Here is a 57,671-nt window from a genome sequence, read left to right as displayed (position 1 = left end):
TACTTAAATCAGGTAAATGAATTGAATTAAACATTTTGTTAATATAAGAAAATGCCTGACTTAAAGATTCTGATCTAAAGAAAATCCAAGCAAATGAAGCTAATAGAAATGTATAAACAATCTGAAAAAACTCCTTGAAATTAGGTAAAATTTTTCCTTTGGCTACAATATCCATATTATTTCTGTTAGTTTTAAAAATAATGGAAGGCAAAATAAAAAGAGCATTCAATCCTCCCCATAAAATGAAAGTCCAATTCGCTCCATGCCAAAAACCGCTCACTAAAAATATTATAAAAGTGTTTCTAATTCTCTTAATTGTTCCTCCTTTACTTCCACCTAGAGGAATATACAGATAATCTTTAAACCAAGAAGATAAGGATATATGCCAACGTCTCCAAAATTCAGCAATACTTCTAGAAAAATAAGGATAATTAAAATTTTTAATCAGTTTTATTCCCAAAAGTTTACCTGAACCCAAAGCTATATCAGAATATCCCGAAAAATCTCCATAAATTTGGAATGAAAATAGAATGGCACCTAAAAAAAGAGTCCCGCCCGATTGACTTTCATAGGAATTAAAAATTAAATTAACTGCTTTAGCACAATTGTCTGCAATTACTATCTTTTTAAATAACCCCCATAAAATTTGTTTTAAACCGCTTACCGCTAGTTCATAATTGAATTTTCTTGGTTTTTCAATTTGAGGAAGTAGATGAGTAGCCCTTTCAATAGGCCCGGCAACCAAGAGAGGAAAAAAGCTAACAAATAAAGCGTATTCAATCCAATTATGGGAAGGTTTGATTTTTTTATTATAAATATCAAATACATAAGACAAGCCATGAAAAGTATAAAAAGAAATGCCGACCGGTAGAATTATGTTTAAAGTTGAATAATGAGCAGTAAAACCCAATTTTTGAATTAAATCAGCAAAAGATTCAATAAAAAAGTTATAATATTTGAAAAAACCTAGAAAACCTAAATTTATGGATACACTTATAATTAACCAAATTTTTTTCTTTATCTGAGTATTAGAATTATATATTTTTAAACCACTTATATAATCAAGAATGGTTGAAAAGGCAAGTAAAAATAAAAATTTCCAATCCCAGCAAGAATAAAAAAAATAGCTTGAAATTAAAAGGAATAAATTTTGGAGTTTTAAATTTTTATTTAAAATAAGCCAATAAATAATAAAGATGATAGGTAGGAAAATTGCGTATTCAAATGAGTTGAAAAACATTTCTCAGTATTTATACCGACAAAAATACGAAAACATAATTAGACATTGGCAATAACGGCTTTTAATTAATTAGTAAGAATATTAATTGCCAAAATATTAAATTTGTATTAATGGAATGGAATCAAGAAATACATATTTTTCAAGAATATTTATTATTAGAAAAAGGCCTTTCTCAAAACACACAATTAGCTTATATAAGGGATATTAAAAAACTAATAAAATTTACCGAACATGATACGTCCATTACCCCATATACTATAGACAGATTTTTAATTCAAGATTTTATTTATGATTTTGCAAAAAAATCTTCCTCAGCAAAATCTCAAGCACGAGTAATATCATCATTAAAATCATTTTTTAAATTTTTACAAATTGAAGAAAAAAGGCAAGATAATCCGGCAGAATTGCTCGAAAGTCCTAAAATTGGCCTGTATCTTCCCGATGTGCTAAGTCATGAAGAAGTAGTAACTATAATACAGTCTATAGATTTATCCCAATCAGAAGGAGAGAGGAACCGTACCATTATTGAAACATTATATGGATGTGGCCTTCGTGTTTCAGAATTAATTAATTTACGACTCTCCGATTTATATTTGGATGAAAATTTTATTAGAGTTATCGGAAAAGGTAATAAACAAAGATTAGTTCCTGTATCGGATTGGACGATTAAATATATTAATCTTTATAAAGACTCAATTCGTATCCATTTAAACCCTAAACCTAAATGTGAAGATATACTTTTTTTAAATAGAAGAGGAGGACAGCTAACACGTGAAATGATTTTTATAATAATAAAAAATATTGCGGAAAAGGCTGGAATCAAAAAGAAAGTTTCCCCCCATACATTCAGGCATTCTTTTGCAACGGTGTTACTGAAAAATGGTGCCGATTTACGTTCAATTCAGCAAATGCTTGGACATGAAAGTATTACCACAACAGAAATATATACCCATCTAGATAGTCAACAACTAAGAGATACCATTGAAAAATATCATCCATTTTCAATTAAAAAGGGCTAATATTTTAAGTTAAATAATATATACACTTTAAAAGAATAATGAATTTAGATAAATATAAAAACGAAGCGTTAAAAAAAGCTTCAGAACACAAAAAATATTTAGAAAAACTAAAAAATAAGAAGCCTAAAAAATTGGATCAAGAATTAATCGAAATTCATGATAAAGTTTTCTCACATATAGATTGCCTACAATGTGCTAATTGTTGCAAAACAACAGGACCTTTGTTTTTGGAAAAAGACATTGAAAGAATATCTAAATATTTACGAATGAAACCGATTGATTTTATAGATCAATATTTATATAAAGATGAAGATAACGATTGGATTTTTAAACAATTGCCTTGCCCATTTTTGGACAGCTCCAATTATTGTTCCATCTATGAAGTACGTCCAAAAGCATGTAAAGAATACCCCCATACGGATCGTAAAAAATTCTATCAGATAAATAAATTAACCTTAAAAAATACAGTCATATGTCCTGCTGCTTACGAAGTAGTGGAGCTGTTAATGAAAACTATACGAATGTAGAATTACTTGTTTTTTTGTGAATCTATTATTTTTTTATTTTGTAACCATTCCACTATTTTAGCCCCCAGCCAAGAGAATGGAAAAAATATAAAAAACATACTTATTATATACCAGGTGGGATGTCCTTTAAATGTAAAAACAGAAATAATAGCAGTTAATAAAAGTATAAATCCGATCAACATAGCATAAGCAGTTTTTGCTGTTTTTACTAATAAAGCGCAAACTATTCCACCTAATAGAGAACCAATCCCGGAAGAAATTAATAAAGCTATAAAGAATTCGCCTTTAGCAGTACGAACAATGGATCTCCAATATTCTATTGGAAGACCTTTATAATTGTAAGGTATCCAATAAGAATTTATCATAACAGAAAGAGTAATTACTGTAATGGCTACTAAAAGCCCGGATATAACTGCAAGAGTATTTCTTATCATTTCGTTTTATAATTCTGTAGCAATAACTGAAATTTCAATTAAAACATTTTTGGGTAAGGCTGAGACTTGTACACATTCACGGGCCGGATACGCATCAGAAAAATAAGAAGCATATATTTCATTAACCGCGGCAAAATCAGATAAATTTTGAAGAAAGATGGTAGTTTTAACCAAATTATTCCAATTTAAATTAGCTTCATTGAGAATTGCTTCAATATTTTTCATAACCTGATGAGTTTGATCATCAATGGAAGTAGGAATTTCTCCGGTTTGCGGTTTTACCGGTATTTGTCCGGAAACAAATAAAAAGTTATTAACCTTAATCGCTTGAGAATAAGGTCCAATAGCTGCAGGAGCTTTTTTAGTATTAATTATTTTTTTAATCATGAATTAAATATACAAATTTTTTAAAAACTTGCATTGTCATTGAAATTTTTAGCCTCATATTTTACCGCATCTTTTAATATGGCTGCTTTTACTCCTATATAAAAACTCCATGTCTTGTTATAACTTGAAGATATGGGAACCCAATTAAAATTAATATTAAAACTTCTTAAATCTCTCATAAATCCTAGTCGAGTGTATCCGAATTCTTTACTTTCCAAATCGTAATTAGTAGATGCAGTAATCTTCCAATACGGAGAAGGGGAGATTTCTCCCGAAAGATTTACCGTAGCAGTAACATTAGTATTTCTATTATATTCTTTCGTAGAAGCATAATTCAATCCTACGTCCAATTTCCAAGGCATATCAAAATGGGCGTAATTTTCATCATCAAAGTAGTATTTTTCATATCTAACTGTTCCTTGCTTCTTATATTTAATTACTTTTTTTTCACCGAATAATGATTCATCCAAAGAAAAATTCAGTCCCATCGTATAACTGGCAATAGTAAAATATCCAAACTTATCAATAGCATGACCTACTGTTGATTCGGGAGTATCAAATACTATTTTATAAGGATTTACCCTCATGGCATAATTAACACGTAATTTAGAATTAAATAAAGAAGAAGAACCCGAAGCATTAATAGGACTCCATTTCAAAGAATCTGCAGCAAAATTATAAGATGTATTGATATTTAAAGATTCGAATATTTTTATCTTTTTAAAACCGCTGGATTCTTTTTTATTTCTAACCTTCATTTCAAGATTGTTAGCAAGGGAAATATTTATGGCACTGTTTTCATAATTGGAAGGATTACCCATGACATTTCCTTCAAAATAAGAATATTTTACTTTTTTTCCATCTTTATCTGTGTACGTACCGTAATATCCCCAAGAATCTTTAGAGAAGTCAGGCATAAAACCATAGCTGACCGTAGGAGATATCATATGACGGATTGCCTGAATCATACTTCCTTTTTTAAAGTTGGCGATACCATACAAAGTCGTTGTTAAATTAAGGGACCCGTCAAAAGTTCGGAAAGTTTTAAATCCATCTTTATTAAATGTTTCAACCTTATCCGAAGAAGCATTATAGTCCCTTCTAATAGTCTTTGTTGTCCAGATTTCTCGATAATTACCATTGATACCTAATTGAAAATAATTAAAAAGTGTGGAAGTAGTACCAAAACTGGTGGAATTTTTCATTCCGTTATTAGAGTTTTTAAACATTTTTGACGTAAACATATCATCAGTAGTCGTATTCAATGAATTTTGAAGATTCATTTTATAATCCATATAGATATTGTGCCAAATGGTTTTCTTAGGTCCTGATTTAGGTTTAAAAGGATAAATTTGAGGCATCGTAACCGTTACATTAGGAAGTACCATGGTTACATCGCCGGTTGAAATATTTTGCGAAGCGGAGGTATTAAGTGAAATAGTTAAGGGATTATTATTAAATCTTTTAACCAAAGAAATTGATGATGAAGTCTGATTGTTATTTACATTACCATGTAAAGCATTTTGATTATATATGCTGTTGTTGTAGTAATTCTGACTCATAAAATTTACCGATGCGTTAAAGGACAAATTTGGATTGGCTTTGGCATCTTGTAAATGAGACCAGGTAATACGATAATTTTCAATTTCTGAATAATCATCCAGTCCTTTGGTACTGTTTATATTTTTTTCATAAATAAAATTTAAATTACCTGAATATTTGTAACGATTCAAATACCTTAATCGATTATCGATCATCCAGCTACCTTTAGTATAAAATCCAAAACGGCTTTCTAAGTCCAAATATTCACCAATGGGAACATAAATTCCCCATCTTTCCAAATAAAATCCTTTATTTTGCCGTTCACCGAACGTTCCGATTAAAATCCCAGCCTGTCGATTGCTGCCGGTAGAAGGCAAATATAAAAAAGGTAAAATGAATGGAGTCGGGACTTGCTCAATATACATCGTGGTAGGTCCTGCAATGATGGTTTTTTGATTTTTACCGGTAATAACTTTCATTTTATTAGTCGATAAACCATAATCAGGAATAGAATCTTTTTTTGCTTTAAAATATTCATCCGTAGTCATAAATCCCCCCCTCATATAATACTCTTCATCATTCATTCTTTTGGCTTTCTTAGCAATAATTGCCATTTCATCTTCTTCCGTTCGAATATTAAAAGCCGTACCTTGTTTGGTATTCATATTAAATTGGGCTTCTGTATATTCATACTCTTTTCCTCCCTGAATAAATTTTATATTATCAATAATTCTTCCTAAACTGTCCACTTTTCCACGAGCTAAAATGTCTCCGGTATTCCAATCCATAACAATATAATCTGCCTTAATGGTCATATCCTGATAGCTGACTTGTGCATTATGGATCAGATAGGTTAATTTTTTTGAAAAAACATTACGAATTTCATCCCCTTTAGTGTCCACAATATTTTCAAGCTTTTCTTTATTGACAGATATGGAATCAGTAGGGATTTTTACAGTGTCAGAAAGGGTTTTAACTCTTTTTTCCTGTGCTAAGAGAATGTTAAAAATTAGAAAAAATAAATAAAGTATATTATATTTGAAACTTGAATTGATCAAAGCATATAAATTCAGAAAAAATTTTGCTGTCAAAATTAATCAAAAAAAAGAATTAATGAGAGTTTTAACAATATTTAACTTAAAAAATATACTACTAATAACTTTAATTTTTTTCACAAGCTCTTTATCTTCACAAAAAAAAGATTTTACCTTAGTTTTGGATGCCGGGCATGGCGGGCATGATAATGGTGCCAGAGGAGCTTTTGCCAATGAAAAAGATGTTAATCTTTCATTGGTTTTAAAAGTTGGAGCCATGATTGAAAATAACAATAAAGATGTAGAAGTTATTTATACTCGAAAGACAGATGAATTTATTCCATTAATGACCCGCGCAGATATTGCCAATAAAGGAAAAGCCAACTTATTTATTTCCATACACTGTAATTCAAGCCCTAAAAGTGCCCCGTACGGTACGGAGACTTTTGTTCTCGGAGCTCATCGAAATAGAGATAATTTTGATGTTGCAAAAAGGGAAAATGAGGTTATTTATATGGAAAAAGATTATCAAACGACTTATGAAGGATTTAACCCCTCATCACCCGAATCGGTAATAGGCCTCACATTGATGCAAAACATATACTTAGAAAACAGTTTAAAAATGGCCAGCTATGTGGAAAATAATTTTAAAAAAGAAAATCGATTTTCCAGAGGAGTAAAACAAGCCGGTTTTTTGGTTTTAGTTCAAACAGCCATGCCTTCAGTATTAATTGAAACCGGTTTCATCTCTAACCCTCAAGAAGGACAATATTTAGCTTCAGAAGATGGACAAAATGCTATAGCTAAAGATATATACGAAGCTTTTTTAAGCTATAAAAAAGAATACGATAAAAAATCAGAGAAAAAAGCGGAGGAAGAAATTCAACAAGTTGTTGAAAATCCAGTGGACAGTAACTTATCACTAAAGGTACAATTCTTAGCATCATTCAACAGATACAGTCCTAATTCCTTGCAACTTAGAGGTATGAAAAATGTTGAAATTGTTAAATCAAACGGTAAGTATATATATTATGCAGGAAGTACCAATTTACGATCTGAAAGTGAAGCGACATTAAAAATTGCCAAAGAAGCCGGGTTTACAGATGCTTCTATAATTGAATTTAATGAAAAAGAAGTGGTAACCGGTCTATACTATACCATTGAATTATTTGTATCACCTAAAAAATACAGAGAAAGAGATGCTATTTTCAAAGGATTAAATAATGTAATAAGACAAAAAACGGATAACAATTTGTACATTTATACCAGCGGAAAAGTGAGCAATTACGATTCAGCCAAAAAATTATTGGAAATCTATAAAAAAATAGGATTTTCAGATGCTATCATTTCGAAAACTTTATCGTAATTTGAATTAGTATCTTAAATAAGATATAAATTTTTTAACTCATAAATTCATGACATGAGTTAAAAAATATCCATTATAAAAAATGTTTAAAGTTTTCCAATAGATTCTTCCGTTTATTGAGCTTATTGATAACTATTTAAATTTATAACTTTGATCAGGTTTCTTAAAAACCAAGACTTGTCAAATGGTTCATTCAACCCATTTTTTAAATAAAGCTCGGTTCCGATTATCCTTATTTTACTAATTGCACAATCAAAAAGATAGTATAAAGTATTTGAATCATTTGTTAAAATATTCATACGTATATTGTGTTTAAAACTAGTAAAATTAAGGGTCACTAAAACAGATAATTTATCGTCATGGTAATGATCTTAATTTTATTTTTTTGGAATATAAAATTCAATCCCATAAAAAAAATTACTTTTGTAATATGAAAGAAAATCCTATTTTATCTATAGTTGTTCCGGTTTTTAATTCAGGAATTTATTTGAAGGAAACTATTAAAAGTATTGAAGAGGTAAATTTTTCATATCCTTATGAAGTCATATTAGTAAATGACGGATCAACAGATTCGGAGACTTTAAAAATATTGGAAGATTACAATGAAAAATATACAATTATAACTCAAGAAAATGGAGGAGTAGCCAGGGCAAGAAACAAGGGTATTGAAAATGCAAAAGGCCAATATATATTACCTTTCGATTCGGACGATATAATGAATGGAAATTATTATGATCAAGCCCTACACAAGATGGTTCAAGATCCAACTATTGACATTCTCTATGGAGATTATATAATTTTCGGAAGTGAAAACAGGTACAATAAATCAGGAAAATATAATCGTTTACGCTTAATAAATAGCGGATGTTTTTTACCCAATTCAAGTATTTATAAAAAAAGGGTATGGGAGGATAATGGAGGCTATGATGTAACTTTGTCGTATGCAGAAGATTGGGATTTCTGGTCAAGAGCTGCAGTTAAAAATTATAGCTTTTATTATTTTAATCAACCCTTATACAAATATAGAAGAATTCATGATGGAAAATCATTAAGTCAAAGCAAGGTAACCAATTATAATGAAGCCATTAAAACTTTAAAAAGTAAAATTCCTGCTTCTGTATTTAATCAAGAAACCATAAGTGATTATGTTGTACAATCTGTAAGAGAAAATAGAAAATTAAAGATAAAACTCTTTTTACGCATATTTTTTCCAAAAATATTTAATTATCTAAAAAAGAAAAACCTATTTCCAAATGGGATAGTAGTAGAATAAAATGGCTTTTATTATCAATAATAAAAGCCATGAAATAGAAATTTTGATCTAAATAGCATCAGTATGCACCGTTTTTACGGCTCTACCTGATGGATCAGGGTTATTTTTAAATGCTTCATCCCATTCTAAAGCCACGGCAGAACTACAGGCTACAGAAGGTACAGAAGGAACCGTTTGTGCTGCTGCTTGAGAAGGGAAATGTTCTTCAAATATGCTTCTGAACCAATATTCTTCTTTTGACATCGGTGGATTTATTGGAAAGCGTTCAGATGCTCTTTCCATTTGTTTATCAGAAACTTTTTTATCAGCCGTTTCTTTTAATGTATCAATCCAGGAGTAACCCACCCCGTCTGAAAATTGTTCTTTTTGTCTCCATGCAACTTCTTCTGGTAAATAATCTTCAAATGCCTCTCTTAAAATATGCTTTTCAATTTTTCCGTTTCCGCACATTTTATCTTTAGGATTTAAAGTCATGGCAATATCCATGAACTCTCTGTCCAAGAAAGGAACCCGCCCTTCAACGCCCCAAGCCATTAAGGATTTATTGGCACGAAGACAGTCGTAAAGGTGGAGTTTATCTAATTTTCTGACGGTTTCTTCATGAAATGCTTGAGCATCAGGTGCCTTGTGGAAATATAAATATCCGCCGAAAAGTTCATCGGATCCTTCTCCCGATAATACCATTTTTACTCCCATAGATTTTATATATCTGGCTAATAAGTACATGGGGGTAGAAGCTCGAACTGTTGTAACATCGTAGGTTTCAATATGATAAATGACATCACTGATCGCATCTAAAGCTTCTTCAATGGTAAAATGAATTTCATGATGTACGGTCCCGATATGGTCTGCCACTTTTCTGGCTGCCAACAAATCCGGAGCACCTTTCAGTCCGACAGCAAAGGAATGCAGTTGAGGCCACCAAGCATCCGAATTATTGTTATCTTCCACTCTTTTACTTGCATATTTTTTTGCAATAGCTGAAATAATGGATGAGTCTAATCCACCGGATAGAAGAACCCCGTAAGGAACATCAGACATCAACTGTCTGTGTACAGAATCTTCTAATCCTTTTCTTAATTTTTGAATGTCAGAAATGTTGTCTTTCACAGAATCAAAATTCATCCAATCTCTATGATACCAAGTTTTTATTTCTCCGTCCGGACTGTATAAGTATTTTCCGGGTTCAAATTCTTTGATATCCGGACAAACTCCTTCCAACGATTTGAGTTCACTGGCTACATAAAATTGCCCTTTTTCATCATATCCCATATATAAAGGAATGATTCCCATATGATCTCTGCCAACTAAATAAGCATCTTTTTCTTGATCATATAAAACGAAGGCATAAATTCCTGTAATATCTTCAAATAATTTAACCCCTTTTTCTTTATATAAAGCTAAAATAACTTCACAGTCAGATAAAGTTTGGAAATCGTATTTTCCTTCAAATTTCTTTCTAATTTCTTTATGATTGTAAATTTCACCGTTTACGGCTAATATCAATTTTTTATCGCTGCTATATAAGGGTTGGCCACCGGAAGCAATGTCAACGATGGATAATCTTTCATGAGCAAGGATTGCATTTTTATCGCAATGGATTCCGGACCAATCCGGACCTCTATGACGAATTTTTTTTGCCATTTTTAAAGCCTGAGGCCTTAATGTTTCACCGGCTTCTTTTAAATCGAAAATTCCTACAAATCCACACATTTTTTTTGTTTATTAATTTTTGTAAAATTAAAGTAAATTAGCTTAAATGTAAATATAATTTGTAATTTTTATTTTTAAAATAAATTTATTTATTGGTTTTAATTTATTTTATAAACTTTTTGATGGTAAAACACAAAAATAAGTTTAGATTGAGAATGTGAAATGTTTGAAATAATAAACTGTAAAAATATTTTTCAGAAATAGATTCTTTTTTTCATCACCTATTTCAAAATGATACGCTCTCCTTGTGTAGGAAATATATAATTGATAGAATATGGGTTATGTTTAACTAATTGTTCCTTAATTATTTGTTCATGATTTCCTTTAGGTTTGATATGGGTAACAATAATTGTTAACTTTTTCATATTTTTTTTTCCTACTAATTGAGCTAATTTTTTCATTTCTTCATTTAGTAAGTTGGGCGTTAAATGACCAAACAATAATTCTTCAGGTTGAGAATTAGGAAAAGAAACTTCAATAAGAAAGGTTTTTAATTTTCCTGATTTAATTTTAGGAGCTATAAGGTTCCAAATTTTTTTGAGTTTATCGGATTTTTCAATTCTGTCTGCTCCGGTATCGCCAAAATATAAAACTGCTTGGGTATTATTTTCCACTAAAATGGCGGAACTTTTAAGTGGTTTTACATGACTTAATTCATAAACTGTACCCGTTAAACGGGTATTAAGAATAGGGAATGCATTTCCTATTTCTGTGTATATATATTGATATTTATTAAGAATTGGACTTTCGCCTTCATTGGCAAAATTGATCCAAGCAGCATTGGTAAAATATTTATTTTTTAAAACTTCAATGGTTTCCTTACTTGCATAAATTGGCTTGGAGGAATCTTCGGGAGAGTTAATCAACATTCCTGATAAATGGTCTAAATGGCCATGAGATATAAAATATCCTTTGATGCTATCTTTTAATACATTTTCAATTGTAGTATTGGTAAAGGTTCCTTTTTCAATTGCCTTATTAATACCACTATAAATAGTTCCGGCATCCAAAGCTAAATAATTGAATGTTTTTTCTTCAGCAATTAGATAAGAAGAAAGATTACTCTCATTACTTCCTCCGTATACTCCTAATGGAACGATCTCTAAATTCTGAGCCGAGGTAATTATAGATACCGTAAGACATATTTTCAGAAAATATTTTTTCATGATCCTACTTTTTTAAATCAAATTATAATTGAAATATTTTTTCATAAGACTTGTGCATCTTTCCATTAATTGAAATATCAACGTATGCTAAGAAAATGAAATTCAGTAATTGCTTAAATTAAAGTAAAAAATATAACGGATCATTTACAGTATGAAGTTAACTAATATAACTTTAAAAAATTAGTAAATCTTCGTAAAGCAATAGCTCTGTGACTTATCATATTCTTTTCTTTAGGTGAAAATTCTGCGAAACTTTTCAAATATCCGTCAGGAATGAAGATCGGATCATATCCGAACCCACCATCACCCTTGATTTCAGTAGTAATAGTACCAAAAATTTTACCTTCAAAATATTTAACTTCCTCATTATTTACCCAACAGATTACGCTTATAAAATATGCTTTTCTATTGGTACTATTTTGCATACTTTTTAGCACTTTAGAAATATTATCATCAAAAGATCCGGTGCCTGCATAACGCGCAGAATAGATTCCGGGTTCTCCATTTAATGCTTCAACTACTAATCCGCTGTCATCAGCAAAACAGGGTATATGAGTTAAATCATATCCGAATTTAGCTTTAATAAAAGCATTTTCACGGAAAGTGGTCCCTGTTTCTTCAATTTCGCCTTCAAAATTATAATCAGCAAAGGTTTTAAGTTGAAAATTTTCGGGTAAAATTTCAATTATTTCAGCTTTTTTATGTTCGTTTTGTGTAGCTAATAGGATTTCCATGATTGATTTTTTGTTAATTTCATATAAATGCATCCAAATATAGCTATTATAATAATACCAACAATGAACAGAGTAAAATTACTAAAACCTAATTCGGGTGATTCCAATGATTTATATCGCATAAAAAATATAAAACCTATCGTATTATTAATGCAATGAAGTAGTGTGCAGGTAAGTAGGGATCCTGTTTTATAGAATGTAATTCCCAAGACAATTCCGGCTAAAATTCCACCAACTGCTTGCCAAGGAAATATATGGATTCCTCCAAAAATTAAGGCTGATATTAATATAGCTTTTTGTGGTTTAATTTGATTATTGAGCATTCCCTTTAAAATAAATCCCCTAAAAAATAATTCTTCAAAAATTGGAGCAACGATACATACCGATATAAAGGTAATTATAGGATAATTACCGGCATTACCCAATAAGGCATACGACATGGTTTTATACATTTTTTCGAATATTTCGCCTTGAGTAGGTATTAATCCGGTTAAAAATTCTGAAACTAAATATTGTCCAAAAAATAACAAAAGGGCAATAGGGAAGAGTTTACTATTCTTAAGTGAGTAACTGATTATAAAACGTTCTTTTCTGGGTTTCAATCCCACCAAATAATAGACTAAATAAACAATTAGATAATTTCCAATGGTTAGAATCGGGGTAAAAACGTAGGGATTGGTATGTAGTTTTTTAGCTAGAATTGAAAATAGAGGACTTAGTACCAAAGCTCCCAAAAAAAATAAGATAAGAGCTAAAACTATGTCATACCATTTTAATTTAAGATAATTATTCATTGTGATAAGGTTTTCCTTGTAAAATACTGAAGCCGCGATATAATTGCTCAACGAAAAACAAACGCACCATCTGATGCGTAAACGTCATTTTGGATAAAGCTAGTTTTTGAGGATTTAGATTATAAATTTTATCAGAAAATCCATAAGCTCCTCCGATACAAAAAACTAAATGTTTAACAGAATTATTCATTTGCTTTTCCAGAAATGATGAAAATTCAGTTGAAGTAAACTCTTTGCCTTTTTCATCTAAAATTATGAGTGTATCTCCCGAAACTAAAAAAGAAAGAATGGACTCTGCTTCCGCATTTTTTAATTCATTTTCTGAAAGATTTTTGGAATTTTTTACATCCGGTAATTCTTTGCGTTCAAATTTAATGAAAGCGGGTAAGCGTTTTTCTAAATTTTCCATTAGAATTACTAATTCTTTAGAATTGGTTTTGCCAATCGATAATAATGTAATTTTCATGCCACATTAATAACTGCAAAAATAGAAGATTAATTATAAATAAAGTCTTCATATTGTTAAACCCGTTTTTTAAAAAAATATAGTAATAGTATCCTTATTCGCTTCCATATAATATAAGTTCTAAACGTTTAAAATTAAATTTAGTTTATGAATACTCGTTTGTAATATATTTTTCTTGATTGAGATAATAACTTTCATTTTTAAAATAGCTTTCGTCTTAAATTTAGAAGAGTATACCGGTTTTTGCTCTTTTATAAAATTTAGTTATAAATATCAATTGTAGTGGTAAATAGTTTTATAGAAGGTGCTTATATCAGTTTTATTAAAAAGTAATATTCTTTAAAGGTTTCTATATAACGTATTGAGTATTATTTTTTAATTACAAACTTATCCCATTCATTTTATAATAATTTTGAGAACTATACTCTCCTTATCATATAGTTTTTTATCTTTGTTAACATAATTAACATATAAACATTATAAAGATGAAAATTAATATTGTTGCGGGTATTCTTGCTGCCTCAATAATTTTGGGGTCTTGTGAATCGAAACATTCAGAGCAAACCGAAAAAATTAGTGAAGAAGATTTTAATTATAAAGTCGATCGTTTTGCCGATATTGAAGTTTTAAGATATCGAATACCTGAATGGGATAAGTTGTCTTTAAATGAAAAAAAATTGGTCTATTATCTTTCTCAAGCCGGATTAGCAGGTAGAGATATCCTTTGGGACCAAAACTATAAATATAATTTGAAAATAAGAAAAGCATTAGAATCCATCTATCAAAATTATAAAGGAGATAAAACCTCAAAAGATTGGAACAATTTTGAAGTATATTTAAAAAGGGTTTGGTTTTCAAATGGGATTCATCATCATTATTCTAATGATAAAATTATGCCTGAATTTACCCAAGCATATTTTGAGGAGCTAATGAAAGAAACTCAAACTTCATTGGATTCTCAGATCGTTTCCATTTTATTCAATGAAAAAGATTCTAAAAAAGTAAATCTAGATGAATCCAAAGGGTTAATTTCAGGATCTGCAGTAAATTTTTATGGAGAAGGAATTACCGAAAAGGAAGTGGAGAAATATTATTCAGCTAAAAAAAGTCCGGATGCTTCTCGTCCCTTATCTTTTGGTTTAAACTCCCAATTAGTTAAAGACAGTAAAGGTACTTTAGAAGAAAAGATTTGGAAAAGCGGGGGAATGTACGGTTCAGCTATTGATCAAATAATCTATTGGTTGGATAAGGCTGTTACCGTAGCTGAAAATAAAGAACAGGGAGATGCTTTAAAACTTTTAATTGAATATTACAAAACAGGAGATTTAAAAACTTGGGATGATTATAACATAGCATGGCTTAAAGCAACTAAAGGAAATATAGATTATATAAACGGATTTGTAGAGGTGTATAATGATCCGCTTGGTCACAAAGGATCCTATGAGAATATTGTTCAAATCAAAGATTTTGACATGTCGGCAAAAATGGAAGTTATATCCAAAAATGCACAATGGTTTGAAGATCATTCTCCTTTAATGACGGAACATAAAAAGAAAAATGTAGTAGGGATATCGTATAAAACAGTTAATGTAGCATCGGAAGCGGGAGATTCTTCACCCAGTACTCCGATTGGAGTAAATTTACCTAATGCCGATTGGATCCGTGCGGAATATGGCTCAAAGTCGGTTTCTTTAGGTAATATTATAGACGCTTATAATTTAGCCGGAGGAAGTGAAAAATTAAAAGAATTTGCATATAGTCAAGAAGAAATAGAATTATCAGAAAAATACGGAGAATTAGCAGATAAACTGCATACAGCTTTACATGAAGTTGTGGGTCATGCTTCTGGACAAATTAATCAAGGAGTCGGAACCCCTAAAGAAACTTTAAAAAGTTATGCATCTACTATGGAAGAGGGAAGAGCAGATTTAGTAGGATTGTATTATTTATATGATCCGGAATTACAAAAGCTTGGATTAGTAGATGACTGGAAAAAAGTAGGAATGACAGCCTATAATGATTATATACGAAACGGATTAATGACTCAATTAGTTAGAATTGAACCGGGAAGAGATATAGAAGAAGCACATATGAGAAATCGTCAATGGGTTAGTGCGTGGGCGTATGAAAAAGGTAAAAAAGATAATGTAATTGAAAAAGTGGTTAAAGATGGTAAAACCTATTTTAAAATTAATGATTACGAAAAGCTTCACAATTTATTTGGAGAATTACTGAAAGAAACTCAAAGAATTAAATCTGAAGGAGATTATAATGCTGCAAAAAATTTAGTGGAAACGTATGGAGTAAAAGTGGATAAAGAATTACATGCAGAAGTATTAAAAAGAAACTCTAAATTTAATACCGCAGCTTATAAAGGTTTCATCAATCCTATTTTAGTTCCTAAAACTAATGAACAAGGAGAAATAACTGATATTGAAGTTACTTATCCGGAATCATTTGCAGTTGAAATGTTATTCTACTCTAAAAATTATGGATTCCTTCCTCTTGAAAACTAAAAATTAAATTACTTACCATACAAAACGACTTTACTTACCGACCGGAAGTAAAGTCGTTTTATTTTATGGTAAACTTTATTTTATACACTTATATATAAAATAGAAATCCTATTAATCTTCAGGCAAATTATTTATAAAGTTTTTCAATTAATTAGTATAATATTCGGATTAGAGATAAAATATTTTTAAAATAATTTATCCTGAAATAAATTTCATTCTTAGATTTGCTAAATAAATCTCATTCCGGTTTTTTTTTATATAAATTAACAAATTGAAAATTTTGTTGCTATTCTAAAAAAAGGTTGCATTTAGTTTTTCGAAAGAAATAGGGGGGAAGTATACCCATGAATCAATTTATGAAATTAACCCGTATGTCTATATTCATATTATTTATGGAGATTTTATTCCCAAAGAAAAAACTACTGCTTATTCGCAAAATTTTTGGAGAGAAGTACTGATTTCTGCTAAAGAATGGGCGAAATTAGTTAATGAAAACGGTGGAGATGTCACTATTATTCATTTGCCGGACATTGGAATAAATGGAAATACGCATTTTATTATGTCAGATCTTAATAATATTGAAATTGCGGATCATATTCAAAAGTGGTTAAAAGAAAAAAAATTGAATTAATGCTTTGCTATAGTAATTAGTATAATAGGGTAGATATTCATGCAAACAACTCTTATAATAATTAAATTCTAAACAAAATAAGATCTTTAGAGATCTATATTAAGAGTCTTCATATATAAAATACTAATAAATAAAAAAGGAGATTAATAGGAATTAATATGAAAATTAAGTATAAATTTTAGCGATCCGGACGGGACTCGAACCCGCGACCACCTGCGTGACAGGCAGGTATTCTAACCAACTGAACTACCGGATCAGGGTAGATTGCATAGTGTGCAATAAAAAAATAAAGAAATTTATGTTTCTTAGCGATCCGGACGGGACTCGAACCCGCGACCACCTGCGTGACAGGCAGGTATTCTAACCAACTGAACTACCGGATCTTTTCTGAAGACTTATTTTTAATAATTTCAGTGGTGCAAAGATAAACTCATTTTTCAATTTCACAAACTTTTTTGATTGAAAAATTCATATTTTTTGCTACAAATAACGATTTTTAAAGTAATTAATCTTATTTAATACTATTAAATCTATGAATTTCAATAAAATAATAAATGAAATAAACACTGATTTTTTTTAAATAATATTCTTTATCGATTAATAGGTACTAAATCAATCATCTAATGTATCTAAATTAATTACGTATTGATTGTTTAATTGTGATTGATACTATTTTAGGTTTAACTTGTCGCAAACAAATTTAATTGTAGATAACAAGTATTATTTAGAAATAAAAACCATTAAATTAACTTCTGTCCAAGTTTTACCTTCATGCAGATCAAAACAAGCTCTATGCAAGCTGGTATATGCTTTTTCAGAATTAAAATCTTTTAATACGTCGATTGAACCTTGAATCATCATCGTTTTTTTGTCCAGTTTATATGAAAATTCTTTGGTTATTGTTTTTCCATTTAAAGTTAAGGAGATCTTCACCTTATTGTTTTCAAATTTCCCAAATGATCCATAAATTTCAGGAGAGGATAATCTTTTAAAAAAAAATAAAGTTAAGTTTCCATCTCTTGAAGTGTCACCGGTAGAAACCGTTGTTCCATCAATATAAAATTTTGCTCCTTCCAATGATTCATCCAACGGTTTATCTTCTTTCGTGTTGATTAAAGAAATATTTTTAAAACTACCACTTACAGGTACTTTTTTGGGAGTTTTATAAGCCGTCCATACTAATTCCTTTTTGAAACCGGATTCTTTTCCTTGAGGTTTAATTTGTTGTGTTGTAGTTTCAGTGCTTTTTACGTCAGAAGTCGAGGTAGATTTATTACTCTTATTATCTCCGCAAGAAAACAAAATTAGTTGAACGGATAAAATTAAACTAATATATTTATTATATAACATCTTAAAAGTTTTAATTGTTAGTAAAAAATTATTCAATAAATCAAATAATTAATTACCTTTTTTTTATAACAGTTTTCATAGGATGTAATGAATCTTGGGTAAGATTTTTTTTCGTTAGGGAATCTTTTGTAGATTCACTTTTTAAAGTATCTATAACAATAGAAGATTTTTTTAAGGTATCATTTGATTGTGATTGTGAATTTACATTTTGTTCGATATCGGCAGGAATAATATTTTTATTACCGCTTGAATATTTATCACATGAAATCAATCCACAAGTAAGGATTGCTATAACATAAAAATTTTTTTTCATAAACATTTAATTTTATCAAATATAAAAAAAATAGCAATTACGGTCTCTTTTATTTATAAAAATAAAGAGTAGTATTCTGCGATATAATTTATAAACATTACGTGTAAAAACACTTTAAAAAAATATGTTTTTTTTTACATAAACTATATGATTGATTTTATAAAATAAAAATTTGAACTTTTAAATGATTACTTTTGTAAATAAAATAGTTAAATGAAAAAAATATATGTAGTACTATTCAGCCTTGCCTTACTAGTTTCCTGTAAAGAAAAAAATACTGGTAAAGAGCAGAGTTCAAAACAAACTCATGAAACTACTGTAGATCATTCCGAAATTGAAGTAAGTAATCAAGAAACTAAAATAATCAAGTCTGATTTTTCAAAAATTCAAAGTTTATTAAATACGAAGAGTGATACTATATATATTACCAATTACTGGGCAACGTGGTGTCCTCCATGTGTTAAAGAAATACCTGATTTTGTGGCTCTTCAAGAGAAATACACCCATGAAAAAGTAAAATTTATCTTTGTAAGCATCGATCAAATAGATACCCAAAGTACATTACAATCATTTGTGCAAAAAAATAAAATGAAAAACGTATACAATATATCCTCTCAAGAAATGAGAGACCATATTGGTACGATTAGTCCTGATCTAGAAGGGGGTATACCGGTAACAGTTATACAAAAAGGAAATAAAAAAGAAGGATTTTTAGGAAATCTTTCCAAAGAGTTCATTTTAAGTAAAATTGAAGAATATTCAAAATAATTATAAGAATAAAAGAAAATATCTATGCCGTTAATTAAAAGTATATCAGGAATACGAGGGACAATAGGGGGTAAAATAGGAGAAAATCTTACCCCGATTGATACCGTAAAATTTGCTTCAGCTTATGGAACTTGGTTAAAAAGAAAATTAAATAAAGAAAAAATTAAAGTAGTACTTGGGAGAGATGCGCGGATTTCCGGTCAAATGATCTCCGAGTTAGTTTCATCCACTTTACAGGGAGTAGGAATAGATGTTGTTGATTTAGGACTTTCGACAACTCCAACGGTGGAAATTATGGTTCCATATTTACAAGCAGACGGAGGAATTATTTTAACGGCAAGTCATAATCCTAAACAATGGAATGCGTTAAAACTACTGAATGCTAAAGGTGAATTTATATCCGATAAAGAAGGTAAAGAATTATTAAACATAGCTGATGCTGAAGATTTTGATTTTGTTGAAGTAGATTATTTAGGATCGTATAAAAAAGAAGAAAAAGCAATAGAGCATCATATAAACAAAATATTGGAACTGCCTTTAGTGAACGTTGACTTAATTAAAAAAGCAGGCTTTAAAGTGGTGGTTGATGCCGTAAATTCTACAGGAGGTATATCGGTTCTTCCCTTATTAGAAAAATTAGGAGTTGAAGTAATCGAAATGTATTGTACACCCAACGGCCATTTTCCACATAATCCCGAACCGTTGGAAGTCAATTTAGGCGAAATAATGAAAAGAGTTCCTAAAGAACAAGCGGATTTAGGAATAGTTGTGGATCCGGATGTAGATCGCTTAGCATTTATATGCGAAGACGGAACCATGTTTGGAGAAGAATATACATTAGTTGCTGTTGCAGATTACGTTTTAAGTAAAACTCCTTCAGCTACGGTTTCTAATTTATCATCTTCACGGGCATTACGAGATATTTCAGAAAAATACAATCAAGAATATCATGCTTCGGCAGTTGGAGAAGTAAATGTAGTAACAAAGATGAAGGATATCAACGCGCGTATCGGAGGCGAAGGTAATGGAGGTATTATATATCCTGAATTACACTATGGTCGTGATTCATTAGTTGGAATAGCCCTTTTTCTATCCTATCTTGCTGAAAGAAAGATTACAATAAAACAACTTAGAAATACGTATCCTTCCTATTTTATGGGAAAGAAAAAAATTGATTTAAGTCCGGAAATTAATACAGATGTTATTTTACAAAAATTAACCGAAAAATATAAAAATGAAGATATAAAAACTTATGATGGGTTGAAAATCGATTTTTCCGATAATTGGGTACACTTAAGAAAATCAAATACAGAACCTATCATCCGTATATATACTGAAGCTCCTACACAACAAGAAGCCGATCAATTGGCAGATAGGTTTATAGAAGAAATAAAGCAGGTATCTGACTAAGATAATGATTATCCAGGTGAGTAAAAATTATAGTATAAATCGATATTTAAATAATTAGACTAAACAAAACGTCTAATTTATTCAGATTTATATAATTTTTTTAATCAATTAAAATCATTTTATCTGCTTTATTAAGTATAGTAAAATAGGTTTGATCCTTAAAAATTAAATTTGATTGAAATGAAAGTTAGCTATCTTTATAAAAATTAGATAAAAAAGATTCTATGAAAAAAATTTTTTTATTTTCGTTTACCATATTTTTATACTTTTTAGCTAACTTTTATACTTTTTATCATATATATTCCTTATTATCTGAACAATCAATTATACTAAAAAGCATTTTTTTCTTACTGGTATTTTTTCTTCCCTCTTCTTTTATATTATTTTTACTTTTCTCAAAAAAATTATCTTTAACATCCGCAACGATTTTATATAAAATTTCTACTAGTTGGCCGGTTGTTCTTTTATACTCCTTTTTACTTTTTCTTGTTTATGATGGATTGCTTTTATTAAATAAGTTTGGTGAATTTATACCTGAAAATTTCTTTAATAACAATTATGGTATTATCTTGATTTTATGCTTAGTGGTTTGTATAGGTTTCTATGGATATAGAAATTATTTTAATAAAAGGAGAATTTATTTAAAATTATCAACTAATAAAAAGTTAATTAAACCTTTAAAAATTGTAATGATCAGCGACCTTCATTTGGGTTATGCCATTAAGGGAAATGAACTGAAAAGCTGGATTAATAAAATTAATAAGGAACAACCTGACTTAGTTCTTATAGTAGGAGATATCATTGACACTAATGTTAAGCCTTTACAGCATTTTTTATTGGAAAAGCATTTTAAAAAAATAAAATCCCGTTTAGGTATTTACAGTTGTTTAGGAAATCATGAATATATAAGTGGAATTACTGAAAGTATAGATTTTATTAAAAATGCCGGTATTCATTTACTTAGAGACTCTTCAATTTTAATTGAAAATAGTTTTTATATTGTGGGAAGAGATGATCGTACCAATAGCTCTAGAAAGCCTCTTAATGAATTAATTAAAGATATTGATTCCTCTAAACCTATAATCGTTCTAGATCACCAGCCCTATCATCTGGAAGAATCCGAGCTTAATCAAGTAGACATACAATTTTCAGGACATACCCATCAAGGACAAGTTTGGCCGATTTCTTTAATTACTAAATCCATATTCGAAAAATCTCATGGTTATTTAAAAAAAGGAAATACTCATATTTATGTAAGTTCCGGAATCGGAATTTGGGGAGGAAGATTCAGAATAGGAACCAATTCTGAATATGTGGTAGTAGATTTTTTACAAGATTCATCCAAAAATTAATTTTAAATTTAAGTGTTATTTTTAAAGTTTTAAACAATAGAACGTCCTTTTCCCGTTCATTATCTTATTATTAATATAATGCTTTAAAATAACACACTTAAGTAAATCTCACTAGAAATAGTTAATTTTTAAAATATTTATTATGAATAAAAAAATAGCTGTTATTTGTTATGACCATCCCACAAGAAAAACACAAGAAGTATTGTTGCGATTAAAAGGGAAAGGATATCATAAAGTTGATGTATATGCAATACCATTTGTTCCCAGAAAACCTATACAAGCACTTATTACACATCGTCCCACCGAATTACTTCTTACCCTGGAAAATGAACAGTTAGCTAAAAATTTAGACTATACTTATATAAAAAAAGAAATAGGAGAGTTGGATGACTGTTTTGCAGAAAATTCCTATCATTCTATCTTAATAGCGGGAGCAGGTTTATTGCCCGAACAATTAGTTTCCAACCATAAAATTATAAATTCTCATCCGGGATACCTTCCCTTTGTTCGGGGTTTAGATGCTCTGAAATGGGCGGTATATGAAGATTTACCGATAGGAGTTACGGTTCATTATGTAAACAAAGAGGCAGATGCAGGGCTTTTAATTATTCAAGAAAAAATAGAAATAGCTACAGAAGATACGTTTCATACTATATGCTTTAAACTTTGGAATTTAGAAATGCAGCTGTTGGTTGATTCTATTGAAAAGGTCGATACCATTAAAGATTTTATTTCTTTACCAACGGATGTGACAGAGCCTCATCGAAGAATGCCTCGAGTTAAAGAAGAAAAATTATATTTAAAATTTGAAGAATATAAAAATAAAAATATAAAATAAGCAGGCTTAAAAAAGCCTGCATCACTAAATAGAATTTAACATGTTATTGAATTTAAATTAAATGAGTTTACAAATTTAATTGGTGAATTTATACATATACTTATAATTAGTCTTTAAATTTTCTGATTCTATTCTTTTTTATCTTATAATTCATTCATAATTAAAATTCTAAACCATTCAAAATATTCAATAATATTTTAATTAATTTTTATAGCAACAATCGCAGTAAATTACTGATTGTGATCTTGAAAAATATATATTTGGATTTCTAAAAAATATAAATCCGAATTCTTTTAAAAAATATTTTAGAAAGTTAGATAGATATACTAAGCTAGTGAATTTTACTATTGAAAATGGAATTATAAATGTGCTGAAAGTTACAATTGGCAATAAGTTAGAATGACTAATACTACTTTTTTCAGTTGAGAACAATATACTTTTAAAAAAATAAGCCAAATTATTTTTCATAATAGATTTATTTATGCTTTTATTAAACACTAATTTCGTGCCAAAATTTATATAATAATAAAGTAAATATTTAAAATATATTCCGAATACTGTATAAATATATATTATATTTAAGTGGTAATGTGCGTTTTTGTAATACTATATAAAATAAAAAAACCTTCTGAATTATAATTCAGAAGGTTTTTTATATCTAAAGTTTCGTTTAAAAACTTATACTTTAATCTCTACTTCAACACCGCTAGGAAGCTCTAATTTCATTAATGCATCAACAGTTTTAGAAGAAGAACTGTAGATATCCATTAATCTTTTATGAGAGTTTAATTGGAATTGTTCACGAGATTTTTTGTTAACGTGTGGAGAACGCAATACGGTAAAAATTCTTTTATGAGTAGGTAATGGAATAGGACCATTAACTACAGCACCGGTTGCTTTCACGGTTTTTACGATTTTTTCAGCTGATTTATCAACTAAATTATAATCGTAAGATTTAAGTTTTATTCTTATTTTTTGACTCATTGTTTTAAAAATTAAACGTTTGTACCCTTAGCTTTAGCAATTACTTCATCAGCTATATTCTGAGGAGCTGCTTCATAGTGGTCAAATTCCATAGTTGAAGTAGCACGTCCTGAAGATAAAGTTCTTAAGGAAGTTACGTATCCGAACATTTCAGATAATGGAACAAATGCTTTAATAACTTTGGCATTATTTCTGTCATCCATTCCGCTTACTGTTGCTCTACGACGATTTAAGTCTCCTACAATGTCCCCCATATATTCTTCCGGAGTTAAAACTTCCAATTTCATAATAGGTTCCATAATAACCGGTTTTGCTTTCTTAGCTGCTTCTTTGAATCCAAGTTTAGCTGCCAATTCGAAAGATAACTGGTCAGAGTCAACCGCATGATAAGATCCGTCTTTCAATGTGATCTTCATACCGTCAATCTCATATCCTGCTAAAGGACCATTTTTCATAGCTTCTTTGAAACCTTTTTCAACAGATGGGATAAATTCTCTAGGAATGTTACCACCTTTGATTTCGTTTACGAATTCTAATCCGGTTTTTCCTTCATCAGCAGGTCCGATTTGGAATACAATATCAGCAAATTTACCACGACCACCGGTTTGTTTTTTGTAAACTTCTCTGTGATCAGCAGATCCCATTAAAGCTTCTTTATACTCAACCTGAGGTTGTCCTTGGTTTACTTCAACTTTAAATTCTCTTCTTAAACGGTCTACAATGATGTCAAGGTGAAGCTCACCCATTCCTGAAATTACAGTTTGTCCTGAAGCTTCATCTGTTTTTACTTGGAAAGTTGGATCTTCTTCCGCTAATTTTGATAAAGCCATACCCAATTTATCAACATCCGCTTTAGTTTTAGGTTCTACAGCGATACCGATAACCGGATCAGGGAATACCATGCTTTCCAAAATAATCGGAGATTTTTCATCACAAAGTGTATCTCCTGTTTTAATATCTTTAAATCCAACTGCTGCACCAATATCTCCGGCTTCGATATATTCGATAGGATTTTGTTTATTGGCATGCATTTGATAGATTCTGGAAATTCTTTCTTTATCACCGGATCGAGTGTTTAATACATAAGATCCGGCATCTAAATGACCGGAATAAGCTCTAAAGAAAGCCAAACGACCAACATAAGGATCGGTAGCAATTTTAAACGCTAAAGCTGCAAACGGTTCTTTTGCATCCGGTTTTCTTGCGATCGGTTCATCAGTTTTAGGGTCTGTACCTTCAATAGCTTCTTTGTCCAGTGGAGAAGGAAGATAACGGCAAACAGCATCTAACATAAATTGAACCCCTTTATTTTTGAAAGATGATCCGCAAACCATAGGTATAATGCTGATATCTATAGTTGCTTTACGAAGCGCTTCGTGGATTTCTTCTTCCGAAATTGAATCCGGATCTTCAAAGAATTTTTCCATTAAAGTTTCATCGTACTCAGCAACTGCTTCGATTAGATTTTGGCGATATTCCATTACCTCCTCTTTCATATCTTCAGGGATATCTACAATATCAAAAGTAGAACCGAAGTTATCATTATGCCATACAATAGCGCGGTTTTTAACTAAGTCAACTACCCCTTTGAAATCTTCTTCAGATCCGATAGGTAATACGATAGGAACCGCATTAGATCCTAACATTTCTTTAACCTGACGGCACACATTAAGAAAGTCAGAACCTTGTCGGTCCATTTTGTTTACAAATCCCATTCTAGGAACTTTGTAATTATCCGCAAGTCTCCAGTTAGTTTCAGATTGAGGCTCAACACCGTCAACCGCACTAAATAAGAAAACTAATCCGTCTAATACCCTTAATGAACGGTTCACCTCAACAGTAAAGTCAACGTGTCCCGGAGTGTCGATAATATTAAAGTGGTAAGACTGTGTATCCGGTAGTTTTTTACCGTCATCAGTTAATGGGAAATTCCAATTACATGTAGTAGCTGCAGAAGTAATAGTGATTCCTCTTTCAGCTTCTTGAACCATCCAGTCCATCGTTGAAGCTCCATCATGAACTTCTCCGATTTTATGGTTTACTCCGGTATAAAATAAAATTCTTTCCGTTGTAGTTGTCTTTCCTGCATCAATGTGAGCAGCAATACCTATATTACGTGTATATTTTAAATCTCTAGACATATTTTCTTTAGAATTTGAAATGTGAAAATGCTTTATTAGCTTCAGCCATACGATGCGTATCGGTTTTCTTTTTAACTGCAGCACCTTCCTCTTTAGCAGCGGCAATAATTTCAGCAGCTAACTTTTGAGACATGGACTTTTCATTTCTATCTCTTGAATATTTTATTAACCATTTCATCGCCATAGAAATTTTTCTATCCGGACGAATAGGCATTGGAATCTGGAAGTTAGCTCCCCCAACTCTTCTGCTACGTACTTCAACGTGTGGCATTACGTTTTCTAAAGCATCTTTCCAAATTTCCAGAGATGTTTTTTCCTGATTTTCTTTTTTAGTTTCTACGATTTCCAACGCATCGTAAAAAATTTTAAAAGCTATGCTTTTTTTACCGTCTTTCATTAAGTTATTAACGAAACGAGTTACTAACTGATCGTTAAACTTAGGATCCGGTAAAAGCGGACGTTTTTTTGCTTTCGTTTTTCTCATTTTACCTGAATAATTTCGTTATTACTTATTTTTTCTCTTTAGGTCGTTTAGCTCCGTATTTACTTCTTCTTTGTAAACGTCCTTGAACGCCGGCTGTGTCTAAAGCACCTCTGACAATGTGATAACGAACACCAGGTAAATCTTTTACCCTTCCGCCTCTCACCAATACTATCGAGTGCTCTTGCAGATTATGTCCTTCTCCCGGGATGTACGCATTGACCTCTTTACCGTTAGTTAAACGAACTCTGGCTACTTTTCTAAGTGCTGAATTCGGTTTCTTAGGTGTAGTGGTATATACACGAGTACATACTCCACGTCTTTGTGGACAAGAATCTAAAGCAGCCGATTTACTCTTCTTGGTAAGTGTGGCTCTTCCTTTTCTTACTAATTGTTGAATAGTTGGCATTTATGCTCTTTTAATTTTTAAGTTTGCAAATGTAGTGCTTTTTATTTATAAATGCAAAAAATAATACGCCCATAATCCACTGATTCATATGATTATTTATTTAAAATTTTATCTTTCTAAATGATAATAGTTTAATCTAAATTTAAAAAAAATCAAGAATTGAATGAATTTTTCGTCAAGTATCTGAATTTAAGTTTTTAACTTTGAACCTGCTTAAAATTATATAAATACAAATAAATGAACGTGAACTACTTAAAATCGCTATTTTTTGTGGCGTTTGCAGCAGCTTCTTATGGAGTATTGGCAACTTTTGTTCGTCTGTCTTATAACGACGGCTATACTACTGCGGAGGTTACCTTTTCTCAAGCGGTCCTCGGCTTGCTAGGTCTTATCATACTTCATGGTTTTAGTAAAAATAAACAGGTAAGTAAAGAAAAAAAATACACTTTAAAAGACAAAGTATATTTAGTTTTGTGTGGAACATCTTTTGGTCTTACCAGCACCTTTTATTATTTAGCTGTTCATTACGGAATCCCTGTATCCATATGCATAGTTTTACTTATGCAGGCGGTATGGATGGGTGCATTAGTGGATTTTATTGTAAATCGTAAGAAACCTACACTTGTTGAAATTGTAGCCATTATAACCATTCTTTTGGGTACTTTATTAGCAACCAATCTTATTAATGAATCTCACGTTCATTTGAATGCAACAGGTGTAATTTTTGGAATTTTAGCAGCACTATCCTATACTTTTTCTATGTTTACGTCCAATAAAGTAGCCTTATCTATGCCCTCTACTTTGCGGTCTGTTTATCTGCTAGTAGGAGCCACCCTTATGGTTTCATTAATTTGGGCTTATGCGCTGATAACTGAACCGTTCCATTTTTCAATATTCTATAAATGGGGTATTATATTAGCTGTTTTCGGAACTATTCTTCCTCCCTTTTTATTTACCAAAGGTATGCCGGTGGTGGGAATCGGAATAGGAAGTATAATTGCTTCCTTGGAACTTCCGGTTTCTGTTATGATGGCGAAATTTGTGCTTAGCGAAAAAGTAACTTCCCTGCAATGGGTAGGCATTGTACTTATCCTTATCGCTATTGTTTTACTTAATTTAACTTTTATCCTTCCCAAAAGATTAAAAAAATAAAAAATTCAAAAAAAATACAAATAAGATAAAAATAAGGAACTTTTTAACTTACAATAATTTTCATGTAAAAAATATTTTTTATCGCTTGCTTTTCGCCTTTATGCCTCCCGGTAAATATTGTTTCTCATTGATATTTTAAATAACTTGCAAGACAATGAAACAGGATACATTAAAACATAAAGGAAAGAGAAATAAACTAATTAATTTACTTAAGCAAAAAGGAATAAATGATGAAATTGTATTAAATGCCTTAAATAAAATTCCTCGTCATCTCTTTATAGATTCAATATTTGAAGATCTGGCTTATGAAGACCGAGCTTTTCCAATATTATCAAATCAAACGATTTCCCATCCATTTACAGTAGCTTTTCAAACTCAATTATTACACGTTCAGAAAGGAGAAAAAGTTTTAGAAATCGGAACGGGTTCCGGATATCAAACTTCTGTGTTAGTAGCTTTAGGAGCACAAGTCTTTACCATTGAAAGACAAAAAGAATTATTTGAATTCTCCAAAAGAATCCTTAAAAAAATTAATTTCACTCCTAAACATCAAATTTTTGGCGATGGATATTTAGGTCTTCCTTCTTTTGCTCCTTTTGATAAAATTATAGTGACAGCGGGGGTTCCCACCATGCCTAAAAAGTTATTGGAGCAATTAGCAGTTGGAGGGGTCATGGTTATTCCTATAGGAGAAAAAGAGCAAAAAATGTATACCGTTCTAAAATTAGATGAAAATACATTTGAGACTATGGAGTTTGGAGATTATCAATTTGTTCCTATGTTAGAAAATAGAGTGATTGAATAAAAAATCGATTGGTTTCAATTTATAATTTTAAACCGTATCTATTTTACTAAAAAGCATTATGTTTTAATAATTTGAAAAAATATAATCTAATCTAATTTTCTTATTAACAATTGATCTAAAAAAAATCATTTTCAAGATACTCACCAAGAAGCATAAATTTCATAAGAAACGTATAGATAACGTTAGATCGCTTAATTCTCTAAAATGTATTATACAAAAAAGAGTATCTTTGTTTTACTAAAATTCTAAATATGGTCCATTATTTATTAAGAGAACCTAAGTCAGCTACCGAGACGCCTTCATTAATACTTTTACTGCATGGATATGGAAGTAATGAGCAAGATTTGTTCAGTTTTGCAGAAGAATTACCCGATGATGCCTACGTGATTAGTTTACGAGCCATACGAGAAATTAGCATGGGTGGATATGCCTGGTACGATTTAGATTTTACTTCAGGAGCCAAAATGATTAATTCCGACCAGGCCATTGAATCGCAAAAAATTATTATGAAATTTTTGGATCAAATCCAAACTAAATATCCTTTTGATACTAATTCCATAACCTTGTTAGGTTTTAGTCAAGGAGCTATCCTCTCTTTTTCATTAGCATTACACCATCCAAAAAGGTTTAAAAAAATAGCCTGTTTAAGTGGATATCCGGATCCGGAATTATTGAAAGACGTAAACATGGGGGATGATTTTTCACAATTAGAATTTTTCTTTTCACATGGAAAAGAAGATCCTATTATTCCCATTCAATGGTCTCGTCAATTCAAATCAATATGTGAAGAATTAGATTTAGATTATGAATTTCATGAATACAATGAAGGTCATGGCATAAATTCTGAAAACTATTATGATCTTTTAAATTTTTTGCAATAAGATGAAAATTGGAATTGTTTGTTATCCTACGTTCGGTGGGAGCGGGATAGTTGCCACCCAATTAGGAATGGAGATGGCCGCATTAGGTAATGAAGCTCATTTTATAAGCTATAGCATTCCGGCAAAGCTGGATGTCACCTTGCCTAATGTATATTTTCATCAAGTTTGCGTTAAACAGTACCCTTTATTTGAATATCAACCCTTTTCCTTAGCATTGTCTACAATCATTGTAAATGTTGCAGAAACTTACGGATTAGATTTACTGCATGTGCATTATGCAATACCTCATGCTTATGCAGCCTATTTTGCCAAGCAAATTTTAAAAGAGAAGGGTGTTGACTTACCGGTAATCACTACCTTACACGGTACAGATATTACTTTGGTAGGAAGTCATCCCATTTATAAATCCGGTGTCGAATTTTCGATCAATAAATCCGATTATATAACCTCAGTTTCCCAAAGTTTAAAACAAGATACTTTTGAGGCATTTACTATTAAAAAAGAGATTGAAGTAATTCCGAATTTTATTGATAATTCTGTTAAAATATCAAGCCCGTGTATCCGAAAGAATTTTGCTTCTGAAGATGAAAAATTACTTATCCATGTATCTAACTTGAGAAAAATTAAACGCATTGATGATGTAATGTCGATTTTCAATCTGATACAAAAAGAAGTTAAATCGAAACTTTTGATTGTTGGAGAAGGACCGGAGACAGAAACTATTGAGCATTTAACTAAAGTGTATCATTTGGAGGATAGAATCAAAACATTGGGAAAAATGGTTGATGTATCTTCAATTTTAAGCATTGCAGATCTATTTTTATTACCTTCTGAACAAGAAAGTTTCGGATTGGCAGCCTTAGAAGCAATGGCCTGTGGCATACCTGTTATTTCAAGTAATGCCGGGGGAATTACAGAAGTTAATAAAGACGGTTTTTCAGGATTTGTATCACCTGTTGGTGACGTTCCTTCCATGGCAAAGAATGCCATTAGGCTGCTGAAAGATGAAAAAATGCTTTCACTTTTCAAAAAACAAGCGAAAGATCAAGCTTTACTTTTTGATAATTCTAAGATAATTCCTATATATAAAGAATTGTATGACCGAGCATTGGGCAATCATAACTAAATAGTTGAATTTACATACTTATCAACCCAATCAGCTGAAAAAAATAACATTTATATTCGGGTCTTTAATCCATGAAGAATGCGCTAATTTATGTAAACAGATGAAGCCTATAAAATAATTACCTGAAAGGCTGCTGTATTGTTCTTCGATGGACTCAAAATCATCAAAACCGGAAAATTGATCGTGATATCTCACATAAACTTTATAAATTTTAGTATCTACTAATTGTAATTGTTTATTTAGATGAATATATTTCTTGTTTTCATATCTGTAATCATACGTTAAAGCTGAAATATCAGAAAGCACGGCAGATCCGGTGGGTTTATCTCCGGCACCTTTACCGATCATCAGTTGCTTTTCAGAAAAAGCACTTTCTAAAACCACTCCATTATATTCATAATTTACATGAGCTAATGTATTTTCTTTTTCTATAAAAGTAGGAGCACAAAAACCCGTAATTTCATTATTATTTTTATTGCATCTTGCTATTAACTTGATTGTTAAATTTCTTTGACGAGCAAATTCCAAGTCGAAATCACTTATTCTTGATATTCCAAAATTAAATATAGATTCCGGTTTAGTAATAAGTCCAAAAGCATGAAAAAGAATAATACACAATTTATATTTAGGATCAATTCCTTCAACATCTAAGGTAGGATCTGATTCTGCGAATCCTTTTTCTTGTGCTTCTTTTAAAACCACAGGATAAGAAAGTTTTTCATGGATCATTTTGGTTAAAATGAAATTGGTTGAACCATTAAAAATTCCCGATACCGATGTTAATAAATCATTGTCATAATATTCTTCTAAATTTCTGATGATGGGAATACTGGCACAAACAGAGGCTTCATAGAGTAGGGGAACTTGGTATTTTTTTTCCAACTTTAGAAGTTCAGGTAAATGTTCGGCAATCATCTTTTTATTTGCCGAAACTACAGCTTTTCCGTTTTTCATGGCCTCTGAAACAATATCAAAAGCAGCATCAGCGTCATCTATTAATTCGACAATAACTTCAATTTCAGGATCCGATAATAACTCGTATTTATCAGTAGTAAAATACTTTTTATCGATTGATCTCGGTTTATCGGGATGTTTGATACATATTTTTTTAATATTTGCATCTACACTTTCGGCTTCTTCTAACACTTTATACAATCCCGTTCCCACACATCCAAATCCAAAAATTCCTAATTTAAGTTTATTTCTTATCATTCAATTATTCAATTTATAAAATTAACCGTTAATCTAAAGCTTGTTTGATATCATTAATCAGGTCATCTACATTTTCAATTCCTACCGATAAACGAATTAAAGAATCTTGAATTCCTGTTTCTTTACGAACTTCAAGAGGGGTTGATTTATGGGTCATGGTGGCAGGATGGCTACCCAAACTCCTAACATCGCCTAAATTTTCAGCTAAAAGGAAAATTTTGGTACGGGTTAAAAAAACTTTTGCCGCTTCTAATGTATCGTCTTTTAAACTAAAAGATACCATCCCGCCAAACCCTTTTTGTTGTTTGGACGCAATATGATGGTTGGGATGATTTTTTAATCCCGGATAATATACTTTATCTACTTTGGGATGTGTAGTTAAAAATTCAGCAATTTTTTGAGCATTTTGTGAATGTTTTTCCATACGCAGAGATAGAGTTTGAATTCCGCGTAAGGTTAACCAACTATCAAAAGGAGAGAGAACACCACCTGAGGTATTTTGTAAATATTTTAATTCTTCGGCTATTTTAGGATCTTTCACAACTATAAATCCGGATAAAACATCTCCATGTCCTGAAAGATATTTAGTTCCACTGTGTACAACAATATCTGCTCCTAAACGTAGCGGTTGTTGTAAAGCAGGAGATAAAAATGTATTATCTACAATTAATAATGCTCCCACTTGCTTGGAAATTTTAGCGATTTCTTCAATGTCGGATATTTTTAAAGTTGGATTTGTAGGGGTTTCCAGCCAAATGAAGCGAGTTTTATTTGAAACTGCTTGTAAGACATTTTGAATATCAGTAGTATCAATAAATTTAGAGGTTACACCAAATTTATTATAAACCGTAGTAACTATTCGATAAGTACCTCCGTAAACATCATTTACAGCAATAATTTCATCCCCTTGTTTTAATAACTTTAAAACACAATCCGTTGCAGCCAATCCCGATGAAAAAGCAAATCCAGCAATACCGCCCTCTAATTCAGCAATGGCTTGTTCTACCACTTTACGGGTAGGATTAGCCGTTCTTGTATAAGCAAATCCTTTATTAACATCCGGTTCTTCCTGAACATAAGAAGAGGTTTGGTAAATAGGAGTAGAGATAGCTCCGGTAAGCACATCAGGTGTAGAAATATGTACTAATTTTGTTTCTAATTTCATGACTAGGTTGTTTTTTCTAATTAATAAATGCTTTAAAATTCATTAATCATCATAAAACAACTTATACAAGATTCCCATTTAAATGCTAAATTATGAATTAGCTTCTTTATGTAGGTCGAAAGAAGCTCGTATTATTTGTATTTGTATGTAAGCTGTTTCGACTTATCTTTCCTTTACGGTTGGATGCAGCACCTACTCATATAAGAGGGTTGCTAAGGTATCATAGGGCCAATTCCCTCCACCTTTCTTGATAAGTAATTTTATTAATGATCGCTAAATATATTACAAAGATACGTTTTATTTTTTAATTTCCAATAAAAAACGATTTTATTATAATATTTATAAAGGTAATGTATTTTTAATAATCATTATAATATAAGATATAAAGTATGCTAGATATAAATCAATTTACCTACAGAAGCATTTAAATAACCGTCGAAATTAATTCTAAGTTTAAAAGAATACAATTTTTTGCAATGGTAAATATTTTATACTAAGGTATGATTTATAGTAAGATCAATAATAATATTTTGCAATGTAAAAGATATTTTAACAACCCATTCATTAGATACTGATTTTATTAGTTGGTAAGCTTTTTTAATACATTTTCAATCATTTGCATTCGACTGTCTAATTTTTGTGACGCAGCATCTAATGTAAACCCTTCTTCCAATAATTCTTTTATTAGAATCATTTTTTTAATATTTTCATAATTGTATCTTCTGTTTTTTCCTTCCTGTTCTGTAAGACTTTTGATAATTCCTTTATCTTCCCAATACCTAATTTGTCGGGTAGGAATTCCCGTTATTTGAGAAACTTCGCCAATGCCCACAATTAATTGCTCTAAAAATTTAAAATCGAAAGATAAATGATTGGTTTCGTTCATTTTGTAAATTATTTACATTATTTGAAGTAAATATACAAAATAAAAGTTAAATTTGTAATTGTAAATAATTTACATAAAATGTAAATATTTAACAATAAAATATAATTAAAATTTAAATATTATGTTCATAGACAAAAATGTTATTATAACCGGCGCTACAGAAGGAATAGGCTTGGGAATTGCTCGTGCTTTCGCCCAACAAAGAGCAAATCTTGTTCTAATTGCCAGAGATCCTCAAAAATTAAACAACATCAAAGAAGAATTTTCGTTGTATCACGTAACTGTATCTTTGATTTCTGCGGATTTAACGGAAATTGAAAAATTATCTTCAGTTGGTAAACTAATTTTAGAAAAAGTAAAGACAGTTGATGTGTTAATTAATAATGCTGGAATCGGTCGTTTTAATCCTTTTGAAGAAACATCTGAAGATTTATTAGATAAACACATTAATCTTAATATGAAAGCGCCTTATATACTGACTCAAAATTTGTATCAATCTTTGAAAAAATCCAAAGGAAATATAATTAATATTTCATCTTATTTTTCACACAGAATGTTACAGGGAAGAGAATCTACTGCTTACTCCATGACTAAGGGTGGTATAGATTCATTTACTAAATCATTGGCTTTTGAGGCAGGAAAAGATGGAATTCGGGTTAATGCTATTGCTCCGGGAAGTATCGATACGCCGCTTCTACGATATAATTTAGAACAGTTAAGCGAAGAAGGGAAAACAAATTTTCATACAATGATTAAATCTATATATCCGATGGGTAGTATTGGAACGGTAGAAGATATTGGGGCGGCTGCTGTTTTCCTGGCATCCGATCAAGCCCAATGGATTACCGGAACGATCTTATCAGTTGATGGTGGGTTAACAACTAATTAGTTAATAAAAGATAGCATAAAAAAATATAAAAAAACCAATCCGTTTTGGGATTGGTTTTTTCAAGTCTATTTATAGTACAATATTGACAATTCGTTTAGGCACTACAATAACCTTTTTAGGTTGTTTGCCGTCAAGATAATTCGGTGTTTTTTCATGAGCCATTACTGCTTCTTCAATTTCTTTAGGAGTAGCGGAAATAGGCATTTCAATTTTAAAACGTACTTTTCCATTAAAACTAACCGGATATTCATGTATTTCGGAAACAAGATATTCAGCGTTGAATTCAGGAAATGCTTGAAATTCAATGCTGTTTTCATATCCCAATTTTTCCCATAGTTCTTCTGCAATATGTGGAGCATAAGGAGAGATTAAAATACATAAAGATTCTAAAATTTCTCTTTTATAACATTTTATTTTTACCAAATCATTGATAGCAATCATAAAAGAACTTATGGATGTATTGAAAGAAAAATTATCCAAATCCTCTATAACTTTTTTTATTAATTGATGAATTATTTTTTGTTCTTCTTTAGTAGGTTTTTCATCTGATACAAAGAAAGTTTCTCCTTCACCGGAATGATATAGTTTCCAGAATTTTTTTAAGAATCCATGAACTCCGCTAAGTCCTTGAGTATTCCAAGGTTTAGCCTGTTCAATAGGTCCTAAAAACATTTCATACATACGTAAGCTGTCGGCTCCGTATTCATCACAAACATCATCCGGATTAATAACATTGTAGTAAGATTTTGACATCTTTTCTACTTCTCTCCCGCATATAAATTTACCTTCTTCAAGAATAAACTCTGCATTTTTGAATTCATCTCTCCAATTTCTTAATTTTTCTAAATCAACTTCATCTGTAGTTCCTTTAAGAAGTTTTACATCAATATGCAGTGGAGTGGTATCTTGTGCTTCATGTAATAAATTGTAAGAGATGAAGTTATTAGTTCCGTTAATTCGGTAGATATAAGCACTTTGACCTAAAATCATCCCTTGATTAATTAATTTTTGGAACGGTTCTTCTTGGGCACAGTATCCATAATCTTTTAAAAATTTATTCCAAAAACGTGAATACAATAAATGTCCCGTAGCATGTTCACTTCCTCCAATATATAAATCTACGTTTTCCCAATAATTTATTTTTTTAGTATCGGCAAAGCAAGAATGGTTAGTTGGATCTGTGTATCTGAGAAAATACCAGGAACTTCCGGCCCAACCGGGCATTGTATTCAAATCTAAAGGAAAAATCGTGGTATGATTAATACGGTCGTTACTTACAACTTGTTCATTTTCAGTATCCCAGGCCCATTGTGTAGCACGTCCCAATGGAGGGTCTCCGTCTTCAGTGGGCAAATATTTTTCAACCTCCGGAAGGAGTAAAGGTAGTGCGGATTCCGGTAAAGCATAGGGAATATCATTTTTATAATATATTGGAATAGGTTCTCCCCAATATCTTTGACGAGAAAAAACGGCATCTCGTAATCGATAGTTGGTGGTTCCGTGCCCGATTTTCATTTTTTCTATTTCCTCAATAATTTTAGCTTGAGCATCTTTAACAGTCAATCCGTCTAAAATTTGGGAATTGATACAGACCCCTTCTTTAGAAGAAAAAGCCTCTTCTTGAACATCGGTTCCTCCTTTAATTACTTCAACAATCGGAAGTCCAAAATGTTTAGCAAATCGATGATCACGCTCATCATGTGCAGGAACAGCCATTATGGCACCTGTTCCGTATCCATATAATACGTAATCTGCAATATAAATAGGAATTTTTTTATGAGTAAAAGGATTTATAGCATAAGCTCCGGTAAATTCTCCTGAAACAGTTTTAGCATCTGCGATTCGCTCCCTTTCCGATCGTTTGGTGCTTTGATCTTTATATTGGTTTACGGCTTCGTAATAGGTGCCGGTAGTAATTTGATCTACAAGAGGATGTTCAGGAGCCATAACCATATAAGTAGCACCATAAATTGTATCCGGACGAGTGGTGAAAATTGTAACGGTTGCTTCGGAATCAGCAACAGAAAAATTGATTTCTGCTCCTAAAGATTTACCGATCCAATTACGTTGACTTTCTTTGATTGATTCGCTCCAATCGATAGTTTCCAATCCGGAAAGAAGTCTTTCAGCATAAGCCGTAATCCGCATAGACCATTGCATCATGCTTTTTTGATAGACAGGATATCCTCCTCGTTCAGAAACTCCATTTACCACTTCATCATTTGCTAGGACCGTACCTAAGGCCGGACACCAGTTAACGGTTGTTTCTGCTCGATATGCCAATCGATAATTTAAAAGGATATGTTGTTTTTTTTCATCTGAAAAACGGTTCCATTCTTCAACCGAAAATATTTCGATTGGTGAGGTACAGGCATTTATTTTAGCATTACCTTCTTTTGAAAAAATATCTACTAATTCAGTAATAGGACGAGCCTCTTGCGAAGCAGTATTGTAATATGAGTTAAAAAGTTGGATGAAAATCCATTGGGTCCATTTATAATAGCCGGGATCAGATGTTCTCACTTCACGATTCCAGTCAAAAGAAAATCCCAATTTTTTCAATTGATTGTTATATCCAGCAATAACATTGTCTTTATTATCTATACCCCCGTTAATATTAACTTCTGTGGTTATCGCCGGATGTTGGCCTGTTTGAATAGCATATTGTTCAGCAGGTAGCCCGAAACTGTCATAACCAATGGGATGAAGTACATTAAAACCCTGATGGCGTTTAAACCTTGCATAAATATCAGAGGCAATATAACCCAGTGGATGACCTACATGTAAACCTGCTCCCGAAGGATACGGAAACATATCCAATACATAAAACTTGGGTTTATCTGTATGGTTTGAAGCAGCAAAAGTTTGTTGCTCTTTCCATTTTTTTTGCCATTTTTTTTCGATTTCCTGAAAATTATATTGCATGGGTAAAATTGAATTAATTTTTTGCAAAGGTAATGATTTATTCAATTTTTAAAATTGAATTTCAGCTTAAAGCATACGTATTATTTACAATAGTAAAAGAGGATATATGATATGAAATATATATAATAATTCTTACAAACTTACTTACGCTTCAATATTATAAAATTTCTTAGACTGTAAAATTTATCGGAACTGTCCCAAGTAATTGTTTTCAATTTATTTTCCATTTCCGGCCATACTTCATTATTTTTTAAAGTTTCAATAATAATATCCCGGCTGTTTACATTAGCATAATAGATGCGAAGCCAGTATAGATCTTCCTCTAGATTTTCCTCTTGAATTTGTTCCTCTATGATTTTAAATAAATTCTCGGGAATATTGAAATCGCCTTTGCACCCAAAATTACCGATATATACCTTCCATTGGATGCCTTTGATCTCCCATTCTTCAATTCCAATTTGATCATCATTTGTAATCTGCCAAAAAGCAGATAAGAACACATGAAATGAATTAGTTACAAAATTTTGAAAAGCATTTTGTATGGCACTAATTTTATTTTTACCAATACCTAAGTAGCTTTCCGAGATAGTTTTTTTACTGGCTAAAAGTAAGGTTATATCTAAACGTATACTGGATCCGTTTTCATATTCTTTAAAATCAAATGTTTCAGCACGCATGGCAGGAAGTTGTTCATCAACCAAAAGCCAGTCTTTATATTCAATGCTGGGTAGGTCATGAGCAAGAAGCATATTAGCGAGAATTTCTTGAGGTGACATAGATTATTTTTCTTCAAAATTACATAATATCTTTTTTAGATTATTTAATCAGTTTTCTTTACGATAGTATGAATCAATATAATAATGTGAAGCATAATAAGATGTATGAAGAGTCAAAATTGTAATAATTTTTGAAGTGGATATCTTTAAGAAATGAATTGCAATGATATTTTAATTAACATTAATTATTATCCATGACTAATTATAACTATAAATAAATCAAATATTTCAATACATAAAAAAATAATTGTCAATTTACTATTTTTTATATTTAAATAATAGACAAGATTAGCATTTTAACAAAATAAAGGTATAATTAATAGTTATTTGTAAATATTAATCAAATTTTTTTTTCAAATATTATACTCATTAGAAATAAAATAATACATTTGAAATGTAAACTTTTAATTAACAAACTATGAGGAAATTATACTTTTTATTAATTATTGGTATTAATTCAATGTTCACCTCAGCTCAAAATAATAAAGTTGTTGGGCCGGGAGGTGTACCTGGGGCTGTTTTATGGATGAAAACAGTCCCAGAAACCAGAAATTTAAATGGAAGATATCTTTGGAAAGATTTTTCGGGTGATTCTTTACGACTTAATTATTATGATACAGGAAATGAATACATTGTAGAATGGAATCCTTTTGGAAGGTCTTATAATTTTAACCCTTCTATACTTTTAATCAATCCTTCCTATAGTAAAGATGTTCAAATAAGGAGCGCCAATTTATCAACTGCTACGATTTTAGGAACTTTTGCAGAAAATAATATTTATGGTGAAAATTTTGAGCAGCCGAGTTATATTTTCGCTCTGAATGGAGTTGCAGGAAAGGGTATTGTTTTGAATAAAGATAAAATTATTCATAGCAATGAAAGTCAGAAAGGAATGTTAGATTATGGTTCGGAAAATGGGCATGATTTAATGTACCATCCACAAGAAAATGCGTTAGGGGGGATAACATCGTATAAGGAAAAATCGATGCGCTCGTTTACATATTTTCGTACAAATAAAAGGGCAACGAATGTTTGGGGGGAGAAAATGAATTCTAATTTATCTCTTGGTGAAAAATTTTATTGGTTTAATAAATTTAATAATTCAACATACGATACTAATTTATTTGATCCAAATACCGTTTATACAGCATATATTCCTGAATTAATAATTTATGACAGGGTACTTAATCCTTTAGAAAAAATTAAATCGGAAACCTATTTGGCTTTAAAATATGGTTTTATGTTAGAAAATTCCATGATAGGAAGCAATAATCAATTATTATGGGATAAAGATCAACAAAAAAAATTTAATCACAGGGTTACAGGTATCTATAGAGATGATCTAAGTGGGTTATATCAAAGAAAAAGTTCCACATCTTATGAAGAAAGTCCTTATTTAAGTTATAGCTTGGAAGGGGATTCTTTTGATGCAGCCAATAATTACAATCAGTCTAATAGAAATAAGCTGTTAGTAATTGAAAAATTTCCGGCTAATTCCATGGTTGATTCCGAATTCATGATTTGGGGAGATAATAACGAGGATTTAAAAACTTCAGAAATTGAAAGTTTTGCAGGTTTAAATATAATGAATCGTCGATGGTTAATGAAAACCAACATGGATAAAAGTGAGAATGATATTACTTGGCATGTTTCCGATAACTTAGAGGCTATTAAGGATAAATACAAATTTTCTCAGATAAAAATGATTAATTCTAATAATTCTCAACCTGAGATATTGTATAGTGAAAAACCATTATCGGGTTACGAAGGACATGCATCTTTTATCTTAGGTAATCCTTACGGAGGAGTAATGTTAAAATTTGGAACTAAAAATATTACAGATCAACAAAATGAAAGTTCCGATTATGGATTATATATAGATCATAAAGGTGATGTGTTTACCGTTATCAGAGGTATCGTTAAAGATAAAATAAAAGTTAAATTAAATGTAGGGGACCGGGTTCAAATTGATAAATCTAAAGATGATTTTATTATTCGATTTAATGGATATGCTCCACCTATTCCTGGTTTAATTTCACCGAATATACCTATAAATGAAGAAGATATTGAAAATGATTTTTATACTAGTGTAGTAATGTATCCATGGAAATATGAATCGCGAGTTAAAGATTTTAGAACTGGAGGTTTTATAAATAATGGCACTAAGATAGAATTAGGATATATAAAATATAGGGCTGAAGAATTTGAAGGATACAATGATGGTAAAACCTATCTTTTAATTGATAGATCAGGAAAAGGAGATTTTAAAATAGAAAATACTGATTTATATCAGTCTGATGATTTTGATCCATACAGAAAAAAAATAATTTTTAATAATGTATTTTTCGATACTGATTCAAACGGAAGTGATGTATTCACATTTGGTTACAGACCTAATAATATAATTGCAAATATAAATAAATCCAATCCGACCTGTGATGCGTCTTCAATTACTAAAAATGATGGAACTATTCAAGTTAATATATTGAGAGGAGATGAAGGATTTGAATATGAATTAGTCGATCAAAAAGATAATGAAATAAAAAAAGCAGGAGTTTTTTTTGGTAACGAATTATATATAAATGAACTTTCATCCGGACAATATACTTTGAAATTAAAGGAATTGGGAGGTTTTAATTTGATTTCAGATTCTACTGCGGTGGAAGCAAAAGCATATAGTATTCAAAATATAGATTGGGATAGAGGCGGATTTTTTGAAACGATTTTGAAAGGAAATGATCAAAATTTTCAAATGGGATTATCATTACATCCAAGAGACAATTCTGTTGCTAATGTTAACATAAGAGCGGGCTTTGAAATTAATCAAGGGCGAATTTATATTATTAATGAACATACAAAAAGTAATACTCCATTAGATAATATAATTGTTAAAGAAGGAGATAGAATTCAAATTTATAAAGATTTTAATGAAAAGGAGTCGCCATATAAAGTTTATTATAAAATAAATGGTCAAACTTTTTATACGCAATATCTTTCCTCTTATCATTTTTTTGCTTTTAAAGTCAATAATAATGATGGAAGAATATATAATATAAGAAATACAGACGGATTTATAGAATCTCTACCTACCTATTGGAATTTCCTAGGAGTCCATCCTTATCCTAAATCAGTCAATTTATCAAAAACGATACTCGAACATACTATAACGCTCGACGAAAATTGTTTAAATAAGCCAGAAAATAATCGTGTCTATCAAATAACATCCAATGTAGATGATGATAATCATGTTCAATTTTATTATAAAGATTTCAATAATAAATCAGAGATAACAGGAAAGATTAGTCTAAAAAATCCTTCTAAAATAATGATTTCTGTATTTGATTATAACGGAAACATGATTTATAATAAAAATAATAATGAAATTTCTAAGGAGCATATTGTTGATATCTCAGGTCTTCCAAAAGGAGTATATGTAGTAAAAGTATTTACTGAAGAAGGAGAATTTACTAAACATATTTCAATCAACTAATTATAATACATAAATACATAATCAAAAATTTTGTACTATGAAATTAAATTCAAAGCAAGCCAGGTTTGTTTCATTAGTGTTACTTACCACCATGGCATTACAAAGCTTTTCCCCATATATCCCTATTTTAGAACATAAAAAATATAAAACCAGGGAAAAACGTGTTACTTACACAAAAAATATTAAAATTGATCAAATAAGTACAGACTCTAATAAGTCTGAAGAGCACGAATTAAATTATTTAAAAATTCACAAAGAAAATCAAATAGATAAATCAGATACTTCTCTTTCTACTCTTTATAGTTCGAAAACTAAAGAAGGGATGATTGGAATATTGGATGATAAAAATTTTGATAATCCTGAAGATAACATATTTACGGTCTATATAGATCAGAAGCCATTACAAAATCATAAGGCATACTTAATTTATGAATTATACGGGGTTTCCGATAAAAATGGAATTTCAAAGAGTATAAATGATCGAATAAGCAGAGGGGGATACTTGGTAAAAAAACATTATAATTGGACTAAGCAAAAAGAACCTATAAATTCTAACTGGTTACAACAAGGAGAAAATTATATTCAATTTTCAATACCTAAAGATGCTACTTATGGTTATAAAATTAAAAATTTAAAAATTGAAATTGAAAAACAGGGATCTATTTTAGAACCTCTCCAATGGGAAGCTATATCCTATAAAGGAGGGGACACCTATGTAAAAGGATATTTTCCGGATGAAAAAAATCGTAAAATACAGATCAATAATGTTCAAACTACTACTTATCAGGGTGAATTTGAAGCGATTCTTTCTGGAAATGTAAATACCATAGAATTAGTATCTGAAGGTAAAACATATGTAAAAGAATCAACCATATTATCCGGTAAGCCAGATTTTACCAATTTATTACAAACAGCTTTGGATCAAAAACAAATTTGGTTTAAAAAAGATAAGGAAACTAATGAAATTAATCTTTTAGGAGCTGAATTACTGGCAAAAGGTATAAATCTTAATTCGGATAAAAAAATAAGTATTCAAGGCCTTCGCGATGTAGATATACCGGCATTGGACATGGGCATGAAAAATGTCACTGCAAAAGCTGATGGATATAAATTTTTACCACACGGAGAACATTTTAAAGAAGGAGCTACCATCAAGTTAGCCTATGATCGAACCAAAATTCCAAACGGTTATACTGAAAAAGATATACGCACATATTATTTTGACTTAGAGAGCCGTCATTGGGTCGCTTTAGAAAGAGACAGTGTAGATACTAAAAATCAGGTAATCATATCCCGAACTACTCATTTCACCGATATGATTAATGGAGTGATACAAGCGCCTGAATCTCCTGAAACAAACGGTTTTACCCCTACAACTATGAGCGATATCAAAGTTGCCGATCCCTTGTCAAAGGTGAATTTGATTAGCGCACCGAGTGCCAATAATCGTGGATCCGCAGCATTAAGTTATACCTTTGAAATGCCACCTGCTCGTAATGGAATGAGTCCATCCTTAGGTATCCAATATAATAGTGATGGAGGAAGCGGATGGTTAGGCGAAGGCTGGGATATGAATATTCCGAGTATAACAGTAGATACTCGTTGGGGAGTACCTAGATACGATACCTCAAAAGAAACCGAAACCTATACGATGGATGGGACCCAGTTGGTAACCCTGGGAGCCGATGGAAATACGTCCATAGCCCACAGAGGAGAAAAAATAGCCAGAAAATCAGACCGCTTATTTTATTCCAGAAAAGAAGGGAGCTTTGCTACCATTCAAAGGAAAGGAACTAATCCGGGAAATTATACCTGGGAAGTAACCAACAGAAAAGGGGTTAAATATACTTACGGAGGAAATGGAGGAATACTTAAAGGAACTGTTACCGATATATCCGGAAAGAGCAAAGACGTAATTACGGAATGGAAAGTTTCCAGAGTAGAAGAACTTCACGGAGATTGGATTGAATATATTTATGAACAAGTGGAAGAACCGATAAAAGGAGGTTTGAAATCCAAAGCTTTATATCTTAAAGAAGTACATGCCGGTAACAAAGGACAAAATCCGCATACAGTGGTTAAATTCACCTCTGCTAAAACTAAGCAAAAAGAAACAAACTCAGCTCGATATGGATTTTTTACCTCTTCTAATCGTTTACTTACCCATGTTGAGATAGACTTTGAAGGCAGCAAATTAAGAGAATATGAATTAAAATATAAATCCGGAGCGTTTTATACAGATCTTTTAGATAAAATTACTCATAAAGATGATAAAGGAAAAGAATTTACCTCCAATCGTTTTGATTATTATGATGATGTTAAATCACAAGAGGGGTACATACCTTTTAACCAGCAAGAAGAAGTTTGGGCAAGATCTGGCGAAAAGATAAATCAAAGTAAAACTACCTCTTATGGAGGATCTTTCTATACCGGAGTAGGAATTTTTAATGGAGATGCCATATTTAACAGTGGAACCTTGGGAGGCAGCTACAGTTATAGCAATAGTGTAACCGAAGGTAAATCGACTTTTATAGATATCAACGGTGATGGTTTAACAGATAAAGTATATCAAAAAAATGGAGTATTATATTATGAGCCTCATTTGTTAACACCTTTAAAAGGGGAAAAATTTGGTAAGCCTATTGCTATAAAGGGTATAAATAAATTTTCTAAAACAAAGTCAACCAGTTCCAATGGAGGTGGCTCTGCCCGAGCAGGAATTGGTTTAGCCACTGCAACTGTAGGTATCAGCGGAGGGACAACTAATACAACTACAACCGTCTATTTTGCAGACGTAAATAGTGATGGGTTAATTGATCTTGTATCCAACGGTAAGGTATATTTCAATCGTATTACCCGAGATAGTGATGGTAATTTGATTCCTTCCTTTACATTAGAAAGTTCATTAACTCCGAGCCCGATTATGGGTGGAGGGACTATAGATAGTTCCGACACTGCGGTAGATCCTCAGGAACAAAAAGACCTTATTTATAATTCTCCACTTTATGATGTTGTAAAAGTATGGGAAGCGCCTTTTGACGGGAAAATAAAAATTGAAGGAAATGTTCAGCTTCAAGCACCAACGGGAGATTATGACACCGAAGAATATGAAAAAGCCGATGGGGTGAGAGTTGCCATTCAGTACAAAGGAAAAGAAAAATGGAATAAGAGTATAAACAAAGGTGATTTTACTAATTATCCTGCTAATGTAAAATTATCCGAGACTGTAAAAAAAGGAGATAAAATCTATTTCAGAGTTCAATCAGGAAACCAGGAAATGTCTAACGGAAGCTTTGATCAAGTACAATGGAATCCCGTTATAACCTATGAACAAACTACCCTTGTTGAAGCAGACTTAAACAGTATAAATCCTGACGGGCAAAAAATGTATCGTTTTCCATCCTCAGAATCCCACATAGCTTCACAGGATGTAGCAACCAGTGTCGGTGATTATAAAAAAGCCGTAATATTTGGAACTTTTGAAAAACCAATCACTTCCGATGATGTAACGGTAAAAGTAATTCAAACCAATGATAACCGTTCCGAGGAAATTATAATTTATGAAAAAACATTTAATTGGAACGAATCTCATCAAGGAAATTTGGAAATACCTGTACCCGAAGGCAAAAATTGGACAAACTTTTATTTTACTTTAAGTTCACCCAGCCAAGTGAATTGGAAAAAAATTAGTTGGAAACCACAGATAAAATTAGATGACAGCCAAGAGGCAGAACCGGGAAGTGTTAATTACAGCATTTACCATCAGAAATGGGAAGGAAGTTACTATCCTTTAGTTTTTGAAAATGCAAGCCAAACTAAAAAAATATCGCTTTCATTTCAAGCGCTGGCAAATGATCCTATGAATTCTTCCCTTTTGAATGGAGAACTGGCCATTACCATCAAGAAAAATACAGGTTTATTGGGAAGATATATAATCAGAGTTGAGAATGGAATTGTCGTTACCCCACCTCTCATGGATTTGGAAGTAGCAGCCAATGAGTCTTTATCTGAAAATATATGGGTGGAAGCTTTTACCAAAGATGCAACGATCATCAAAAATTTGAAAGCTTTAACTTTTACTTTGCAACCAGATAACGGATTGTCGTCTAATGGATATGCAAATATTTTTGTAAAAGATTCAGACAAAGGTTTCGGACCAATGTATCGCGGTTGGGGTCAATTTATTTATAATGCCAATGCCGGACGTTATGCACGTCCTATAGATGAAAAGGAATTACAATTGCCGCAGAATGAAAATGCTGATATGGATCCTCGTACCATGATCTTCATTCCGATGGGTCTTGATAATGAAACCAAGAGTTATTGGACAGGAGCCGATCGATATGTATATATAAAAGAAGGAATTCTAAGTGCTTCTCGTTTAGGAGAAAAAGAGGTTAAACTTACCAATCCATTGGAAGGATTAAGCAGTAAATCTCCATCTTCTGGTAGCTGTATACAAGGATCTTCGGCCATAGGGGTAAAATTGACCAGCAAGTCAAAAAATACGACTAAACAAGCAGGAGCGTCATTTGGTGTTGGGGTAAATTATAACGATTCCGAAGGCAGCGACGAAACCACTTTATCTTTTTCAGATATGAACGGGGACGGATATCCGGATATTATAACCAAAAATAAGATACAATTTACCAATACCCGAGGAGGGTTTGACGGGGAAGTTATTGATTCTCGTAATGGTTTTACTGGAAATCATCGAAGTACCAGTACCAGTAAGGCCTATGGTTTAGGTGCTAATCCAATTACTGCTGTATCAATCTTCAACAAATTAACGGGAGGAGAAAAGCAAAATTCACTTGACTCTAAAGCATCTCAAGTAGGTATAAGCGCTGTAAACCTTTCATTCAGTGCTCCGAAAATGAGTGAAATAGTGGAACATACCTTGATAGACCTCAATGGAGACGGATTGCCGGATAAAGTGTATAAAAACGGAAAAGTACGTTTAAATTTGGGTTACAGCTTTACTCCTGAAGTAGATTGGGATTTAAATGAGATTCAAAGAGCAAGTTCGAAAACTATTTCGGGAGGAGCAGATATGGGAATTGATATAATACCTAAGTCAGATGATAAAGCTTCATCCAGTTTTGCCGGAGGCGTTAATGTAACCTCTGTTACCAATAATCCTTCATTCAAGTTTATAGATGTAAATAATGACGGTTTATTAGATAAGGTTTTTGTTAAAGAAGGAAAAGTATGGGTAGCACTAAATTTAGGGCTAAATTTTGATGTGGAAAGAGAATGGCCGCAATTAACTCAAATAGCTAAATCAACTTCAGTGAGTGTTTCCACTAATGTAGCCTACACGTTAAATATTGTGATTCCATTACTTATAGCACCAACTCTTAAAATTTCTTTAAATCCGGGATTAAATACGTCTAATACCACCGGACAAACATTATTTGAAATTAAAGATGTCGATGGGGATGGATATCCGGATATGGTATGGACAGATAGTTCGGGAAGTATAAAAGTGAAGCGCTCAACCATTGGAAGAACCAATAAATTGAGCAAAGTATCCAATTCCATAGGGGGAAAATTTATGCTTGATTATAACCGTTCCGAAGCTACTTATGAACATCCGGGAGGAAAATGGGTGTTATCATCCGTAGAAATTGACGATGGAATTCATGATGATGGTGCTAATATGCGTACTGAATATCGCTACCTGGAAGGAAAACAAGACAGACATGAAAGAGAGTTTTTAGGCTTTGGAAAAGTAGAAAAAATAAGTATAAATACCGAAAACAACAATCAAGTATATAGAAAAACCATTGAAGAATATGATGTTACGAATTTCTATACTTCAGGTAATTTATTAAAAACAACCATCACCGATGCTCAAGGGAAAAAATATGCACAAACTGAAAACAAATACTATCAATACGAAGTAAAACAAAAGGAAAATAATAACTATACCATTTCTTCCAACATAGTATGTTCTGATTACCAAGCGTCCTTTGCTCCACTACAATATACCCGCAATATGGTGTTTGAAGGTAAAGATCAAGGGATAGTAACCAATGAAACCTGGTATTCGTATGACTTGGTAGAACAATACGGAGAATTATCCAACTACCGATACAGTGATAGCGGAAATTTAGGCGAAAACGGAGCAGGAAGCTATAATTATCAAACATCCGTTTCCTATACCTCTAATCCTAATAAGAACATTTTTGGATTACCGGTAAAAGTTCAAGTCAAAGGATCAGGCGGAAGTGTTCAAAGAGAAGTAACGGCAGAATATGATCTAAACTATGTTAATCATCTTACCCGAGTTCGTCAAAAACTCAATGATAAAGAAGAATCGGTAACTGATATAACTTACGACAAGTACGGAAATATTACCCAAAAAACTTTACCGGCCAATACTAAAGGCCAAAGAATGTGGTATAAATATAGATACGATAAAGATTACCATATGTATGTAGAGCGTATTGATGATGCCTATGGATATACCAGTTTATTGGAAAATTATGACTATCGCTATGGAATACCATTAACCAGCAAAGATATCAACGGATATTTTACAGAAACCACAATAGATAATCTGGGAAGAATTGAGACTATCACCGGACCAAATGAATTGGAATTGGATTTACCTTATACTATAAAATATAGGTATAATCCGTCAGTAGTTTTAAATTCAGATGGAGACATTGAAAACCCTGCTTATGCAATAACTTATCATTACAATCCGCAACACCCTACAGAGGATATAAAAACGTTAAGTTTTGTTGACGGAGCAGGAAAAACCTTACAGGTAAAAAAAGACGGAGTGATAACACATACCGATGCAAACGGAAGTAATCCTCAGGACGAAAAGGTACTTATTGTAAGCGGAAGAACTATGCTGGATCCATTCGGACGAGTAGTAAAAAGCTACTATCCGATTACCGAATCTCCGGAACACGCCATAGAATTTAATCGAAACTTTGATAAAGTAAATCCAAGTGTAAGTAACTATGACCTGTTAGACCGTACCGTAGCAACTATCCTTCCGGATTCAAGTACTCAAACCACCGAGTATACAATAAATCCGACTGAAAGACAGCAAGTAACCATCTTTACAGATGCTATGGGAGGAAAACAGAAAACCTATGCCAACGGATCGGGTCTTACCGTTAAGACCGAACAACTATCCGGCCCATCAGGAATAATTACTACCCGTTATACTTACGATGGCATTAATCAATTATTAGAAGTCATCGATACCGAGGGACAAATCACTCAATCGAAGTATGACTTAGCCGGAAGAAGAATTCATTTATCACATCCAAGTGCAGGAATTACCCAATTAAGTTATGATGCCTTAGGAAATGTAATAAGTCGTCAGACTTCCAACTTAGAAAAAACAAACCAAAAAATAGAATACGAATATGATTATACCCGATTAAAATCAATACATTATCCGGAACATCCACAAAATAACGTTACCTATTACTATGGAGATAAAAATTCAAAATATAATCGTATAGGAAAAGTGATGTTGCAAGAAGATGCAACCGGAGCTCAGGAATTTAAATATGGAACTTTAGGAGAAATTACTGAAGTACGCAGAACGGTTATAATTCCTAATCAAGCGATCGCTACCTACGTAACCCAAACCAAGTACGACAGCTGGAATAAACTAGAGCAGATCATCTATCCGGATCAAGAAAAAGTAGATTATATCTATAATACGGCAGGGTTGTTAACCGGAATAAAAGGAAGCAAAGCTTATAGCTATGACTATGTAAACAAAATAGGATATGATAAATTCGAACAAAGAAATTATCTAAAATATTGCAATGGCTCGGAAACCACTTATACGTATGATCCTGAAAGAAGAAGACTTAGCGATTTACAAGTTTGGGTATCACCGAAAACGCAAGGTGGAGGTGTAAGAACTCAGATTATTAATAACAAATATACCTATGACGCTGTTAGTAATGTATTAAGCGTATCCAACCAAGCCCCACTACCTCAAGACAACCAAAAGACTATGGGGGGACAAATGCAGCATGACTATACCTACGATGGACTTTACCGCTTAGTACAAGCACAAGGAAGTTACACAGGAGCGGATAACAAAACGGCCGCATATAGCTTGCAAATGGGCTACGATAACTTACATAATATCGTAAGCAAAAACCAACAAGTAAGTCAACAAGGCATAATGATTGAAGGCGGATTAAAAGCAGGTTATGACTTACAATACACCTACGATTCAACGAAAAAGAATCAAATAAAAACCGTTCAAGACATCAATTACAGAGAAGAAGAAAGTCAAGAAGAAGAAAAACGCCAAGAGCACAAGAATTATCACTATGATTTAAACGGAAATCTAACCTATGTAAATGTAGAATTAGAGAAGAAGGATTTAAGAAAAACAAGCCAAACGCAAGAAAGGAAATTACGCTGGGATGAAGAAAACCGATTAATGGCAATAGATGATAATGGGTATGTAAGTAACTATGTATACGATGCCTCAGGAGAACGAGTAATCAAAACAAGCGGCGAGAGTGAGCAAGTGTATATCAATTCCTTATTCTCAGGCGGCAATACCGAAACACAAGGATTCACGGCCTATATCAACCCCTTCTTAGTAGTAAGTCCCAATGGAAAATATACCAAACATTACTATGCAGGAAGTCAACGAATAGTGAGTAAGTTGGGAGATATAGAAAGCTTTGGTGCAGATCCGAGAAGAATAGAGTATGCAGGATCAAGCGTACCCGGAGTAACGATCAACTGGAAAGCAAAATACCAAAGAAGCATTGAAGACATAAAAGGGAACTATGCGTACTTTGAAGTACCGTATAACGGAAAAGACAATGACGATTACGTAAACGGGGAAGGTTTCTGTTGTTCTCAGAGTACAGCCTTAAGAGCAGGGATAGGAATCGGCAATGTGAATTATGAGAAAATGCAGTATTATTATCACCCGGATCATTTGGGCAGCTCAAGTTATATCACTAACTTAGACGGCGAAATAGTACAGCATGTAGAATATGTACCGTTTGGAGAAGTGTTTATAGAGGAGAGAAACAACAGTTGGAATACCCCTTATTTATTTAATGGAAAAGAGTTAGATGAAGAAACAGGACTGTATTATTATGGAGCAAGATACTATAATCCAAGAGAGAGCGTGTGGTTGAGTGTAGATCCTTTGGCGGAATTAGCACCTAATATGAGTCCATATAGATATGCTTTTAACAATCCAACTAACTTTATAGATCCGTATGGCTTATTTGAAACAAGGAAAGAAGCTCGTCAATACAGGAGAGAACATGGAATTGATGGAAAAATACATAAAGCAAAGGATGGAACATTCAGTATTGATGATTACCGAAACAGTGTGAGTTATTCGCGTTCATCAGAAACAAAAGAAGTAGAACAAGCAGTTCTGGTAGTAGGAAGTAGAAGGAGTTGGAATCCCTATAATAATTTAAATTTATCTTCTGCAAGTCAAAGATTAAGAAATGCAATTCGTAATAATCGCGCTACTAATAATGTTGATATAGCAAGAGATATATCCCATTTGATGCAAAGTGGAGGAAATATAATAACTTTAGTGGGATATGGAGCCACATTAACTGGAGTAGGCGCTCCGTTTGGTATTATAACGTCAAAAATTGGAAATATAATTTCTTTAGCTGGAACAGGTCTTGAAATATTAGTTGATTATTCAACTGGAAATTTTACGGATGGAAATATAGATGCAGCTAAATTATTAATATTGGAAGGAGGACAATCTATAATTAATAAAAGGTTAAGATTGTTACCAGGAGTGAATAATTTAACCAAGGAAATTTTAGAACAAAATGTAAATCTTAAATTTATGCTAGGTGAATATATATATGATTATTATCAAGATAATAAAAGTAAAGAATAATGAAAGAATTGATTAAAGAAAATGAAAACCTTTTATATAGTATTATTAATTTTATAATAGGCATAAGCGCTTTTTTATTAATGAGATGGTTAAAAAAAGGAGAAGATCCAAAAGATGTAGGTTCTTTTGATCAATCAGTACGTTTTGGAGTATATCTAGCTGGTTGGATTGGAATAATTGGAGGTTTTTATATATTGCTAAAAGGAGTGTTACATTTAATTTAATAAGTAATTAATTAGATAGAAAAAGGGAGCAATTGCTCCCTTTTTCATAACTCCAAAATGCCATACTATTTAGGAATAAATAGTACAACATGTAGAATATGTACCGTTTGGAGAAGTGTTTATAGAGGAGAGAAACAACAGTTGGAATACTCCTTACTTGTTTAATGGAAAAGAGTTGGATGAAGAAACAGGACTGTATTATTATGGAGCAAGATACTATAATCCGCGAGAAAGCATCTTTTTAAATGTAGATCCCTTATATGATAAAACAATGTTAATATATCAGTATACCTATCAGAACCCAATAAAGTATACAGATCCAACAGGAATGAAAACAGAAGGAGTAGATCCAGAGAATGAGACAGTATTACCAGAAATAGTAGTAGTAGGAAAAAGAAGACCGTCCAACGATGAAGTAACCAAGCAACAGCAGGAAAAAGAAAGACGCTCAAGAGAAGCCTATCAACGATATTTGGATGCCTATGGCGGAAAACCCTTAATGCATACAGATGATGTAAAGAACTGGACGTTAGGAGCATTAGGCGTGATTTTCGGACCGGTTGCGGCTTATGAAGGCATAGCAGCAGGATTCTTTAGTTTATCCGGAGGAGCAACAACTACAGCCGTTTTAGGTAGAGTAGGCACAGATGCAGCTGTACAAACGGCGGCAAACATGACTACAAACGGCGGAGATTTGACCAAAGCTATAGGAGATGTCAACCTTATCCAGAGCGGCTTAGCGGGTCTAGGAATGAATTATGTAGGTAATGCCTTGCTTTCTTCATCAACTCCAATAACAATAAATGATGGAATGCAGTCCGTATTTAATGGAACACTTGAAGGCAAGCGATTTGTAAACCAGGCAACCTTAGGGGTAATGGGAGGAGCTGCAGCTACAGGAATCAGCGGTTCACAATTATTTAAAGGAACTGTAATCGGGACATACATGCAAACCAGCGTACGCTTTGGTCAAACAGCAGGAAGCAAGGCCGCAACCGTACTTATGAATGCCCCGGATTATGGAGTCAATGTAATTCAAAATAAATTGGATTAGAAAATAACCCTAATGAATAAGTTTATAGAAACTTTACGCTATTATTGGACTCGAGACTCAAAATGGAATTATTTATTTATTATAATACCTTTTATATTGCTGTATATGAATATAAGTTACAAACATAATCCTGTAGAATATGGCAATTACACGATAGGATATATAGATCGGATCTATTGGCCTATAGTAAATCATAAAAAAGTAAGTTATGAATATACCGTAAATGATAAAGTATATTCAAGTAGTAGTATATATAGGGATAGTGCAGATCCCAAGGTAGGACATTATTATTTGGTTCAATTTTCATTGGAGGATAATAGTTATTCAAAAATATACCAGGATATTCCTGTTCCGGATAGCATAAAGCAAGCTCCGCCGGGAGGCTGGAAAGAACGTCCCGAATGGGCAAAAGGTAAATAGAAATCAAAAACCTCGCATTATGCGAGGTTTTTTGATTAAATTATTAATTTTTCAAATTAACAAAAGATAAAATTATTTTTTTAGTAATAATGAATATATTTACTATGGAGTAAAGATTAATCAGATAATTTCATTTTATCCTTTAAAGCCTGTATTTCGTCTCTAAATTGAGCAGCCGTTAAGAAATCTAAATTTTTAGCAGCTTTTTCCATTTCTTTTTGTTTTTTAGAGATAATTTTTTCTAAATCTTCTGATTTATATTGAGGTTCATCCTCTGCAACTTTTTTAATTTCATGTCTTGGAGCATACGATTTCACTTCATTATCCAAGTTATTAATGGAAATATTGGTTATTTTTTTATTTAATGGTTGAGGAGTAATATGATGTTCTAAATTATATTGATTTTGAATTTCCCTTCTTCTAGCTGTTTCATCGATCGTTTTTTTCATACTATCCGTCATTTTATCCGCATACATAATAACCTTACCGTGAATATTACGAGCGGCTCTACCCGCGGTTTGCGTTAGAGAACGATGCGATCGTAAAAACCCTTCTTTATCGGCGTCAAGTACAGCAACTAAAGAAACTTCGGGAAGATCTAATCCTTCACGTAATAAATTGACACCAACTAAAACATCGAATTTACCAATACGTAAATCCTGCATAATTTCAACACGTTCCAATGTATCAATATCTGAATGAATAAATCGAGTTCTAATCCCAAATTTCGTAAGATATTTAGTTAATTCCTCCGCCATACGTTTTGTTAGCGTAGTAACTAATATCCTTTCATCCTCTTCAATTCTTTTTTGAATTTCAGCCATCAGATCATCAATTTGATTTAAAGAAGGTCTCACTTCAATTACAGGATCCAGTAATCCGGTCGGACGAATAATTTGTTCAATGTATATTCCTTCACTTTTCTGCAATTCATAATCAGCTGGTGTAGCGCTAACATAAATGACCTGATTCTGCATCATTTCAAATTCCTCAAATTTTAAAGGACGGTTATCTAGTGCGGCAGGAAGTCTGAAACCATGTTCTACCAACGTTTCTTTTCTGCTTCGGTCTCCTCCGTACATGGCATGAACCTGAGGTAAAGTAACGTGACTTTCATCAATTACCATTAGATAATCTTCAGGAAAATAGTCTAATAAACAGAAAGGTCGGGTTCCGGGTAGACGACCGTCGAGATATCGAGAATAATTTTCAATTCCCGAACAATATCCTAACTCTTTAATCATTTCCAGATCAAATTCAGTTCGTTCTTTTAAGCGGTGAGCTTCCAGATTTTTACCTACTTCATTATAATAGTCGACCTGCTTACCTAAATCAATTTGTATGTTTCGTATAGCATTATTTAATGTTTCTGGAGAAGTCACAAATAGGTTAGCCGGATATATATTGATACTTTCAATAGAATCAATTACATTATTAGAAACATAATCAACATTTTCAATTCGTTCAATCTCATTTCCGAAAAATTGAATTCGTATTCCTGTATCTGAATAAGCAGGAAAAACATCGATTACATCCCCTTTGACTCTAAAATTTCCTCTTCCAAAATTGATTTCAGAGCGTGAATATAAGGCATTCACTAAAGATTGCAGTAATTTTGTTTTTGAAATAGCTTGACCCACTTTTAATGATACCATGCTACTTTTAAATTCCACCGGATTTCCAATACCATATAGACAAGAAACAGAAGAAACTACCAATACATCTCGTCTGCCGGAAAGCAGGGAAGAAGTAGCGCTTAAACGTAATTTTTCAAGATTTTCATTAATGGACAAATCTTTCTCTATATACGTATTGGTAGTAGGCATAAATGCTTCTGGCTGATAATAATCGTAATATGAAACAAAATATTCTACTGCATTATTTGGAAAGAATTCTTTAAATTCCATATAAAGTTGAGCAGCCAACGTTTTATTATGTGCCAGGATGATAGTCGGACGTTGAATTTTTTCAACCACATTGGCAATAGTGAAGGTTTTACCCGAACCGGTTACTCCTAATAGAGTTTGATACTTTTCATTTTTTAATATTCCTTTGGAAAGTGATTCAATAGCCTGAGGCTGATCGCCTGTAGGCTTAAATTGAGAAACTACTTGAAATTTCATATATTAAAAATATAAATGTAATAAAATATATATTGATAGTACTCTTTTTACTTAAAAGGTTTTTTTACTGTATAAAAACAAATATGTTAAGGCATTAATTATCATTTGAAACCTAGGTTTCAAAAAATATGTTACATTAAATTAAGTAATGTTTTATTTACTTAAATAAGGAAGATAATAAATTTAAAGTTTGAAACTTAAATTTATAAATAATAATCAATTAAATGATGTTAAAATATTATAAAATAATGATAAATTTAAACAAGTTGCGAGATAGTTTATTTTCGTTTAACGAGTTCATCTCTTAATTTCGCTGCAGTCTCATAATCTTCATTTTCTATAGCTTTAGAAATTAAATCATTAATCTCTGAATCGGTTAAATGGGCGAATGAATCTTCAATGTCATTGATATTCAATTGATTTTCAATGGTATCTAACGCCTTTTCAAAAGTTGATTCATTGGCTAATTCATCTTCATTCATTTCCGTATAAACTCCTGCTTTTTCCAGGATCTCTTTAGTGGCATACACGGGAGCTTCAAAACGCACGGCTAAGGCAATGGCATCAGAAGTGCGAGAATCTATTTCAATTTCCTCATCGGTATCTCTGTTTTGAAATAAAATATTGGAATAAAATACTCCATCTTTCAATTTATATATAAAAACAGCTTTTACAACAATATGAAAACTTTTTGCAAAGGTAGTAAATAAATCATGAGTAATTGGTCGAGGAGGAGTAATATCTTTCTCTAATGCTAAAGCTATGGATTGTGCTTCAAAGCTTCCTATAATTACAGGAATTTTCCTTTTACCAAAATCTTCTTCTAAAATAAGAGCATAAGCTCCGGTTTGAGTTTGGCTGTATGAAATACCTCTAATATGTAGTCGAATTAAATCCATAAATTATATATTACTCAATGAAAACATAGTAAATACTGAAATAACAATGCAATTTACGATTTTTTTTTAGAATTTTTTAATAGATATTTATTTTAGGGGTATAAAGAAACTTTTCTTTATATAAATTAATAAAATCCTTTTTTGTTGATAAATTAATTTCTAATAGTATTAAAAATATCAACAATTTTAAGATGTATGCAGCTTCCAAAAAATTTCTTTGCCAATTTAGAAAAAGTAGGCGTTAAATCGGAAACATAAAATTCATACAAAGGGTTTTTAGATTGTGAAGTCAATTTTTTATTTTCTAGGTCTTGTTTAATGTAATTGGCAACGATCAGTGGAGAATCAATAACCTGAATTTTATTTAAATAGAAATTTTTAACTTCATTAATAATGATAGGATAATGAGTACACCCTAAAATTAAAGAATCTATATTTTGTAGCTTTTTATTAGTTAAATACGTTTTAAGAACTATAGAAGATATTTCATGATTATTAAAACCTTCTTCAATTACCGGAACCAGCAGAGGAGCAGCTAGTTCATGAACATTTATATGTGGATTCAGTTTTTGAATGCTTTTTTTATAAATATGAGAAGATATGGTAGATTTGGTGGCTAATACACCTACATTTTGATTAAAAGTGAAGGCTACTTTTTCAGCTACGGGTGAAATAACATCATATACCGGCACATTTTTTTCATTTGCCAAAGCAATTACTTCTTTTAAAGCGTTGGCAGTGGCAGTATTACAAGCAATAACAATAGCTTTACAATTATTTTCGAGTAAAAATTTAGTTATTTTTATCGAATATTCGGTTATAACTTCTTTAGATTTATCTCCATAAGGCAAATGTTTTGAGTCT

At 31.7% G+C, this 57,671-nt stretch carries 42 protein-coding genes, 2 tRNA genes and 1 riboswitch (2 of these 45 cut by a window edge); of the genes, 19 read left to right on the top strand and 25 right to left on the bottom strand.

The features are described from left to right. Positions 1-1,240: the 5' portion of an MBOAT family protein gene (locus GFV01_RS05845; protein WP_160565532.1), read on the bottom strand. The gene continues 200 nt to the left of window position 1, outside the view; the window shows 1,240 of its 1,440 coding nt (coding positions 1-1,240); the start codon lies at positions 1,238-1,240; its stop codon lies beyond the left edge, outside the window. Between the two features lie 110 nt (positions 1,241-1,350). On the opposite strand from GFV01_RS05845, the gene xerD reads away from it, so the two are divergent. Next, entirely contained in the window at positions 1,351-2,259 is a 909-nt protein-coding gene (xerD, locus tag GFV01_RS05840; RefSeq protein ID WP_160556325.1) for a site-specific tyrosine recombinase XerD, read from the top strand. 38 nt (positions 2,260-2,297) lie between these two features. Beyond that, the gene (locus GFV01_RS05835) at positions 2,298-2,786 is read left to right on the top strand and encodes a YkgJ family cysteine cluster protein (RefSeq protein ID WP_160565530.1); all 489 of its coding nucleotides are present in this window, start codon (positions 2,298-2,300) and stop codon (positions 2,784-2,786) included. Between the two features lie 2 nt (positions 2,787-2,788). Here GFV01_RS05835 and GFV01_RS05830 read toward each other — a convergent pair whose 3' ends face one another. Genes GFV01_RS05830 through GFV01_RS05820 form a run of 3 tightly spaced genes read right to left on the bottom strand, consistent with a single transcriptional unit; the run spans position 2,789 to position 6,240 of the window. Next, the gene (locus GFV01_RS05830; RefSeq protein WP_160556329.1) at positions 2,789-3,220 is read right to left on the bottom strand and encodes a hypothetical protein; all 432 of its coding nucleotides are present in this window, start codon (positions 3,218-3,220) and stop codon (positions 2,789-2,791) included. Positions 3,221-3,226: 6 nt separating this feature from the next. Continuing rightward, on the bottom strand, positions 3,227-3,604 hold the full coding sequence (locus tag GFV01_RS05825; protein WP_220264947.1) for a RidA family protein: 378 nt from the start codon (positions 3,602-3,604) through the stop codon (positions 3,227-3,229). A 23-nt stretch (positions 3,605-3,627) separates the two neighbouring features. Continuing rightward, entirely contained in the window at positions 3,628-6,240 is a 2,613-nt protein-coding gene (locus GFV01_RS05820; RefSeq protein WP_160565526.1) for a putative LPS assembly protein LptD, read from the bottom strand. 22 nt (positions 6,241-6,262) lie between these two features. Here GFV01_RS05820 and GFV01_RS05815 point away from each other — a divergent pair, with 22 nt between their 5' ends. Then, complete coding sequence (locus GFV01_RS05815) at positions 6,263-7,549, top strand: N-acetylmuramoyl-L-alanine amidase (protein WP_160565524.1); 1,287 nt, start codon at positions 6,263-6,265, stop codon at positions 7,547-7,549. Positions 7,550-7,979: 430 nt separating this feature from the next. After that, the gene (locus GFV01_RS05810; protein ID WP_160565522.1) at positions 7,980-8,822 is read left to right on the top strand and encodes a glycosyltransferase; all 843 of its coding nucleotides are present in this window, start codon (positions 7,980-7,982) and stop codon (positions 8,820-8,822) included. Positions 8,823-8,870: 48 nt separating this feature from the next. Here the strand turns inward: GFV01_RS05810 and asnB are convergent, their stop codons facing one another. From asnB to rlmH, 5 genes are all read right to left on the bottom strand, one after another. Further along, positions 8,871-10,535 carry an asparagine synthase B gene (gene asnB / locus GFV01_RS05805; RefSeq protein WP_160565520.1) on the bottom strand — a complete coding sequence of 555 codons (1,665 nt, stop codon included), beginning with the start codon at positions 10,533-10,535 and terminating at the stop codon, positions 8,871-8,873. 221 nt (positions 10,536-10,756) lie between these two features. Next, entirely contained in the window at positions 10,757-11,701 is a 945-nt protein-coding gene (locus tag GFV01_RS05800) for an MBL fold metallo-hydrolase (protein ID WP_160565519.1), read from the bottom strand. Between the two features lie 161 nt (positions 11,702-11,862). Continuing rightward, positions 11,863-12,435: an RdgB/HAM1 family non-canonical purine NTP pyrophosphatase gene (gene rdgB, locus GFV01_RS05795; protein ID WP_105297087.1), complete on the bottom strand. Its 573-nt coding sequence runs from the start codon at positions 12,433-12,435 to the stop codon at positions 11,863-11,865. Continuing rightward, complete coding sequence (locus tag GFV01_RS05790; protein WP_160565517.1) at positions 12,420-13,229, bottom strand: CPBP family intramembrane glutamic endopeptidase; 810 nt, start codon at positions 13,227-13,229, stop codon at positions 12,420-12,422. Before GFV01_RS05790 ends, rdgB begins: the two co-directional genes overlap by 16 nt. Next, complete coding sequence (rlmH, locus tag GFV01_RS05785; RefSeq protein ID WP_160565515.1) at positions 13,222-13,695, bottom strand: 23S rRNA (pseudouridine(1915)-N(3))-methyltransferase RlmH; 474 nt, start codon at positions 13,693-13,695, stop codon at positions 13,222-13,224. The genes GFV01_RS05790 and rlmH overlap by 8 nt, the downstream gene beginning before the upstream one ends. Positions 13,696-14,180: 485 nt before the next feature. On the opposite strand from rlmH, the gene GFV01_RS05780 reads away from it, so the two are divergent. Next, positions 14,181-16,211, top strand: coding sequence for a dihydrofolate reductase (locus GFV01_RS05780; RefSeq protein WP_160556350.1), 2,031 nt, complete (start codon positions 14,181-14,183; stop codon positions 16,209-16,211). Positions 16,212-17,024: 813 nt separating this feature from the next. Here the strand turns inward: GFV01_RS05780 and GFV01_RS05775 are convergent. The 4 genes from GFV01_RS05775 to GFV01_RS05760 all read right to left on the bottom strand — a co-directional run bounded on the left by GFV01_RS05775 (position 17,025) and on the right by GFV01_RS05760 (position 18,505). Further along, positions 17,025-17,098 (bottom strand) — tRNA-Asp (locus GFV01_RS05775). Between the two features lie 53 nt (positions 17,099-17,151). After that, positions 17,152-17,225 (bottom strand) — tRNA-Asp (locus GFV01_RS05770). 337 nt (positions 17,226-17,562) lie between these two features. After that, entirely contained in the window at positions 17,563-18,192 is a 630-nt protein-coding gene (locus GFV01_RS05765) for a YceI family protein (RefSeq protein WP_160565513.1), read from the bottom strand. A gap of 52 nt (positions 18,193-18,244) precedes the next feature. Then, on the bottom strand, positions 18,245-18,505 hold the full coding sequence (locus tag GFV01_RS05760; protein WP_160565511.1) for a hypothetical protein: 261 nt from the start codon (positions 18,503-18,505) through the stop codon (positions 18,245-18,247). A gap of 213 nt (positions 18,506-18,718) precedes the next feature. Between GFV01_RS05760 and GFV01_RS05755 the strand changes: the two genes are divergently transcribed. From GFV01_RS05755 to GFV01_RS05740, 4 genes are all read left to right on the top strand, one after another. Beyond that, positions 18,719-19,273: a TlpA disulfide reductase family protein gene (locus GFV01_RS05755; RefSeq protein WP_160565510.1), complete on the top strand. Its 555-nt coding sequence runs from the start codon at positions 18,719-18,721 to the stop codon at positions 19,271-19,273. 24 nt (positions 19,274-19,297) lie between these two features. Beyond that, positions 19,298-20,683: a phosphoglucosamine mutase gene (gene glmM / locus GFV01_RS05750; RefSeq protein ID WP_160565508.1), complete on the top strand. Its 1,386-nt coding sequence runs from the start codon at positions 19,298-19,300 to the stop codon at positions 20,681-20,683. Positions 20,684-20,907: 224 nt separating this feature from the next. After that, positions 20,908-22,035, top strand: a complete 1,128-nt coding sequence (locus tag GFV01_RS05745) for a metallophosphoesterase (protein WP_160565507.1) — start codon at positions 20,908-20,910, stop codon at positions 22,033-22,035. Between the two features lie 142 nt (positions 22,036-22,177). Then, positions 22,178-22,873 (top strand): formyltransferase family protein, encoded by a 696-nt coding sequence (locus tag GFV01_RS05740; protein WP_160565505.1) that lies wholly within the window; start codon positions 22,178-22,180, stop codon positions 22,871-22,873. Between the two features lie 678 nt (positions 22,874-23,551). Here the strand turns inward: GFV01_RS05740 and rpsJ are convergent. From rpsJ to rpsL, 4 genes are read right to left on the bottom strand one after another with little or no spacing between them, the layout of a single operon-like run. Beyond that, positions 23,552-23,857, bottom strand: coding sequence for a 30S ribosomal protein S10 (gene rpsJ / locus GFV01_RS05735; protein ID WP_055425679.1), 306 nt, complete (start codon positions 23,855-23,857; stop codon positions 23,552-23,554). A gap of 11 nt (positions 23,858-23,868) precedes the next feature. Further along, positions 23,869-25,998: an elongation factor G gene (gene fusA / locus GFV01_RS05730; protein WP_105297011.1), complete on the bottom strand. Its 2,130-nt coding sequence runs from the start codon at positions 25,996-25,998 to the stop codon at positions 23,869-23,871. Positions 25,999-26,005: 7 nt separating this feature from the next. Then, a complete protein-coding gene (gene rpsG / locus GFV01_RS05725; protein WP_055425681.1) occupies positions 26,006-26,482 on the bottom strand; it encodes a 30S ribosomal protein S7 in 477 nt (158 codons plus the stop codon). A 25-nt stretch (positions 26,483-26,507) separates the two neighbouring features. Beyond that, positions 26,508-26,888 (bottom strand): 30S ribosomal protein S12, encoded by a 381-nt coding sequence (gene rpsL, locus GFV01_RS05720; protein WP_055425682.1) that lies wholly within the window; start codon positions 26,886-26,888, stop codon positions 26,508-26,510. A gap of 237 nt (positions 26,889-27,125) precedes the next feature. On the opposite strand from rpsL, the gene GFV01_RS05715 reads away from it, so the two are divergent. The 4 genes from GFV01_RS05715 to bshA all read left to right on the top strand — a co-directional run bounded on the left by GFV01_RS05715 (position 27,126) and on the right by bshA (position 30,852). Continuing rightward, entirely contained in the window at positions 27,126-28,040 is a 915-nt protein-coding gene (locus GFV01_RS05715) for a DMT family transporter (protein ID WP_160565503.1), read from the top strand. A gap of 154 nt (positions 28,041-28,194) precedes the next feature. Continuing rightward, positions 28,195-28,845: a protein-L-isoaspartate(D-aspartate) O-methyltransferase gene (locus GFV01_RS05710; protein ID WP_105297009.1), complete on the top strand. Its 651-nt coding sequence runs from the start codon at positions 28,195-28,197 to the stop codon at positions 28,843-28,845. A gap of 251 nt (positions 28,846-29,096) precedes the next feature. Continuing rightward, positions 29,097-29,726, top strand: a complete 630-nt coding sequence (locus tag GFV01_RS05705; protein WP_160565501.1) for an alpha/beta hydrolase — start codon at positions 29,097-29,099, stop codon at positions 29,724-29,726. Position 29,727: 1 nt separating this feature from the next. Next, entirely contained in the window at positions 29,728-30,852 is a 1,125-nt protein-coding gene (gene bshA / locus GFV01_RS05700) for an N-acetyl-alpha-D-glucosaminyl L-malate synthase BshA (protein WP_160565499.1), read from the top strand. Positions 30,853-30,882: 30 nt separating this feature from the next. On the opposite strand, the gene GFV01_RS05695 is transcribed toward bshA, so the two are convergent. The 3 genes from GFV01_RS05695 to GFV01_RS05685 all read right to left on the bottom strand — a co-directional run bounded on the left by GFV01_RS05695 (position 30,883) and on the right by GFV01_RS05685 (position 34,115). After that, positions 30,883-32,064 (bottom strand): homoserine dehydrogenase, encoded by a 1,182-nt coding sequence (locus tag GFV01_RS05695; RefSeq protein WP_185150270.1) that lies wholly within the window; start codon positions 32,062-32,064, stop codon positions 30,883-30,885. 28 nt (positions 32,065-32,092) lie between these two features. Next, the gene (locus tag GFV01_RS05690; RefSeq protein ID WP_160565497.1) at positions 32,093-33,229 is read right to left on the bottom strand and encodes a PLP-dependent aspartate aminotransferase family protein; all 1,137 of its coding nucleotides are present in this window, start codon (positions 33,227-33,229) and stop codon (positions 32,093-32,095) included. Between the two features lie 159 nt (positions 33,230-33,388). Beyond that, positions 33,389-33,486, bottom strand: a riboswitch (SAM riboswitch). 323 nt (positions 33,487-33,809) lie between these two features. Next, positions 33,810-34,115, bottom strand: a complete 306-nt coding sequence (locus GFV01_RS05685; RefSeq protein WP_160565495.1) for a MerR family transcriptional regulator — start codon at positions 34,113-34,115, stop codon at positions 33,810-33,812. Positions 34,116-34,236: 121 nt separating this feature from the next. On the opposite strand from GFV01_RS05685, the gene GFV01_RS05680 reads away from it, so the two are divergent. Then, a complete protein-coding gene (locus GFV01_RS05680) occupies positions 34,237-35,004 on the top strand; it encodes an SDR family NAD(P)-dependent oxidoreductase (protein ID WP_160565493.1) in 768 nt (255 codons plus the stop codon). 69 nt (positions 35,005-35,073) lie between these two features. Here GFV01_RS05680 and leuS read toward each other — a convergent pair whose 3' ends face one another. Continuing rightward, positions 35,074-37,929 (bottom strand): leucine--tRNA ligase, encoded by a 2,856-nt coding sequence (gene leuS, locus GFV01_RS05675; protein WP_160565637.1) that lies wholly within the window; start codon positions 37,927-37,929, stop codon positions 35,074-35,076. Between the two features lie 140 nt (positions 37,930-38,069). Continuing rightward, a complete protein-coding gene (locus GFV01_RS05670; RefSeq protein WP_160565492.1) occupies positions 38,070-38,705 on the bottom strand; it encodes a DUF6348 family protein in 636 nt (211 codons plus the stop codon). 418 nt (positions 38,706-39,123) lie between these two features. Between GFV01_RS05670 and GFV01_RS10175 the strand changes: the two genes are divergently transcribed. The 5 genes from GFV01_RS10175 to GFV01_RS05645 all read left to right on the top strand — a co-directional run bounded on the left by GFV01_RS10175 (position 39,124) and on the right by GFV01_RS05645 (position 53,785). Continuing rightward, on the top strand, positions 39,124-42,195 hold the full coding sequence (locus GFV01_RS10175) for a T9SS type A sorting domain-containing protein (RefSeq protein ID WP_255448946.1): 3,072 nt from the start codon (positions 39,124-39,126) through the stop codon (positions 42,193-42,195). A gap of 37 nt (positions 42,196-42,232) precedes the next feature. After that, a complete protein-coding gene (locus tag GFV01_RS05660) occupies positions 42,233-52,087 on the top strand; it encodes a toxin TcdB middle/N-terminal domain-containing protein (RefSeq protein WP_160565490.1) in 9,855 nt (3,284 codons plus the stop codon). Further along, a complete protein-coding gene (locus GFV01_RS05655) occupies positions 52,087-52,311 on the top strand; it encodes a hypothetical protein (RefSeq protein WP_160565488.1) in 225 nt (74 codons plus the stop codon). The genes GFV01_RS05660 and GFV01_RS05655 overlap by 1 nt, the downstream gene beginning before the upstream one ends. A gap of 79 nt (positions 52,312-52,390) precedes the next feature. Then, positions 52,391-53,365: an RHS repeat-associated core domain-containing protein gene (locus GFV01_RS05650; protein ID WP_160565633.1), complete on the top strand. Its 975-nt coding sequence runs from the start codon at positions 52,391-52,393 to the stop codon at positions 53,363-53,365. A gap of 12 nt (positions 53,366-53,377) precedes the next feature. After that, on the top strand, positions 53,378-53,785 hold the full coding sequence (locus tag GFV01_RS05645; protein WP_160565486.1) for a hypothetical protein: 408 nt from the start codon (positions 53,378-53,380) through the stop codon (positions 53,783-53,785). 116 nt (positions 53,786-53,901) lie between these two features. On the opposite strand, the gene uvrB is transcribed toward GFV01_RS05645, so the two are convergent. The 3 genes from uvrB to murI all read right to left on the bottom strand — a co-directional run. Next, a complete protein-coding gene (uvrB, locus tag GFV01_RS05640; protein WP_160565484.1) occupies positions 53,902-55,908 on the bottom strand; it encodes an excinuclease ABC subunit UvrB in 2,007 nt (668 codons plus the stop codon). 278 nt (positions 55,909-56,186) lie between these two features. Beyond that, positions 56,187-56,807 (bottom strand): bifunctional nuclease family protein, encoded by a 621-nt coding sequence (locus GFV01_RS05635; RefSeq protein ID WP_160565482.1) that lies wholly within the window; start codon positions 56,805-56,807, stop codon positions 56,187-56,189. Positions 56,808-56,959: 152 nt separating this feature from the next. Next, positions 56,960-57,671 carry the 3' portion of a glutamate racemase gene (gene murI / locus GFV01_RS05630; RefSeq protein ID WP_160565480.1) on the bottom strand. Its footprint extends 110 nt past the window's final position, so 712 of the gene's 822 nt are visible here — the last part of the coding sequence; the start codon falls outside the window, past its right edge — the gene reads right to left on this strand; it ends in the stop codon at positions 56,960-56,962.

It is taken from the genome of Apibacter sp. B2912 (assembly GCF_009827835.1).
Classification (GTDB): Bacteria; Bacteroidota; Bacteroidia; order Flavobacteriales; family Weeksellaceae; genus Apibacter.
This window is presented reverse-complemented; position numbering and strand designations above follow the sequence as displayed.

Bases quoted from the DNA above. Each gene is read 5' to 3' on its own strand.
- GFV01_RS05635 (WP_160565482.1), bottom strand. From the start codon at position 56,807: ATGGATTTAATTCGACTACATATTAGAGGTATTTCATACAGCCAAACT.
- GFV01_RS05745 (WP_160565507.1), top strand. From the start codon at position 20,908: ATGAAAAAAATTTTTTTATTTTCGTTTACCATATTTTTATACTTTTTA.
- GFV01_RS05815 (WP_160565524.1), top strand. From the start codon at position 6,263: ATGAGAGTTTTAACAATATTTAACTTAAAAAATATACTACTAATAACT.
- GFV01_RS05835 (WP_160565530.1), top strand. From the start codon at position 2,298: ATGAATTTAGATAAATATAAAAACGAAGCGTTAAAAAAAGCTTCAGAA.
- GFV01_RS05680 (WP_160565493.1), top strand. From the start codon at position 34,237: ATGTTCATAGACAAAAATGTTATTATAACCGGCGCTACAGAAGGAATA.
- asnB (WP_160565520.1), bottom strand. From the start codon at position 10,535: ATGTGTGGATTTGTAGGAATTTTCGATTTAAAAGAAGCCGGTGAAACA.
- fusA (WP_105297011.1), bottom strand. From the start codon at position 25,998: ATGTCTAGAGATTTAAAATATACACGTAATATAGGTATTGCTGCTCAC.
- GFV01_RS05740 (WP_160565505.1), top strand. From the start codon at position 22,178: ATGAATAAAAAAATAGCTGTTATTTGTTATGACCATCCCACAAGAAAA.
- GFV01_RS05765 (WP_160565513.1), bottom strand. From the start codon at position 18,192: ATGTTATATAATAAATATATTAGTTTAATTTTATCCGTTCAACTAATT.
- rpsG (WP_055425681.1), bottom strand. From the start codon at position 26,482: ATGAGAAAAACGAAAGCAAAAAAACGTCCGCTTTTACCGGATCCTAAG.
- rlmH (WP_160565515.1), bottom strand. From the start codon at position 13,695: ATGAAAATTACATTATTATCGATTGGCAAAACCAATTCTAAAGAATTA.
- GFV01_RS05685 (WP_160565495.1), bottom strand. From the start codon at position 34,115: ATGAACGAAACCAATCATTTATCTTTCGATTTTAAATTTTTAGAGCAA.
- GFV01_RS05755 (WP_160565510.1), top strand. From the start codon at position 18,719: ATGAAAAAAATATATGTAGTACTATTCAGCCTTGCCTTACTAGTTTCC.
- GFV01_RS10175 (WP_255448946.1), top strand. From the start codon at position 39,124: ATGAGGAAATTATACTTTTTATTAATTATTGGTATTAATTCAATGTTC.
- GFV01_RS05760 (WP_160565511.1), bottom strand. From the start codon at position 18,505: ATGAAAAAAAATTTTTATGTTATAGCAATCCTTACTTGTGGATTGATT.
- GFV01_RS05660 (WP_160565490.1), top strand. From the start codon at position 42,233: ATGAAATTAAATTCAAAGCAAGCCAGGTTTGTTTCATTAGTGTTACTT.
- xerD (WP_160556325.1), top strand. From the start codon at position 1,351: ATGGAATGGAATCAAGAAATACATATTTTTCAAGAATATTTATTATTA.
- rpsJ (WP_055425679.1), bottom strand. From the start codon at position 23,857: ATGAGTCAAAAAATAAGAATAAAACTTAAATCTTACGATTATAATTTA.
- GFV01_RS05710 (WP_105297009.1), top strand. From the start codon at position 28,195: ATGAAACAGGATACATTAAAACATAAAGGAAAGAGAAATAAACTAATT.
- GFV01_RS05830 (WP_160556329.1), bottom strand. From the start codon at position 3,220: ATGATAAGAAATACTCTTGCAGTTATATCCGGGCTTTTAGTAGCCATT.
- GFV01_RS05695 (WP_185150270.1), bottom strand. From the start codon at position 32,064: ATGATAAGAAATAAACTTAAATTAGGAATTTTTGGATTTGGATGTGTG.
- GFV01_RS05670 (WP_160565492.1), bottom strand. From the start codon at position 38,705: ATGTCACCTCAAGAAATTCTCGCTAATATGCTTCTTGCTCATGACCTA.
- bshA (WP_160565499.1), top strand. From the start codon at position 29,728: ATGAAAATTGGAATTGTTTGTTATCCTACGTTCGGTGGGAGCGGGATA.
- rdgB (WP_105297087.1), bottom strand. From the start codon at position 12,435: ATGGAAATCCTATTAGCTACACAAAACGAACATAAAAAAGCTGAAATA.
- leuS (WP_160565637.1), bottom strand. From the start codon at position 37,929: ATGCAATATAATTTTCAGGAAATCGAAAAAAAATGGCAAAAAAAATGG.
- GFV01_RS05790 (WP_160565517.1), bottom strand. From the start codon at position 13,229: ATGAATAATTATCTTAAATTAAAATGGTATGACATAGTTTTAGCTCTT.
- GFV01_RS05705 (WP_160565501.1), top strand. From the start codon at position 29,097: ATGGTCCATTATTTATTAAGAGAACCTAAGTCAGCTACCGAGACGCCT.
- GFV01_RS05645 (WP_160565486.1), top strand. From the start codon at position 53,378: ATGAATAAGTTTATAGAAACTTTACGCTATTATTGGACTCGAGACTCA.
- GFV01_RS05810 (WP_160565522.1), top strand. From the start codon at position 7,980: ATGAAAGAAAATCCTATTTTATCTATAGTTGTTCCGGTTTTTAATTCA.
- GFV01_RS05715 (WP_160565503.1), top strand. From the start codon at position 27,126: ATGAACGTGAACTACTTAAAATCGCTATTTTTTGTGGCGTTTGCAGCA.
- GFV01_RS05655 (WP_160565488.1), top strand. From the start codon at position 52,087: ATGAAAGAATTGATTAAAGAAAATGAAAACCTTTTATATAGTATTATT.
- rpsL (WP_055425682.1), bottom strand. From the start codon at position 26,888: ATGCCAACTATTCAACAATTAGTAAGAAAAGGAAGAGCCACACTTACC.
- GFV01_RS05800 (WP_160565519.1), bottom strand. From the start codon at position 11,701: ATGAAAAAATATTTTCTGAAAATATGTCTTACGGTATCTATAATTACC.
- glmM (WP_160565508.1), top strand. From the start codon at position 19,298: ATGCCGTTAATTAAAAGTATATCAGGAATACGAGGGACAATAGGGGGT.
- GFV01_RS05780 (WP_160556350.1), top strand. From the start codon at position 14,181: ATGAAAATTAATATTGTTGCGGGTATTCTTGCTGCCTCAATAATTTTG.
- uvrB (WP_160565484.1), bottom strand. From the start codon at position 55,908: ATGAAATTTCAAGTAGTTTCTCAATTTAAGCCTACAGGCGATCAGCCT.
- GFV01_RS05690 (WP_160565497.1), bottom strand. From the start codon at position 33,229: ATGAAATTAGAAACAAAATTAGTACATATTTCTACACCTGATGTGCTT.